This window comes from Planococcus versutus (assembly GCF_001186155.3).
GTDB classification, from domain to species: Bacteria; Bacillota; Bacilli; order Bacillales_A; family Planococcaceae; genus Planococcus; species Planococcus versutus.
Map to the genome: position 1 here is coordinate 57,672 of NZ_CP016540.2, position 57,671 is coordinate 115,342.

At 42.6% G+C, this 57,671-nt stretch carries 45 protein-coding genes, 12 tRNA genes, 6 rRNA genes, 1 pseudogene and 2 other annotated features (2 of these 66 cut by a window edge); of the genes and pseudogenes, 63 read left to right on the top strand and 1 reads right to left on the bottom strand.

The annotated features are described in order from the left end of the window. The 6 genes and pseudogenes from mfd to I858_RS00280 all read left to right on the top strand — a co-directional run. Positions 1 to 711, top strand: a pseudogene (gene mfd / locus I858_RS00255) (transcription-repair coupling factor); it begins 2,822 nt to the left of the window's first position. 207 nt (positions 712 to 918) lie between these two features. Further along, positions 919 to 2,523 (top strand): putative polysaccharide biosynthesis protein, encoded by a 1,605-nt coding sequence (locus I858_RS00260; RefSeq protein WP_049695125.1) that lies wholly within the window; start codon positions 919 to 921, stop codon positions 2,521 to 2,523. After that, on the top strand, positions 2,520 to 3,989 hold the full coding sequence (yabN, locus tag I858_RS00265) for a bifunctional methyltransferase/pyrophosphohydrolase YabN (RefSeq protein WP_049695110.1): 1,470 nt from the start codon (positions 2,520 to 2,522) through the stop codon (positions 3,987 to 3,989). The genes I858_RS00260 and yabN overlap by 4 nt, the downstream gene beginning before the upstream one ends. Then, a complete protein-coding gene (locus tag I858_RS00270; RefSeq protein ID WP_049695111.1) occupies positions 3,986 to 4,276 on the top strand; it encodes an RNA-binding S4 domain-containing protein in 291 nt (96 codons plus the stop codon). Before yabN ends, I858_RS00270 begins: the two co-directional genes overlap by 4 nt. Before the next feature lie 447 nt (positions 4,277 to 4,723). After that, complete coding sequence (locus I858_RS00275) at positions 4,724 to 5,146, top strand: FtsB family cell division protein (RefSeq protein ID WP_049695112.1); 423 nt, start codon at positions 4,724 to 4,726, stop codon at positions 5,144 to 5,146. A gap of 117 nt (positions 5,147 to 5,263) precedes the next feature. Then, positions 5,264 to 5,686, top strand: a complete 423-nt coding sequence (locus I858_RS00280; protein ID WP_049695113.1) for a S1 domain-containing RNA-binding protein — start codon at positions 5,264 to 5,266, stop codon at positions 5,684 to 5,686. Between the two features lie 148 nt (positions 5,687 to 5,834). On the opposite strand, the gene I858_RS00285 is transcribed toward I858_RS00280, so the two are convergent. Next, positions 5,835 to 5,908 (bottom strand) — tRNA-Met (locus tag I858_RS00285). Positions 5,909 to 6,030: 122 nt separating this feature from the next. On the opposite strand from I858_RS00285, the gene tilS reads away from it, so the two are divergent. The 57 genes from tilS to fusA all read left to right on the top strand — a co-directional run. After that, the gene (tilS, locus tag I858_RS00290) at positions 6,031 to 7,422 is read left to right on the top strand and encodes a tRNA lysidine(34) synthetase TilS (protein ID WP_049695114.1); all 1,392 of its coding nucleotides are present in this window, start codon (positions 6,031 to 6,033) and stop codon (positions 7,420 to 7,422) included. A gap of 32 nt (positions 7,423 to 7,454) precedes the next feature. Beyond that, positions 7,455 to 8,006, top strand: coding sequence for a hypoxanthine phosphoribosyltransferase (gene hpt, locus I858_RS00295; protein ID WP_049695115.1), 552 nt, complete (start codon positions 7,455 to 7,457; stop codon positions 8,004 to 8,006). A 121-nt stretch (positions 8,007 to 8,127) separates the two neighbouring features. Continuing rightward, complete coding sequence (gene ftsH / locus I858_RS00300) at positions 8,128 to 10,149, top strand: ATP-dependent zinc metalloprotease FtsH (RefSeq protein WP_049695116.1); 2,022 nt, start codon at positions 8,128 to 8,130, stop codon at positions 10,147 to 10,149. A gap of 119 nt (positions 10,150 to 10,268) precedes the next feature. Beyond that, the gene (locus I858_RS00305) at positions 10,269 to 11,036 is read left to right on the top strand and encodes a type III pantothenate kinase (RefSeq protein ID WP_049695117.1); all 768 of its coding nucleotides are present in this window, start codon (positions 10,269 to 10,271) and stop codon (positions 11,034 to 11,036) included. A 17-nt stretch (positions 11,037 to 11,053) separates the two neighbouring features. Further along, the gene (gene hslO, locus I858_RS00310; RefSeq protein ID WP_049695118.1) at positions 11,054 to 11,935 is read left to right on the top strand and encodes an Hsp33 family molecular chaperone HslO; all 882 of its coding nucleotides are present in this window, start codon (positions 11,054 to 11,056) and stop codon (positions 11,933 to 11,935) included. After that, positions 11,919 to 12,860, top strand: coding sequence for a peptidyl-prolyl cis-trans isomerase (locus I858_RS00315; protein WP_049695119.1), 942 nt, complete (start codon positions 11,919 to 11,921; stop codon positions 12,858 to 12,860). The genes hslO and I858_RS00315 overlap by 17 nt, the downstream gene beginning before the upstream one ends. Positions 12,861 to 12,992: 132 nt before the next feature. Further along, positions 12,993 to 13,934 (top strand): cysteine synthase A, encoded by a 942-nt coding sequence (cysK, locus tag I858_RS00320; RefSeq protein ID WP_049695120.1) that lies wholly within the window; start codon positions 12,993 to 12,995, stop codon positions 13,932 to 13,934. Between the two features lie 131 nt (positions 13,935 to 14,065). Further along, positions 14,066 to 14,878 (top strand): dihydropteroate synthase, encoded by an 813-nt coding sequence (gene folP, locus I858_RS00325; RefSeq protein WP_049695121.1) that lies wholly within the window; start codon positions 14,066 to 14,068, stop codon positions 14,876 to 14,878. Continuing rightward, positions 14,878 to 15,243: a dihydroneopterin aldolase gene (folB, locus tag I858_RS00330; RefSeq protein WP_049695122.1), complete on the top strand. Its 366-nt coding sequence runs from the start codon at positions 14,878 to 14,880 to the stop codon at positions 15,241 to 15,243. Before folP ends, folB begins: the two co-directional genes overlap by 1 nt. Beyond that, positions 15,240 to 15,740 (top strand): 2-amino-4-hydroxy-6-hydroxymethyldihydropteridine diphosphokinase, encoded by a 501-nt coding sequence (gene folK / locus I858_RS00335; protein WP_049695123.1) that lies wholly within the window; start codon positions 15,240 to 15,242, stop codon positions 15,738 to 15,740. Before folB ends, folK begins: the two co-directional genes overlap by 4 nt. Before the next feature lie 144 nt (positions 15,741 to 15,884). Beyond that, the gene (gene lysS, locus I858_RS00340) at positions 15,885 to 17,369 is read left to right on the top strand and encodes a lysine--tRNA ligase (protein ID WP_049695124.1); all 1,485 of its coding nucleotides are present in this window, start codon (positions 15,885 to 15,887) and stop codon (positions 17,367 to 17,369) included. Between the two features lie 415 nt (positions 17,370 to 17,784). Next, positions 17,785 to 19,334, top strand: a 16S ribosomal RNA gene (locus I858_RS00345). A 131-nt stretch (positions 19,335 to 19,465) separates the two neighbouring features. Further along, positions 19,466 to 19,542, top strand: a tRNA-Ile gene (locus I858_RS00350). An 8-nt stretch (positions 19,543 to 19,550) separates the two neighbouring features. Then, positions 19,551 to 19,626: transfer RNA gene (locus I858_RS00355), tRNA-Ala, on the top strand. A gap of 124 nt (positions 19,627 to 19,750) precedes the next feature. Further along, positions 19,751 to 22,681: ribosomal RNA gene (locus tag I858_RS00360) — 23S ribosomal RNA — on the top strand. Positions 22,682 to 22,820: 139 nt separating this feature from the next. Continuing rightward, a 5S ribosomal RNA gene (gene rrf, locus I858_RS00365) occupies positions 22,821 to 22,936 on the top strand. A gap of 10 nt (positions 22,937 to 22,946) precedes the next feature. Next, positions 22,947 to 23,022, top strand: a tRNA-Val gene (locus tag I858_RS00370). 7 nt (positions 23,023 to 23,029) lie between these two features. After that, positions 23,030 to 23,105 (top strand) — tRNA-Thr (locus I858_RS00375). 11 nt (positions 23,106 to 23,116) lie between these two features. Beyond that, positions 23,117 to 23,192 (top strand) — tRNA-Lys (locus I858_RS00380). Between the two features lie 21 nt (positions 23,193 to 23,213). After that, positions 23,214 to 23,298, top strand: a tRNA-Leu gene (locus I858_RS00385). A gap of 5 nt (positions 23,299 to 23,303) precedes the next feature. Continuing rightward, positions 23,304 to 23,378 (top strand) — tRNA-Gly (locus I858_RS00390). A 24-nt stretch (positions 23,379 to 23,402) separates the two neighbouring features. After that, a tRNA-Leu gene (locus I858_RS00395) sits at positions 23,403 to 23,491 on the top strand. Positions 23,492 to 23,522: 31 nt separating this feature from the next. Next, positions 23,523 to 23,599, top strand: a tRNA-Arg gene (locus I858_RS00400). A gap of 27 nt (positions 23,600 to 23,626) precedes the next feature. Then, positions 23,627 to 23,703 (top strand) — tRNA-Pro (locus I858_RS00405). Positions 23,704 to 23,709: 6 nt separating this feature from the next. Further along, positions 23,710 to 23,785: transfer RNA gene (locus tag I858_RS00410), tRNA-Ala, on the top strand. Positions 23,786 to 24,021: 236 nt separating this feature from the next. Then, positions 24,022 to 25,571: ribosomal RNA gene (locus I858_RS00415) — 16S ribosomal RNA — on the top strand. A gap of 209 nt (positions 25,572 to 25,780) precedes the next feature. After that, a 23S ribosomal RNA gene (locus I858_RS00420) occupies positions 25,781 to 28,712 on the top strand. A gap of 139 nt (positions 28,713 to 28,851) precedes the next feature. After that, a 5S ribosomal RNA gene (gene rrf / locus I858_RS00425) occupies positions 28,852 to 28,966 on the top strand. The 16S, 23S and 5S rRNA genes sit together here with 11 tRNA genes alongside, the layout of an rRNA operon. A 313-nt stretch (positions 28,967 to 29,279) precedes the next feature. Then, positions 29,280 to 29,750: a CtsR family transcriptional regulator gene (locus I858_RS00430; protein ID WP_049694511.1), complete on the top strand. Its 471-nt coding sequence runs from the start codon at positions 29,280 to 29,282 to the stop codon at positions 29,748 to 29,750. Positions 29,751 to 29,762: 12 nt separating this feature from the next. Further along, positions 29,763 to 30,296: a UvrB/UvrC motif-containing protein gene (locus I858_RS00435; protein WP_049694512.1), complete on the top strand. Its 534-nt coding sequence runs from the start codon at positions 29,763 to 29,765 to the stop codon at positions 30,294 to 30,296. Then, a complete protein-coding gene (locus I858_RS00440) occupies positions 30,286 to 31,377 on the top strand; it encodes a protein-arginine kinase McsB (RefSeq protein ID WP_049694513.1) in 1,092 nt (363 codons plus the stop codon). The genes I858_RS00435 and I858_RS00440 overlap by 11 nt, the downstream gene beginning before the upstream one ends. Then, a complete protein-coding gene (locus I858_RS00445; protein WP_049694514.1) occupies positions 31,374 to 33,836 on the top strand; it encodes an ATP-dependent Clp protease ATP-binding subunit in 2,463 nt (820 codons plus the stop codon). The genes I858_RS00440 and I858_RS00445 overlap by 4 nt, the downstream gene beginning before the upstream one ends. Positions 33,837 to 33,897: 61 nt before the next feature. After that, on the top strand, positions 33,898 to 35,274 hold the full coding sequence (gene radA, locus I858_RS00450; RefSeq protein ID WP_049694515.1) for a DNA repair protein RadA: 1,377 nt from the start codon (positions 33,898 to 33,900) through the stop codon (positions 35,272 to 35,274). Positions 35,275 to 35,367: 93 nt separating this feature from the next. Beyond that, positions 35,368 to 36,447 (top strand): PIN/TRAM domain-containing protein, encoded by a 1,080-nt coding sequence (locus tag I858_RS00455; RefSeq protein WP_049694516.1) that lies wholly within the window; start codon positions 35,368 to 35,370, stop codon positions 36,445 to 36,447. Between the two features lie 31 nt (positions 36,448 to 36,478). Then, positions 36,479 to 37,174, top strand: a complete 696-nt coding sequence (gene ispD, locus I858_RS00460) for a 2-C-methyl-D-erythritol 4-phosphate cytidylyltransferase (RefSeq protein WP_049694517.1) — start codon at positions 36,479 to 36,481, stop codon at positions 37,172 to 37,174. Next, positions 37,171 to 37,671, top strand: a complete 501-nt coding sequence (gene ispF / locus I858_RS00465; RefSeq protein WP_049694518.1) for a 2-C-methyl-D-erythritol 2,4-cyclodiphosphate synthase — start codon at positions 37,171 to 37,173, stop codon at positions 37,669 to 37,671. The genes ispD and ispF overlap by 4 nt, the downstream gene beginning before the upstream one ends. A 42-nt stretch (positions 37,672 to 37,713) precedes the next feature. Then, on the top strand, positions 37,714 to 39,177 hold the full coding sequence (gene gltX / locus I858_RS00470; protein WP_049694519.1) for a glutamate--tRNA ligase: 1,464 nt from the start codon (positions 37,714 to 37,716) through the stop codon (positions 39,175 to 39,177). Between the two features lie 42 nt (positions 39,178 to 39,219). After that, positions 39,220 to 39,437 (top strand) — a binding site (T-box leader). A gap of 52 nt (positions 39,438 to 39,489) precedes the next feature. Beyond that, positions 39,490 to 40,152, top strand: a complete 663-nt coding sequence (gene cysE / locus I858_RS00475; protein ID WP_049694520.1) for a serine O-acetyltransferase — start codon at positions 39,490 to 39,492, stop codon at positions 40,150 to 40,152. Further along, positions 40,149 to 41,552: a cysteine--tRNA ligase gene (gene cysS / locus I858_RS00480; RefSeq protein WP_049694521.1), complete on the top strand. Its 1,404-nt coding sequence runs from the start codon at positions 40,149 to 40,151 to the stop codon at positions 41,550 to 41,552. Before cysE ends, cysS begins: the two co-directional genes overlap by 4 nt. Position 41,553: 1 nt before the next feature. Continuing rightward, positions 41,554 to 41,973, top strand: a complete 420-nt coding sequence (locus tag I858_RS00485; RefSeq protein ID WP_049694522.1) for a Mini-ribonuclease 3 — start codon at positions 41,554 to 41,556, stop codon at positions 41,971 to 41,973. Next, positions 41,970 to 42,725 carry a 23S rRNA (guanosine(2251)-2'-O)-methyltransferase RlmB gene (gene rlmB, locus I858_RS00490; protein WP_049694523.1) on the top strand — a complete coding sequence of 252 codons (756 nt, stop codon included), beginning with the start codon at positions 41,970 to 41,972 and terminating at the stop codon, positions 42,723 to 42,725. Before I858_RS00485 ends, rlmB begins: the two co-directional genes overlap by 4 nt. A gap of 4 nt (positions 42,726 to 42,729) precedes the next feature. Continuing rightward, positions 42,730 to 43,239 (top strand): NYN domain-containing protein, encoded by a 510-nt coding sequence (locus tag I858_RS00495; protein WP_049694524.1) that lies wholly within the window; start codon positions 42,730 to 42,732, stop codon positions 43,237 to 43,239. 71 nt (positions 43,240 to 43,310) lie between these two features. After that, positions 43,311 to 43,961, top strand: coding sequence for an RNA polymerase sporulation sigma factor SigH (gene sigH / locus I858_RS00500; protein WP_049694525.1), 651 nt, complete (start codon positions 43,311 to 43,313; stop codon positions 43,959 to 43,961). Between the two features lie 69 nt (positions 43,962 to 44,030). Next, positions 44,031 to 44,177 (top strand): 50S ribosomal protein L33, encoded by a 147-nt coding sequence (gene rpmG / locus I858_RS00505; RefSeq protein WP_071645337.1) that lies wholly within the window; start codon positions 44,031 to 44,033, stop codon positions 44,175 to 44,177. A 59-nt stretch (positions 44,178 to 44,236) separates the two neighbouring features. Then, entirely contained in the window at positions 44,237 to 44,422 is a 186-nt protein-coding gene (gene secE, locus I858_RS00510) for a preprotein translocase subunit SecE (protein ID WP_049694526.1), read from the top strand. Positions 44,423 to 44,525: 103 nt separating this feature from the next. Next, positions 44,526 to 45,059 carry a transcription termination/antitermination protein NusG gene (nusG, locus tag I858_RS00515; protein WP_049694527.1) on the top strand — a complete coding sequence of 178 codons (534 nt, stop codon included), beginning with the start codon at positions 44,526 to 44,528 and terminating at the stop codon, positions 45,057 to 45,059. A gap of 165 nt (positions 45,060 to 45,224) precedes the next feature. Beyond that, positions 45,225 to 45,650, top strand: coding sequence for a 50S ribosomal protein L11 (gene rplK, locus I858_RS00520; RefSeq protein WP_006828906.1), 426 nt, complete (start codon positions 45,225 to 45,227; stop codon positions 45,648 to 45,650). A gap of 105 nt (positions 45,651 to 45,755) precedes the next feature. Continuing rightward, positions 45,756 to 46,454 (top strand): 50S ribosomal protein L1, encoded by a 699-nt coding sequence (gene rplA, locus I858_RS00525; protein WP_049694528.1) that lies wholly within the window; start codon positions 45,756 to 45,758, stop codon positions 46,452 to 46,454. 42 nt (positions 46,455 to 46,496) lie between these two features. Next, positions 46,497 to 46,645 (top strand) — a sequence feature (ribosomal protein L10 leader region). A gap of 31 nt (positions 46,646 to 46,676) precedes the next feature. Then, positions 46,677 to 47,177 carry a 50S ribosomal protein L10 gene (gene rplJ, locus I858_RS00530; protein ID WP_049694529.1) on the top strand — a complete coding sequence of 167 codons (501 nt, stop codon included), beginning with the start codon at positions 46,677 to 46,679 and terminating at the stop codon, positions 47,175 to 47,177. Between the two features lie 56 nt (positions 47,178 to 47,233). Next, on the top strand, positions 47,234 to 47,593 hold the full coding sequence (gene rplL, locus I858_RS00535) for a 50S ribosomal protein L7/L12 (RefSeq protein ID WP_049694530.1): 360 nt from the start codon (positions 47,234 to 47,236) through the stop codon (positions 47,591 to 47,593). A gap of 124 nt (positions 47,594 to 47,717) precedes the next feature. Further along, on the top strand, positions 47,718 to 48,320 hold the full coding sequence (locus I858_RS00540; protein ID WP_049694531.1) for a class I SAM-dependent methyltransferase: 603 nt from the start codon (positions 47,718 to 47,720) through the stop codon (positions 48,318 to 48,320). 215 nt (positions 48,321 to 48,535) lie between these two features. Further along, positions 48,536 to 52,090 (top strand): DNA-directed RNA polymerase subunit beta, encoded by a 3,555-nt coding sequence (gene rpoB, locus I858_RS00545; protein WP_049694532.1) that lies wholly within the window; start codon positions 48,536 to 48,538, stop codon positions 52,088 to 52,090. A 107-nt stretch (positions 52,091 to 52,197) separates the two neighbouring features. Beyond that, positions 52,198 to 55,803: a DNA-directed RNA polymerase subunit beta' gene (gene rpoC, locus I858_RS00550; RefSeq protein WP_049694533.1), complete on the top strand. Its 3,606-nt coding sequence runs from the start codon at positions 52,198 to 52,200 to the stop codon at positions 55,801 to 55,803. 131 nt (positions 55,804 to 55,934) lie between these two features. After that, complete coding sequence (locus tag I858_RS00555; RefSeq protein ID WP_239457196.1) at positions 55,935 to 56,108, top strand: ribosomal L7Ae/L30e/S12e/Gadd45 family protein; 174 nt, start codon at positions 55,935 to 55,937, stop codon at positions 56,106 to 56,108. Positions 56,109 to 56,284: 176 nt separating this feature from the next. Beyond that, on the top strand, positions 56,285 to 56,704 hold the full coding sequence (gene rpsL, locus I858_RS00560; protein WP_049694534.1) for a 30S ribosomal protein S12: 420 nt from the start codon (positions 56,285 to 56,287) through the stop codon (positions 56,702 to 56,704). A gap of 44 nt (positions 56,705 to 56,748) precedes the next feature. Further along, positions 56,749 to 57,219 (top strand): 30S ribosomal protein S7, encoded by a 471-nt coding sequence (gene rpsG / locus I858_RS00565; RefSeq protein ID WP_049694535.1) that lies wholly within the window; start codon positions 56,749 to 56,751, stop codon positions 57,217 to 57,219. A 51-nt stretch (positions 57,220 to 57,270) separates the two neighbouring features. After that, positions 57,271 to 57,671 carry the 5' portion of an elongation factor G gene (gene fusA / locus I858_RS00570; protein WP_049694536.1) on the top strand. 1,678 nt of this gene lie beyond the right edge of the window, so 401 of the gene's 2,079 nt are visible here — the first part of the coding sequence; it begins with the start codon at positions 57,271 to 57,273; its stop codon lies off the right edge, out of view.

Below are 57,671 nucleotides of genomic sequence, written 5' to 3' on the forward strand. Positions count from 1 at the left end.
GATAAAGTATTGACTGATGTGGCAGAAAAACGATTAATGGCCATTAAAGAATTTACAGAACTTGGTTCTGGTTTTAAAATTGCTATGCGCGATTTGACAATACGCGGGGCAGGTAACTTGCTTGGTTCACAACAGCACGGATTTATTGATTCGGTTGGCTTTGATTTGTATTCACAAATGTTACAAGAAGCAATTGATGAACGCCAAACAGGCGCCAAAAAAGAAGTAGTGCCCGAAATCGAGATTTCACTGGATATGGATGCTTATATTCCAGACTCTTATGTGAGTGATGGCTATCAGAAGATTCAAATGTATAAACGTGTCAAAGATATCGAAACGGAAGAAGAAATAACAGAACTGCAAGATGAAATGATTGATCGTTTTGGGGATATACCAAACGAAGCAGATAACTTGCTCCGTATTGCCCGCATGAAAGTATGGGCACGCCAAGTAGGTGTAGACTCGATCAAGCAAAATGGTAAATTGATTTCTGTTCGATTGAGTGAAAAAGGCACAGCAAGCATTAATGGTGGAAAAGTTGTAGAAGAGTCTGCTATGTATGGACGAGCTGTCGGGTTTAACATGTACGGCCAACAATTAGTAATGACAGTTGATGAAAATAAAACCAAAAAACAGCATCCATTTGATGTTCTTGAAAGTATGATGAAATTATTGCCTGAATCGCTTCGCGAAGAAAAAGCAGTGCTATAAAATAAGCTACTAGAAAAAAATGGCGATTTAAGAAAGGACTATTTCATAAAATAGCTCTTCAAAACCGATATACTTCATCTCTATTTAAGCTTTGTTGCCAAGATACAGGTTTGAGTTGAATGATCTTGAAAAAAGCAAAATTATAACTAAGTAGCTAAAACGGTAACCAACTAGAAAATTAATATCAGTAAGAGGTGAGTGGGTCCGGTGAACAATGAAGGCACGATGAAATCATTTATGAAAGGTGCAGTTTTGCTGACGATTGCTGGATTTATCGTCAAGTTATTAAGTGCAGTTTACCGAGTGCCTTTTCAAAATCTTGTTGGAGACCAAGGTTTTTATATTTACCAACAAGTTTATCCTTTTATCGCTATTTTTGGTATTTGGACATCTTATGGCTTTGCAGTAGCGATCTCCAAATTGCTAGCAGATACAAGTGAATCAGCACATCGATCAATTTTACGGATTGCGTTTGTTTACGTAGCTGTCATTTCTATCTCTGTCTTTGTGCTTTTGTTTTTTGGTGCAGAACTGCTCGCTGGTTGGATGGGCGATGCACAACTAGGTAGATTGTTAAGAGTTGGGGCGTTTGCAGTTTTGTTAATGGCACCACTTGCGATACTAAAAGGATTTTTTCAATCGCGTAATAATATGGCACCCGTCGCTTATGCTCAAATAATCGAGCAAGGATTACGCGTCTCAGTCATTTTAGTCGGAACGTGGATTGTGGTTTCTCGAGGCTTTTCTTTGTATGCTGCAGGTCAAATGGCCATGCTAGGTGCGGTTGTAGGAGGACTGGGGGCTATGGTGGTGTTGCTGTTTTACTTCCGTAGTCATGTTGCTTTTTTAAAACAGCATTCAACAATTCAAATTTGGTCAATTGTTAAAAAAATGACCATCATCAGCTTGAGCGTTAGCATGAGTTCGTTAATTTTGATGCTGTTTCAATTAGTAGATTCGTTTATGGTGTTTCGTTTATTGGAAGAAAATGGAATAGTTCAATCGATAGCTATGGAACAAAAAGGGATTTATGACCGTGGTCAACCATTAGTGCAATTTGGTATTTTAATTGCTACTTCGCTTACTTTAGCGATTGTGCCACTAGTTGCTCGGACGTCTAGGAAAAAAAATGGTCGATCAGCTGATATGTATGTGCGTTTAGCTTTTCGTGTATCGTTCTTATTTGCGGTTGCTGCTGCGATTGGACTCACGTTAATGATGCCTTATGTGAATGAAACCTTGTTTCAAACGCACGAACAGTCATGGACATTAATCATTTTTAGCTGGCAAATCATTTGGATGTCTTTACTGCTCATTATAACGGCAATGCTTCATGGATTCGGTAAGGTGAGAGTTCCCGCTGTCTTGCTATTGCTTGGCTTATTGGTGAAAATTAGTAGCAATTGGCTATTATTGCCTATTTGGGGAGTAATGGGAGCTGCAGTTGCTGGGAATATCGGCTTGGCTGTGATTGTTGTAGGGTTAGTATTTTATTTTAAAAAGGTTTGGCCTTTGCAATTTGCTCCATTATCTTATTATGCATGGCTTTTCGGAGCAGTATCGGCAATGTCTGTCGTAGTGTTAGGGTGGTCACTGGTGGCAGATGGGTATGTATTCAATGAGTTGTCTAGCCGTATAAGTGCGGCATTTACAACGATGACCGCAATCCCACTTGGTGCTGTAGTATTCATGGCGATAGTCGCTAAAAGTCGGATTATTACAGAAAAGGAATGGTACATCATTCCGTTCGGTCGTAAGCTGGCTACATTACAACTTGCAATTAATTCAAAGAAAATAGGTGAAAAGCGATGAATACCATTCACATAATCGGTCTCGGAGCTGGAGATTTGGATCAACTACCACTCGGCGTCTATAAAAAACTAAAAACTGCAACGAATTTATATGTACGAACAGCAGATCATCCCGTACTGACAGAGTTAATGCAAGAAGATGTCGGTTTTACGAGTTTTGATTTGGTTTATGAAAAACACGATAGCTTTAGCCCAGTATATGAAGAAATTGCGGAAACATTAATTAGTTTATCTCAGTCAGAATCGATTATTTACGCAGTGCCAGGTCATCCGTTAGTGGCAGAACAAACGGTACAAAATTTGATACAAGCTGAAAGACTAGGGCGTTGCCAATTAGCAATCGGAGGCGGACATAGCTTTTTAGATTCTTTGTTTGGTGCACTTCGTATTGACCCAATTGAAGGATTTCAGCTGATGGATGGCACTGAAATGACTAGCGATCAAGTAAATATGACGCACCATTTATTAATTGCACAAGTGTATGACAGCTTTAGTGCGTCCGAAGTTAAGTTAACATTAATGGAAAAATATCCAGATGATTACCCAGTGACAATTGTGACAGCAGCCGGATCAGCAGACGAAGTATTACGTACCGTACCACTTCATGAATTAGATCGTTCTACAGAAGTCAATAACTTGACGACAGTTTATGTGCCACCAGCAACAGATCAAACGCAACGTTTAAAAGAATGGCAAACTTTTCGTAGCATTACTGCGAAGTTACGAAGCCCTGAAGGCTGTATATGGGATCGTGAGCAAACACACGAGTCATTGAGTGCTTTTTTGATTGAAGAAGTGCACGAGCTGCTTCAAGCTATTCAAGAAGAAGACGACGAAGCCATCGTCGATGAATTGGGAGATGTTTTGCTGCAAGTATTCTTGCATGCACAAATTGGTCAAGACAATGGCTATTTTCAGTTAGAAGATATACTTGAAGCGATCAGTGCGAAAATGATTCGTCGTCACCCTCATGTTTTTGGAGACGTGTCGGTTGAAAATTCTGAGCAAGTGGTTGCCAATTGGCAAGAAATAAAAGCACAAGAAAAACCTATACAAGCTTCTGTACTAGAAGGTCAAGAACGTTTTAGTTCTTCTTTAACAACATCATTTAATTATCAAAAAAAAGCAGCAAAAGTAGGATTTACATGGCCGAAAGCTACGTTTGCTTGGAACAAATTTCATGAAGAGTTGCAGGAGTTTCAACAAGAAATAGCGAATGGTTCAAAAGCTCAACAAATAGATGAATTTGGTGACTTGCTGTTTACTTTAGTAAATCTTGCACGGTTTTTTGACTTATCGCCCGAAGAAGCCATGATGCAAGCAAATCGTAAATTCCGTAGCCGCTTCCACTTTGTTGAACAACAAGTAAAGCAAGGAACTGGAAACTTCGATGATTATTCACTCGAGCAACTAGTTGAATTTTGGAACCAAGCTAAATTATGCGCAAGAAAGGAAGATTTGACATGAGACTCGATAAGTTTTTAAAAGTATCCCGTTTGATCAAACGGCGTACATTAGCTAAGCAAGTAGCAGACCAAGGACGTATTACGGTAAATGGCAATAAAGCAAAGGCTAGTTCAGTTATTAAAGAAAATGATGAGTTACAAATTCGATTTGGTCAAAAAATTGTGACAGTACGCATTGATAAGCTGAAAGAAATAGCGAAAAAAGAAGAAGCCGCCACGATGTACAGCATTTTGAAAGAAGAAAAGCTGGAAAAAATTGAACCCGAATTTATCGATGACGAAGCATAAAGTTTAAAACCTGCCATATGGTGGGTTTTTTAGATTTTGCTAGCAATCATTAAAATAGAAAATCTAGATAAACTTGTGATTCGTCAGTTTTATATCTTCTACTAGAAGCTACTCATTAAATGAATGCTGGGTTTCAGTAACAATTGTGAGGCTGTGCAGTTTCTAATGATCAACTTGTCTAGATGAGCGTCCATTTGCTAAAGTGAATGTATTTAATATACTTTGGTTTTTAAATTGTTCACGGTAACTAAAAAAGTTAAGAAACAATAATGAGTAGTACATACTCGAGCAAAGTTTAGTCAACTGTATTTTTATAATAGAATGAAAATTCCATGACGATTTTACAAAAAAACCAATGAAAATAAGGAATAATTAATGAAAACGCTTATAATAGTAAAGGGTTTCATGTATAATAATGACAAAGTTAGTATGAAAGGAGAGCGGGACATGAGTTCGAAGAGAGACAACAAGACGGAAAAACGTGAAGTAACCTCAATTCGCAATGACTATGTCCGTTCTGTTGAAATGGAAGAAAAGCGCAAAACGGGCCATAGAGTACGGTTATTCAGAAGACTAACAGTATTTGGATTGGTTGTTTTGATGGCCACGATTTGGATCGGTTCGACTATTTATGCGCAAACACAAACAATTTCTGAAAAAGCACAACTTCGCGAAGATGCTATAGTAGAGCTTGAAAAAGTCGAAAAACAACAAGTACAATTAAAAGAACAAATTCTATTATTGAATGACGAAGAATACTTAGCTAAACTAGCGCGTAAAGAATACTTCCTTTCAGAAGAAGGAGAAATCATCTTTACGACGCCAAATAATGAACAAAAAGATAAAGAAAAGCCATCAAAAAAAGAGTAGTTGGTTGACACTCTTTTTTTGATGGTTATAATAAAAAGTGGGACAAGTCCCGCAAAATGACAGCATGGCCCAATATCTTTGGAGTCATCTTAATTTTTAAGGAGGAGCATTTTTTTTATGTCGATTGAAGTAGGCAGCAAGTTAGAAGGTAAAGTCACAGGGATTACAAACTTTGGAGCATTTGTTCAGCTTCCAACTGGTGCAACAGGCCTCGTGCATATAAGTGAAGTAGCCGACAACTATGTAAAAGATATTAACGATCATCTTAAAGTTGGCGAAATGGTAGAAGTGAAAGTCATGAATGTAGAAGCAGACGGTAAAATTGGGCTTTCGATCCGTAAAGCAAAGCCACAACCAGCCGGCGGCACAGAACGACCACAACGACCACGCCCAAGTAGCAATCGTTCATTTGATCGCGCTCCAAAAGAGAACTTTGAAACAAAAATGGCAAAGTTTTTGAAAGACAGCGAAGAAAATATGACGACCTTAAAGCGCGCGACTGAATCAAAACGTGGCGGCAGAGGGGCGAAAAGAGGCTAACTTGCTAGCTGTTTTAATAGTATAGAGAAATGCTTCAATGCAATTTGAACGTTAGATGGAAACGCTTCTCACTTGGGAAGCGTTTTTTATTTTATTCGTACAAAAAAGCAGCGCCCTTAAAGGACACTGCTTAACGTAGTACTTATGATGGCGGCAGAGGGGATCGAACCCCCGACCTCACGGGTATGAACCGTACGCTCTAGCCAGCTGAGCTACGCCGCCTTGTTTAAACGAACATTTAATATCATACTATTGATGGTTACGTCTGTCAATTACAAGTTGAAATAAGTTTTATTTTTTTCAAGCAAATACAAAGATAGATATAAGTAGGTGAAAATGAAGAGATGGCAAGCTTCGAAGTATCAATGATGCGATATGTGAATAAGCATAACTTACTAAAAGTTGGAGACAAAGTTCTCGTGGGTTGTTCAGGTGGAATTGATTCCATGGCTTTGCTTTACTTTTTAAATTCAAAAAAAGGTGAATTGGGTATCTCTGTTGTAGCAGTCCACGTCAATCATATGTTACGAGGCAAAGAATCTCACGAAGACCGGTTGTTTACTGAACACCAAGCGGCTCAATGGGGCATTGAGTGCTATAGTCGTGAAATTCCAATTCCCAAGATTTTTGCTAAGCAAGGGGGGAACAAACAACAACTGTGCCGAACTGAACGCTATGCTTACTTTCTTGAAGTTATGAAATATACCAGTGCTACGAAATTTGCAACAGCACATCACGCAGACGATCAGCTCGAAACGATTTTGATGTCAGCGGTAAGAGGAAGTTTGCAAGATGGCTCGTTTGGTATGCTGGCAAGTCGTTCATTTGGTACTGGGTATTTGATTCGTCCGCAATTAGCAGTAGGTAAAGAACAAATCGTATCCTATGCAAAACAACAAAACATTCCGTATCGAGAAGACTCAAGTAATGCAGAGGCTGCTTATACACGAAACAGGCTACGTCAGCGAGTTTTACCTTTCTTAAAAGCTGAAAGCCGTGAAGTGTCTAAACATTTTGTTGAGTTGGCTGAAGACATGCAACAAGATCAACAACTTCTACAAGAATTGGCTAGAGAAAAAGTGCAACAAATGATAGAAATGAAAGAAGAAGAAATTATTTTGTCTGCTAAAAGTTTCAGAGTTGAACCACGTGCTTTACAAAAAAGAATGGTTCTACTACTATTAAACTATCTATATAATCCGAAGCAGGTTCCTTTAACGAGACAGTTGGTCGAACAAGTGCAGGAAATGATGCAAAGTTCGTCGGGGACTGTTTTTTTACATTTACCGCAAAGTTATATAGCTATTCGCCAATACGATGTTGTTATTTTTAGATGCCAATCGTTAACACAAACATCTACACTTGCACCTATCACCATCGCAACAGATTGGACGTCTTTTTATAATGGTCGACGTTATAAAGTGGTGCCGACTGACCAATTAGTTCATGTCGACAAAGCAGTCAATTGGTATTTTCAAGCACCGGAAAATGCATCTTTTTGTATGCGAAGCAGAAAATCTGGAGATCGAATTCAATTAGCAGGAATGAAACAGCCAAAAAAATTGACACGATTGATGATTGATGAAAAAATTCCTATGCCTATGAGAGAAAGTTGGCCTGTTATTACCACGGACAAGAACGAACTTTTATTGGTTCCAGGTCTACGACCATCCGCGCTCGTTAGCCAGCAAAAGCGCGATAGAGACAATTGGGTATTAGTTGAACAATTTTTATAGCGTGTAAAACAAGGAATACTAGGAGGTTCACCATGTTACAAAACGATATTAAAGACATATTGATTAGTGAAGAACAGTTACAGGACAAAGCGCGTGAGCTTGGGGCAATGTTGACAGAAGACTATAAAGACAAATACCCATTGGCTATTGGTGTATTAAAAGGTGCAATGCCCTTTATGGGAGATTTGATGAAGCGAATCGATGGTTTTGTTGAAATGGATTTCATGGATGTTTCGAGCTACGGTAACGCAACTGTATCGTCTGGAGAAGTGAAAATCGTCAAAGATTTAAATGCTAGTGTTGAAGGACGCGATCTATTGATCATTGAAGATATTATTGATAGTGGAAAAACACTTAGTTATTTAGTTGACTTGTTCAAGTACCGTAAAGCAAAATCAATCAAAATCGTTACATTATTGGATAAACCAACAGGACGAAAAGTAGATTTAAAAGCAGACTATGTTGGTTTCGAAGTGCCTGATGCCTTTGTTGTGGGATACGGATTGGATTACGCGGAAAGATACCGGAATTTACCGTATATCGGGATTCTTAAGCCGGAAATTTACAGCGAACAAGAGGAATAGACAACGATCGTTCACAGTCTGTCGATTTCACAGCGAGAATAAGGGCTTTTCGTTGTATGCTTAAATGTTACTATGGTAGTATTTAGTTTAGTTTTAGGGAAACTTTATGAGGAGGCGCGGGATGAATCGGATATTTCGATACACCATATTTTATTTACTGATTTTCCTAGTTATTATCGGGATTCTGGGTACCTTTAACAATAGCAACCAGCCGACTGAAAATATAGGATATAACGAATTTTTGGCAGCACTGGAAGATGGAAAGATTGAAGAAGTAACAATTCAGCCAGATGCAATGGTTTATGAAGTGACAGGGAAAATGACTGGATACAAAGAAGGTCAATCCTTTGTAACGAATATTCCGTTAGAAAACGAAGCATTAACTGCTGAAATTGATGCAGTGGCAAAAGCACAAGATGGTGTTGAAATTGAATATTTGAAAGCTCCACAAACAAGTGGATGGGTTTCATTTTTCACAGGGATCATTCCATTCATTATCATTTTTATCCTCTTCTTCTTTCTACTTAGCCAATCACAAGGTGGCGGAGGCGGCGGCCGTGTGATGAACTTTGGTAAAAGTAAAGCGAAGTTATATGATGATGAAAAACAAAAAGTTCGCTTTAACGATGTAGCTGGAGCGGATGAAGAAAAACAAGAACTGATCGAAGTTGTTGATTTCTTGAAAGATCCAAGCAGATTCGCTGCAATTGGCGCTCGTATTCCAAAAGGGATTTTGCTAGTTGGACCTCCGGGTACTGGTAAAACCTTGTTAGCTCGTGCTGTAGCTGGAGAAGCGGGTGTGCCTTTCTTCTCTATCAGTGGTTCAGATTTCGTCGAGATGTTTGTCGGTGTCGGAGCTTCACGAGTTCGCGATTTGTTTGAAAATGCTAAGAAAAACGCACCTTGTATCATTTTCATCGATGAAATCGACGCAGTCGGACGCCAACGTGGTGCCGGTCTTGGTGGTGGACACGATGAACGTGAACAAACATTGAACCAACTATTAGTTGAAATGGATGGCTTTGGTGTAAACGAAGGCGTTATCATTATTGCCGCAACAAACCGTCCAGATATTCTGGATCCGGCTTTGCTTCGTCCAGGACGTTTTGACCGTCAGATTACTGTAGGTCGTCCGGATGTTAAAGGTCGCGAAGAAGTTCTGAAAGTTCATGCGCGCAATAAACCACTCGATGAAAACGTTGATTTGAAAGCAATCGCTCAGCGTACTCCTGGATTTTCGGGTGCTGACTTAGAAAACTTACTAAACGAAGCTGCACTTGTTGCAGCTCGTCGCAGTAAACTGAAAATCGATATGTCCGATCTTGACGAAGCGTCTGACCGTGTTATTGCAGGTCCTGCTAAGAAAAATCGCGTCATTTCGAAAAAAGAACGCAACATCGTGGCGTTCCACGAAGCAGGTCACACAGTTATTGGCTTAACGCTTGATGATGCTGAAACAGTTCACAAAGTAACAATCGTTCCTCGCGGACAAGCTGGCGGTTATGCGGTCATGCTACCAAAAGAAGATCGTTACTTTATGACGAAACCAGAATTGCTTGATAAGATTGCCGGTTTACTGGGTGGACGTGTGTCTGAAGATATCATGTTCGGCGAAGTATCAACGGGTGCTCATAATGATTTCCAACGTGCAACAGCTATTGCTCGTAGCATGGTAACGGAATACGGAATGAGTGATAAAATCGGTCCTGTCCAATTCGGTACAGCACAAGGCGGTAACGTATTCTTAGGACGCGACTTTAATTCTGAACAAAGCTATTCGGATGCTATCGCCTTTGAAATTGATCAAGAAATGCAACGTATCATTAAAGAACAATATATTCGCACAAAAGAAATTTTGACTGAGAAGAAAGAACTTCTTGAATTGATTGCGACTACATTGCTTGAAGTGGAAACTCTAGATGCAGGTCAAATCCTTCATTTGAAAGAACATGGTACACTTCCTGAACGTGATTACGAAACATTAAATGGTGATTTCGGAGATGAAAGCAAACCTGATTTGAAAAAAGACAGTGACGTTTCAGAAGCGGTTGGTGCACCATCCGATCCTTCATCAGGAGACTTGCCGTCAGAACAACCTCAAACAGATTATGTCGGAGATTCGATTGAAGAAAAACGTAAATAATGTAAAATAAAAAAGCTGGTTGCTTATCCTCTTTCAAAGGAGGAAAGCGGTCAGCTTTTTGCTTTCTTCAAATTTGTGGTATGATATTTTGGAAAAACGTCAATAAGTGAGGTCGAATTATGATATTAGTATTGGATGCTGGAAATACGAGCATAGTCCTTGGTGTCTACGATCAGGACCAATTAATGTACCATTGGCGCATGGAAACGCTTCGTCATAAAACGGAAGATGAGTACGGGATGCAAATCAAAGCGTTTCTTCAAGACGTCGAGTTAGGTTTTGCGTCAATAAATGGAATTATCCTGTCTTCTGTTGTGCCACCCATTATTTCCACCCTTGAGCGAATGTGCGAAAAGTATTTTCAGGAAAAGCCGATGATTGTGGGACCGGGTGTTAAAACAGGGTTAAATATTAAATACGATAACCCGCGTGAAGTAGGTGCAGATCGAATTGTCAATGCCGTTGCAGCTATTCATGAATACAACAGTCCGTTAATTGTCGTAGACTTTGGCACAGCCAATACCTTTTGTTATATTAATGAAAAACAACAATACATGGGTGGAGCTATTGCACCAGGCATCAATATTTCAACAGAAGCGCTTTACGCGCGTGCAGCTAAATTGCCTCGTATTGAACTCACGACGCCAGAACAGGTAGTTGGAAAGAACACGATTTCGGCTATGCAAGCTGGCATTGTTTACGGATATGTCGGTCAAGTAGAAGGAATTGTAGCAAGAATGAAAAAAACAAGTAAAGAACAGCCGACGGTTATTGCAACTGGAGGATTGTCTTCTTTAATTGCTAGCGAAACTACGATTATTGACCATGTAGATCCTTTGTTAACATTAAAAGGACTGCATTTAATTTATAAACGCAATCAAGCGTAAAGAAAGGGACGATAGATGTGTCAGATTATTTAGTTCGTGGCCTTGGGTTTAATGGAAGTGTCCGGGCATTTGCAGTAGATAGCACGAAGACAGTAGGAGAAGCGCAACGTCGTCATATGATGTGGCCGACAGCTTCGGCAGCTTTAGGACGAGCAATGACAGGTGGCGTTATGCTCGGAGCGATGCTAAAGGGTGAAGATAAAGTAACCATTAAGTTTGAAGGCGGCGGACCAGTTGGCGTTTTGTTAGTAGACAGCAATGCAAAAGGTGGCGTTCGTGGGTATGTTTCGAATCCTCAAACCCACTTTGAGTTAAACCAACAAGGGAAATTAGATGTCCGTCGTGCCGTGGGTACGACGGGGATGATGTCAGTTGTAAAAGACTTAGGTATGCGTGATAATTTTACAGGGCAAACACCAATTGTCTCAGGAGAAATCGCAGAAGATTTCACATATTACTTTGCTACGTCTGAGCAAGTACCTTCGTCAGTTGGACTAGGTGTCTTAGTAGACACAGACAACTCAATTTTGGCAGCGGGCGGATTTATCATTCAATTAATGCCAAACATTGATGATGAAACCATTACACAAATTGAAGAACATCTTGCGGGTATTGAGCCTGTCTCGCACATGATTCAACGCGGATTATCACCAGAACAGATTCTTGAAGCAGTACTTGGAGAAGGAAATGTCCAAATTCTTGATAAAATGCCGGTGAATTTTGAATGTAATTGTTCTAAAGATCGTTTTGCTACAGCGATTTTAGGACTTGGAAAAAAAGAAATTCAAGACATGATCGACGAAGACGGGATGGCAGAAGCGCAATGTCATTTTTGCTTAGAGACATATCATTATTCTAAAGAGGAATTAGAGTCCTTTATCAATGAGCTCCAGTTATAATAATCGGCGACCTGTGCCATCGGCAGGTACAGAAAAGCCTAAAAGACATTTAAAGACGAAACCGGTGTTGGTTATCATTGGGGCATTAATAGTAGTTAATCTGTTGTGGTTTGTTGCTTGGTTGATACCAAATGATGCAGGCAAAGCAGAAAAAGTGGCTTCTGTTAGTGGAGAGGCAATTACACGAGAAGAGTGGCTTGCTACTATGGAAGAGCAGCATGGCCGCGAAGCTTTACTTGAGCTAGTCAATGAAAAAGTTATGGCGACAGCAGCTAAAGACTATGAAATCACAGTAAGCGATAACGAAATCGATTTAGAGTTGGCGCTGTTACGCTCGTCACGTGATGGCACAGAATCAGTATTATATGCAGCTGATGAGACGCGTCAACGCGAAAGAGTAAAAGCGCAATTAATATTGGAAAAAGTATTAACAAAAGATATAGTCATTGAAGAAAATGAAATTAAAGCGTTTTATGATGATAACGAGTCACTTTACGATGTTAAAGATTCGTACCGTACGCATATAATAGTCTTGAATTCCTCAGCAGAAGCAGAAGAAACTATTGAAGAACTTGAAAAAGGTTCTTCCTTTGAAGCGACAGCTCGCGAACGTTCAATCGATAATGCTACAGGAAATCTGGGCGGGGACATCGGTTACATTACCAATGGTGAACCGGGTGTAGATGCTAATATTGCAAAAGCGGTTACAAAAGTAGAGGTCGGCGGGTGGTCTTCGCCATTGCCACTAGAGAACGGTAAAACAGCTGTTATTTCTGTAACAGAAAAAATAAATGGCCAGACATTTTCGTATAAAGATGTAGCTGGACATATCAGTCGGGAGCTAGCACTTGAACAATTACCGCAATCCGTCACGCCTGAAGCATTTTGGCAAGAGTTTGATGCGGAATGGTTTTATGGAGAATAAGAAGATGAAGACGTTTCATGGCGAAGCGTCTTTTTTTCATGAGTTCGCGCTATTTGACAAACTACTTGCCATATTGATAACATTAACTCTATTAAAGTCGACAAATTTACTAGGGATTAGGAGTGTTGAGAAATGGCGCGTATAGGAAATTCAATAACTGAATTGATCGGGCAAACACCAATTGTAAAGCTAAATCGGTTAACAGGTTCTGAAGATGCAGACGTGTATTTGAAATTGGAATACTTTAACCCAGGCAGCAGTGTCAAAGACAGAATTGCACTTGCTATGATTGAAGCGGCCGAAAAGTCTGGAGATTTAAAAGAAGGCGATACGATTATTGAACCAACAAGTGGCAACACAGGAATTGGTTTAGCGATGATTGCAGCAGCAAAAGGCTATAAATCTGTTTTAGTAATGCCGGAGACGATGAGTATGGAGCGACGTACTTTGCTACGTGCTTACGGAGCAGAATTGATTTTGACGCCAGGTCCAGATGGTATGAATGGTCCAAACGGTGCGATTAAAACAGCTGAAAAAAATGCAACTGAAAATGGATGGTACATGCCACAACAGTTTAATAACGAAGCAAACCCAGAGGTGCATCGTTTGACAACTGGCCCAGAGATAATCGAAACAATGGGCGATCAATTAGATGCATTTATTTCAGGTATTGGTACAGGGGGAACTATCACAGGCGCTGGTCAAGCCCTCAAAGAAAAATATCCTGAAATCAGCATAGTGGCAGTAGAGCCTACTGATTCAGCAGTTTTATCAGGTGGCAAGCCAGGACCTCATAAAATCCAAGGAATTGGAGCGGGATTTGTACCTGAAGTATTAGATACTAAAATTTATGACGAGATCATTCAAGTAACCAATGATCAATCTTATGAGACAGCACGACGTGCAGCACGCGAAGAAGGCATTCTTGGAGGGGTATCTTCAGGTGCAGCCATTTATGCAGCACTTCAAGTTGCGAAACGGTTAGGTAAAGGCAAGAAAGTGCTAGCGATCCTTCCTTCTAACGGAGAACGCTACTTAAGTACACCTCTTTATCAATTTGATGAATCCAATTGAATGATTAAAAAGAGCAGGTATTTTTCCTGCTCTTTTTTTATGGAAACAAATAGTTCAAATAAGGTAAGATGAAGGCACACTTTAATTTGTGAAAAGTCATTACATATTTGAATGTTAGGTGGTGAAAATCTATGCAAATTGATTTTAAAACTAAAACGCTTGTTATGGGCATATTAAACGTCACACCGGATTCTTTTTCTGATGGAGGCAAATACAGTGGCTTGGAACAAGCACTGATTCATGCCGGTCAAATGATTGCAGACGGTGTCGACATCATTGACGTAGGTGGCGAATCCACGCGACCAGGTCATGTGCAAATCTCAGACGAAGAAGAAATTGAGCGGATCGTGCCTGTGATCAAGGCAATACGACAACAGTTTGAGATTTTGATTTCTGTTGATACCTACAAGTCTCTTGTTGCTGAAGCGGCAATTGCTGCAGGTGCTCATATTATTAATGACATTTGGGGAGTTAAATACGACCCAGAGATTGCAAAAGTTGCTGCTAAATGGGATGTGCCTATTATTTTAATGCATAATCGTAACAATGTATCCTATTCAAATTTCCAAGAAGATGTGATTCAAGATCTTACCGAAAGTATAGAGTTCGCTCTTTCTGCTGGTGTTCCAAAACGAAACATTTGGCTCGACCCAGGAATTGGATTCGTGAAGTCAGTAGAACAAAACCTTCAAGCAATCAGGTTGATTGAGCGAATGGTCGAATGGGGCTATCCGGTACTTCTCGGTAGTTCTAGAAAATCATTTATTGGTAAAATTTTAAATACCAAAGTAGACGGACGGTTAGAAGGTTCTCTTGCAACAGTTTGCTACGGTATTACAAAAGGCTGTCATATTGTACGCGTTCATGATGTGAAAGAAACAGTTCGCGCAGTACGTATGCTTGATGCATTAACGGGGAAACATCCATATAAGGAGGAGAAATAATGGATTTTATTCATGTAAACGATATGGAATTCTATGGTTATCATGGCGTATTTCCAGAAGAAACCAAACTGGGTCAGCGGTTTCGCTTAACCGTTTCCTTGGCAGTAAATTTACAACAAGCCGGAAAAACAGATGCGCTTGAGCATACGGTACATTACGGAGAAGTTTACGAAGCTTGCCGTTCGATTGTTGAAGGCGAACCGAAAAAATTAGTAGAAGCTGTAGCAGAAAGTGTAGCAAGTCACATTCTTGCTGACTTTCCGCTAGTGCAAGGCATACGTGTACAACTAATCAAACCAGACCCACCGATTCCAGGTCATTATAAATCTGTAGCCATTGACATAACGCGAGGGAAATTCATATGAACCAAAGTTATTTATCGCTTGGTTCTAATATGGGCAATCGTTTCGAGATGCTAAAACAAGCCGTCGCGAAACTCGCTGTATTTCCAACTATTAAAGTTACTCGTATTTCTTCTCTTTACGAAACAGACCCAGTGGGATATATAGAGCAAGAGCCTTTTCTTAACATGGTCGTCCAGCTGGAAACGGAGTTAACGGCATTAGACTTACTGGATGTTTGTCAGGAGATCGAACAAAGTTTAAATCGAGAGCGACTTATTCGATGGGGACCAAGAACAATTGATCTTGATATTTTATTGTACAACCAAGAGAACTTGAAAAACGATAGGTTGATAGTTCCACATCCGCGAATGTGTGAACGAGCTTTTGTACTCGTGCCTTTAGTTGAAATAAATCCGGAATTTAAAGTGGATACTTACTTTGAACGTGATGGCGTTCGTTTATGGAAATCCTATGACGATATGAAAGCATTTTTACAAGACATGCAAAATGAGTCTTAACATAGTTTCTATCCTGAAAATTGATAGAACACGAAGCTGCCATAAATTTGTGGCAGCTTTTTTATGTAGTATGGTAAGAAATTGTGTACAATAGAGAAATACATGAATGAGATTTAGTGTTAAACAGATAAAGGAGTGTCGAGCATGTCAGAAGAATTAAACGATCAACTAGTAGTTAGGCGTCAAAAGATGCAGGCTTTTCGAGATAACGGAATGGATCCATTTGGTGGTCGTTTCGAACGGACTCATTTATCTCAAGAAATAATTGAGCAATACGGAGAGCTTTCTAAAGAAAAATTAGAAGAAACGCCATATGAAGTAATTATTGCTGGACGAGTGATGACAAAGCGCGGGAAAGGGAAGGCGGGCTTTGCACACATTCAAGATTTAAAAGGGCAAATTCAAATATATGTTCGTAAAGATGCTATTGGCGACGAGGCTTACGAAATTTACAATACAGTTGACCTAGGAGATATCTTAGGGATTAAAGGGGTTGTGTTTAAAACGAACGTAGGAGAACTGTCCATTAAAGTAAAAGAAGTGGAGTTTCTTACTAAAGCACTGCGTCCGTTACCTGAAAAATTCCACGGCTTAAAAGATGTTGAGCAACGTTACCGTCAACGCTATTTAGACTTGCTGACAAGTGAAGGCAGTAAAGAAACATTTATTCTGCGTAGTCGTATTATCCAATCAATGCGTCGTTACTTGGACAATGCAGGTTTCTTAGAAGTTGAGACGCCAATGCTTCACTCAATTGCAGGAGGAGCAGCTGCAAAACCATTTATTACACATCACAATGCACTAGACATGGAATTATATATCCGTATTGCAATCGAACTTCACTTGAAGCGTTTAATTGTTGGAGGACTAGAAAAAGTTTATGAAATTGGTCGTGTTTTTCGTAACGAAGGAATCTCAACTCGCCACAACCCAGAATTTACGATGCTGGAGCTTTATGAAGCATATGCAGATTATAACGACATCATGGCGCTTACGGAAAATTTAGTGGCTCATATTGCGCAAGAAGTGCTTGGAACTACGACAGTTCAATACGGTGAAGACCAAATTGACTTAGCTGTAGGTTGGAAAAGATTACACATGGCTGATGCTGTTAAAGAATATACAGGCGTAGACTTTTGGGAACAGATGACTAAAGAAGAAGCCCAAGCTTTAGCGAAAGAACATCATGTTGAAATTAGACCTACAATGGAAGTAGGTCATATCTTAAACGAATTTTTCGAGCAAAAAGTAGAAGAACAATTAGTTCAACCAACTTTTGTTTACGGACATCCGGTTGAAATTTCACCTTTAGCTAAGAAGAATCCAGAAGATGACCGTTTTACGGATCGCTTTGAATTGTTTATTGTACGTCGTGAACATGCCAATGCGTTTACAGAGTTAAATGATCCTATTGATCAACGTCAGCGTTTTGAAGCACAATTGATTGAGAAGTCAGAAGGAAACGACGAAGCGCATGAAATGGATGAGGACTTTATTGAGGCTCTTGAATACGGATTACCTCCGACGGGTGGATTAGGAATTGGTATTGATCGATTGATTATGTTATTAACTAATTCTTCATCTATAAGAGATGTTTTATTATTCCCACAAATGCGTCCGAAAGAATAGATAAATGAAGAGCAATGCCGATTTAAAGATCTTTGATCTTTAAATCGGTTTTTTATAAAAATACTTGTGTTGAAAAAGGAAGGGTGTTATAATATTTCTTGTCGCGTTTTTCATAATAAAAAATAAAGAATAAAAAAGTTGTTGACTTCTATAAAAGAAGTTGGTAGTATTGAAAAGTCGCCATTACATAAAGCGATGAGTAATTTGAACCTTGAAAACTGAACAGCAAAACGTCAACGAAAGACGTCACGAGCACCTCGGTGCGAGAACGGCTTTTGCGCAGGTTGCCTTTGGCAAACAGAGCAAAGTTGTTTTTCATCTCGGTGGGCGTGACGGAAATTTACTGATCAGCATTTTGTAGATCAAGCCATCTTCGGATGGTGCCAGCAACAACTAGAGCAGTCAAATGTTCTCTATAATGGAGAGTTTGATCCTGGCTCAGGACGAACGCTGGCGGCGTGCCTAATACATGCAAGTCGAGCGGAACCATTGGAGCTTGCTCCTTTGGTTTAGCGGCGGACGGGTGAGTAACACGTGGGCAACCTGCCCTGCAGATCGGGATAACTCCGGGAAACCGGTGCTAATACCGAATAGTTTGCGGCCTCTCCTGAGGCTGCACGGAAAGACGGTCTCGGCTGTCACTGCAGGATGGGCCCGCGGCGCATTAGCTAGTTGGTGGGGTAATGGCCTACCAAGGCAACGATGCGTAGCCGACCTGAGAGGGTGATCGGCCACACTGGGACTGAGACACGGCCCAGACTCCTACGGGAGGCAGCAGTAGGGAATCTTCCGCAATGGACGAAAGTCTGACGGAGCAACGCCGCGTGAGTGACGAAGGTTTTCGGATCGTAAAACTCTGTTGTGAGGGAAGAACAAGTGCCAAGTAACTACTGGCACCTTGACGGTACCTCACCAGAAAGCCACGGCTAACTACGTGCCAGCAGCCGCGGTAATACGTAGGTGGCAAGCGTTGTCCGGAATTATTGGGCGTAAAGCGCGCGCAGGCGGTTCTTTAAGTCTGATGTGAAAGCCCACGGCTCAACCGTGGAGGGTCATTGGAAACTGGAGAACTTGAGTACAGAAGAGGAAAGTGGAATTCCATGTGTAGCGGTGAAATGCGTAGAGATGTGGAGGAACACCAGTGGCGAAGGCGACTTTCTGGTCTGTAACTGACGCTGAGGCGCGAAAGCGTGGGGAGCAAACAGGATTAGATACCCTGGTAGTCCACGCCGTAAACGATGAGTGCTAAGTGTTAGGGGGTTTCCGCCCCTTAGTGCTGCAGCTAACGCATTAAGCACTCCGCCTGGGGAGTACGGCCGCAAGGCTGAAACTCAAAGGAATTGACGGGGGCCCGCACAAGCGGTGGAGCATGTGGTTTAATTCGAAGCAACGCGAAGAACCTTACCAGGTCTTGACATCCCACTGCCCGGTGTAGAGATACACTTTTCCCTTCGGGGACAGTGGTGACAGGTGGTGCATGGTTGTCGTCAGCTCGTGTCGTGAGATGTTGGGTTAAGTCCCGCAACGAGCGCAACCCTTGATCTTAGTTGCCAGCATTCAGTTGGGCACTCTAAGGTGACTGCCGGTGACAAACCGGAGGAAGGTGGGGATGACGTCAAATCATCATGCCCCTTATGACCTGGGCTACACACGTGCTACAATGGACGGTACAAAGGGTTGCCAACCCGCGAGGGGGAGCTAATCCCAGAAAACCGTTCTCAGTTCGGATTGTAGGCTGCAACTCGCCTGCATGAAGCCGGAATCGCTAGTAATCGTGGATCAGCATGCCACGGTGAATACGTTCCCGGGCCTTGTACACACCGCCCGTCACACCACGAGAGTTTGTAACACCCGAAGTCGGTGAGGTAACCCTTGTGGAGCCAGCCGCCGAAGGTGGGACGGATGATTGGGGTGAAGTCGTAACAAGGTAGCCGTATCGGAAGGTGCGGCTGGATCACCTCCTTTCTAAGGATAAATTCGGAACCGGGCGCCCTAGGCGCTCCGGGGTTGACGTTTTGCGTTCAGTTTTGAAGGTTCATCTTCAATGGCAACATTGAACTGATCTTCTTTTATCATTAAAACAATTATACTCAAGAGGGCCTATAGCTCAGCTGGTTAGAGCGCACGCCTGATAAGCGTGAGGTCGATGGTTCGAGTCCATTTAGGCCCACCATTCTTCTTGGGGCCTTAGCTCAGCTGGGAGAGCGCCTGCCTTGCACGCAGGAGGTCAGCGGTTCGATCCCGCTAGGCTCCACCAATCATTTTATAGTGAAATGATGAAACTTGTTCTTTGAAAACTGGATAAAACGACATTGAAACAAATGAAACATGAATTCAAAGTACGCGTGGCACTTGATGCCACAACTTTTTAATTAACCAGTGGTTAAGTTAGAAAGGGCGCACGGTGGATGCCTTGGCACTAGGAGCCGAAGAAGGACGGCACTAACACCGATATGCTTCGGGGAGCTGTAAGTGAGCGATGATCCGGAGATTTCCGAATGGGGGAACCCCCTGTCTTTAATGGGACAGGATCCATGTGTGAATCTATAGCACATGAGAAGGCAGACCCAGGGAACTGAAACATCTAAGTACCTGGAGGAAGAGAAAGCAAATGCGATTCCCTGAGTAGCGGCGAGCGAAACGGGATCAGCCCAAACCAAGAGGCTTGCCTCTTGGGGTTGTAGGACACTCTATACGGAGTTACAAAAGGAAGGATTAGGCGAAGCGACCTGGAACGGTCCGCCACAGCGGGTAACAGCCCCGTAGCCGAAAACCCTTCCCCTCCAGAGTGGATCCTGAGTACGGCGGAACACGTGAAATTCCGTCGGAATCTGGGAGGACCATCTCCCAAGGCTAAATACTTCCTAGTGACCGATAGTGAACCAGTACCGTGAGGGAAAGGTGAAAAGCACCCCGGAAGGGGAGTGAAATAGATCCTGAAACCGTGTGCCTACAAGTAGTCAAAGCCCGTTAATGGGTGATGGCGTGCCTTTTGTAGAATGAACCGGCGAGTTACGATTACATGCAAGGTTAAGCTGAGAAGGCGGAGCCGCAGCGAAAGCGAGTCTGAATAGGGCGATAGAGTATGTAGTTGTAGACCCGAAACCAGGTGATCTACCCATGTCCAGGGTGAAGGTAAGGTAACACTTACTGGAGGCCCGAACCCACGCACGTTGAAAAGTGCGGGGATGAGGTGTGGGTAGCGGAGAAATTCCAATCGAACCTGGAGATAGCTGGTTCTCTCCGAAATAGCTTTAGGGCTAGCCTCAAGATAGAGAATCCTGGAGGTAGAGCACTGTTTGGACTAGGGGCCCATCCCGGGTTACCGAATTCAGACAAACTCCGAATGCCAGTGATTTATGCTTGGGAGTCAGACTGCGAGTGATAAGATCCGTAGTCAAGAGGGAAACAGCCCAGACCACCAGCTAAGGTCCCCAAATATCCGTTAAGTGGAAAAGGATGTGGCGTTGCTTAGACAACCAGGATGTTGGCTTAGAAGCAGCCATCATTTAAAGAGTGCGTAATAGCTCACTGGTCGAGTGACACTGCGCCGAAAATGTACCGGGGCTAAACGGATTACCGAAGCTGTGGATGGATCTCTTCGGAGATCCGTGGTAGGAGAGCGTTCTAAGGGCGTTGAAGTCAGACCGGAAGGACTGGTGGAGCGCTTAGAAGTGAGAATGCCGGTATGAGTAACGAAAGACGGGTGAGAATCCCGTCCACCGAATGCCTAAGGTTTCCTGAGGAAGGCTCGTCCGCTCAGGGTTAGTCGGGACCTAAGTCGAGGCCGATAGGCGTAGACGATGGACAACAGGTTGATATTCCTGTACCACCTCCCCGCCGTTTGAGCAATGGGGGGACGCAGAAGGATAAGGAGAGCGTGCCGTTGGTTGTGCACGTCCAAGCAGTGAGGCGTGGAATGAGGCAAATCCCATTCCTGACACGTTGAGCTGTGATGGCAAGAGGTTTACCTCAGAGTCCCTGATTTCACACTGCCAAGAAAAGCCTCTAGCGAGGCGGGAGGTGCCCGTACCGCAAACCGACACAGGTAGGCGAGAAGAGAATTCTAAGGTGAGCGAGTGAACTCTCGTTAAGGAACTCGGCAAAATGACCCCGTAACTTCGGGAGAAGGGGTGCTCTGGTAGGGTGAATAGCCCGAGAGAGCCGCAGTGAATAGGCCCAGGCGACTGTTTAGCAAAAACACAGGTCTCTGCAAAACCGTAAGGTGACGTATAGGGGCTGACGCCTGCCCGGTGCTGGAAGGTTAAGAGGAGTGCTTAGCGCAAGCGAAGGTGCGAATTGAAGCCCCAGTAAACGGCGGCCGTAACTATAACGGTCCTAAGGTAGCGAAATTCCTTGTCGGGTAAGTTCCGACCCGCACGAAAGGCGTAACGATCTGGGCACTGTCTCAACGAGAGACTCGGTGAAATTATAGTACCTGTGAAGATGCAGGTTACCCGCGACAGGACGGAAAGACCCCGTGGAGCTTTACTGTAGCCTGATATTGAATTTTGGTGCAACTTGTACAGAATAGGTAGGAGCCTTAGATTCCGGAGCGCCAGCTTCGGCGGAGGCGTCAGTGGGATACTACCCTGGTTGTATTGAAATTCTAACCCACAAGCCTGATCGGCTTGGGAGACAGTGTCAGGCGGGCAGTTTGACTGGGGCGGTCGCCTCCTAAAGAGTAACGGAGGCGCCCAAAGGTTCCCTCAGAATGGTTGGAAATCATTCGCAGAGTGTAAAGGCAGAAGGGAGCTTGACTGCGAGACGTACATGTCGAGCAGGGTCGAAAGACGGGCTTAGTGATCCGGTGGTTCCGCATGGAAGGGCCATCGCTCAACGGATAAAAGCTACCCCGGGGATAACAGGCTTATCTCCCCCAAGAGTCCACATCGACGGGGAGGTTTGGCACCTCGATGTCGGCTCATCGCATCCTGGGGCTGTAGTCGGTCCCAAGGGTTGGGCTGTTCGCCCATTAAAGCGGTACGCGAGCTGGGTTCAGAACGTCGTGAGACAGTTCGGTCCCTATCCGTCGCGGGCGCAGGAAATTTGAGAGGAGCTGTCCTTAGTACGAGAGGACCGGGATGGACACACCGCTGGTGTACCAGTTGTTCTGCCAAGGGCATCGCTGGGTAGCTATGTGTGGCCGGGATAAGTGCTGAAAGCATCTAAGCACGAAGCCCCCTCAAGATGAGATTTCCCATTGCGCAAGCAAGTAAGATCCCTCAAAGACGATGAGGTAGATAGGTTCGAGGTGGAAGCGTGGCGACACGTGCAGCTGACGAATACTAATCGATCGAGGACTTAACCAACAAACTGTACGCGAATCATGCACGATTTGTTTCACCTGTCGTTTATCCAGTTTTGAAAGAATAAGTACAAGTTTTTGAAAAAAAGCTTGAAAATACCAGGAGTACTGGTATACTAAATCTTGTCTTTCGAAAAAAATAGTCCAGTGATGATGGCAAAGAGGCCACACCCGTTCCCATCTCGAACACGGCAGTTAAGCTCTTTTGCGCCGATGGTAGTTGGGGGTTTCCCCCTGTGAGAGTAGGACGTCGCTGGGCAATACATATTGGAGGATTAGCTCAGCTGGGAGAGCATCTGCCTTACAAGCAGAGGGTCGGCGGTTCGATCCCGTCATCCTCCACCATTTTTTTGCCGGAGTAGCTCAGTTGGTAGAGCAACTGACTTGTAATCAGTAGGTCGAGGGTTCGACTCCTTTCTCCGGCACCACTCATGTAAATGAGCCATTAGCTCAGCTGGTAGAGCATCTGACTTTTAATCAGAGGGTCGAAGGTTCGAATCCTTCATGGCTCACCATTTTAATTTAATAATTGCCACGCGGGTGTGGCGGAACTGGCAGACGCACTAGACTTAGGATCTAGCGCCTTCGGGCGTGGGGGTTCGACTCCCTTCACCCGCACCATTTTTGCGGAAGTAGTTCAGTGGTAGAACGCCACCTTGCCAAGGTGGAGGTCGCGAGTTCGAACCTCGTCTTCCGCTCCAATTTTTAATCTTTATCGACCCTAAGCCGGGGTGGCGGAACTGGCAGACGCACAGGACTTAAAATCCTGCGGTAGGTGACTACCGTACCGGTTCGATTCCGGTCCTCGGCACCATCTTTTCACAAAACAGTGAATAGCATCATATGCGCCCGTAGCTCAATTGGATAGAGTACTTGACTACGAATCAAGCGGTTAGAGGTTCGAGTCCTCTCGGGCGCACCATAATTTTTACATCCAGCATCTCAAGTTCGGGAAGTAGCTCAGCTTGGTAGAGCACTTGGTTTGGGACCAAGGGGTCGCAGGTTCGAATCCTGTCTTCCCGACCAAACAATGGGGCCTTAGCTCAGCTGGGAGAGCGCCTGCCTTGCACGCAGGAGGTCAGCGGTTCGATCCCGCTAGGCTCCACCATTTTGATAGTTGAACCTTGAAAACTGAACAGCAAAACGTCAACGAAAGACGTCACGAGAACCTCGGTGTGAGCACGGCTTTTGCAAAGGTTGCCTTTTGCAAAGGTTGCCTTTGGCAAACAGAGCAAAGTTGTTTTTCATCTCGGTGTGCGTGACGAAAATTTACTGATCAGCATTTTGTAGATCAAGCCATCTTCGGATGGTGCCAGCAACAACTAGAGCAGTCAAATGTTCTCTATAATGGAGAGTTTGATCCTGGCTCAGGACGAACGCTGGCGGCGTGCCTAATACATGCAAGTCGAGCGGAACCATTGGAGCTTGCTCCTTTGGTTTAGCGGCGGACGGGTGAGTAACACGTGGGCAACCTGCCCTGCAGATCGGGATAACTCCGGGAAACCGGTGCTAATACCGAATAGTTTGCGGCCTCTCCTGAGGCTGCACGGAAAGACGGTCTCGGCTGTCACTGCAGGATGGGCCCGCGGCGCATTAGCTAGTTGGTGGGGTAATGGCCTACCAAGGCAACGATGCGTAGCCGACCTGAGAGGGTGATCGGCCACACTGGGACTGAGACACGGCCCAGACTCCTACGGGAGGCAGCAGTAGGGAATCTTCCGCAATGGACGAAAGTCTGACGGAGCAACGCCGCGTGAGTGACGAAGGTTTTCGGATCGTAAAACTCTGTTGTGAGGGAAGAACAAGTGCCAAGTAACTACTGGCACCTTGACGGTACCTCACCAGAAAGCCACGGCTAACTACGTGCCAGCAGCCGCGGTAATACGTAGGTGGCAAGCGTTGTCCGGAATTATTGGGCGTAAAGCGCGCGCAGGCGGTTCTTTAAGTCTGATGTGAAAGCCCACGGCTCAACCGTGGAGGGTCATTGGAAACTGGAGAACTTGAGTACAGAAGAGGAAAGTGGAATTCCATGTGTAGCGGTGAAATGCGTAGAGATGTGGAGGAACACCAGTGGCGAAGGCGACTTTCTGGTCTGTAACTGACGCTGAGGCGCGAAAGCGTGGGGAGCAAACAGGATTAGATACCCTGGTAGTCCACGCCGTAAACGATGAGTGCTAAGTGTTAGGGGGTTTCCGCCCCTTAGTGCTGCAGCTAACGCATTAAGCACTCCGCCTGGGGAGTACGGCCGCAAGGCTGAAACTCAAAGGAATTGACGGGGGCCCGCACAAGCGGTGGAGCATGTGGTTTAATTCGAAGCAACGCGAAGAACCTTACCAGGTCTTGACATCCCACTGCCCGGTGTAGAGATACACTTTTCCCTTCGGGGACAGTGGTGACAGGTGGTGCATGGTTGTCGTCAGCTCGTGTCGTGAGATGTTGGGTTAAGTCCCGCAACGAGCGCAACCCTTGATCTTAGTTGCCAGCATTTAGTTGGGCACTCTAAGGTGACTGCCGGTGACAAACCGGAGGAAGGTGGGGATGACGTCAAATCATCATGCCCCTTATGACCTGGGCTACACACGTGCTACAATGGACGGTACAAAGGGTTGCCAACCCGCGAGGGGGAGCTAATCCCAGAAAACCGTTCTCAGTTCGGATTGTAGGCTGCAACTCGCCTGCATGAAGCCGGAATCGCTAGTAATCGTGGATCAGCATGCCACGGTGAATACGTTCCCGGGCCTTGTACACACCGCCCGTCACACCACGAGAGTTTGTAACACCCGAAGTCGGTGAGGTAACCCTTGTGGAGCCAGCCGCCGAAGGTGGGACGGATGATTGGGGTGAAGTCGTAACAAGGTAGCCGTATCGGAAGGTGCGGCTGGATCACCTCCTTTCTAAGGATAAATTCGGAACCGGGCGCCTTAGGTGCTCCGGGGTTGACGTTTTGCGTTCAGTTTTGAAGGTTCATCTTCAGGCGGCAACGCCTTTTTTTGTGACTTTCAGACTTGTTCTTTGAAAACTGGATAAAACGACATTGAAACAAATGAAACATGGATTCAAAGTACGCGTGGCACATGTTGCCACAACTTTTTAATTAACCAGTGGTTAAGTTAGAAAGGGCGCACGGTGGATGCCTTGGCACTAGGAGCCGAAGAAGGACGGCACTAACACCGATATGCTTCGGGGAGCTGTAAGTGAGCGATGATCCGGAGATTTCCGAATGGGGGAACCCCCTGTCTTTAATGGGACAGGATCCATGTGTGAATCTATAGCACATGAGAAGGCAGACCCAGGGAACTGAAACATCTAAGTACCTGGAGGAAGAGAAAGCAAATGCGATTCCCTGAGTAGCGGCGAGCGAAACGGGATCAGCCCAAACCAAGAGGCTTGCCTCTTGGGGTTGTAGGACACTCTATACGGAGTTACAAAAGGAAGGATTAGGCGAAGCGACCTGGAACGGTCCGCCACAGCGGGTAACAGCCCCGTAGCCGAAAACCCTTCCCCTCCAGAGTGGATCCTGAGTACGGCGGAACACGTGAAATTCCGTCGGAATCTGGGAGGACCATCTCCCAAGGCTAAATACTTCCTAGTGACCGATAGTGAACCAGTACCGTGAGGGAAAGGTGAAAAGCACCCCGGAAGGGGAGTGAAATAGATCCTGAAACCGTGTGCCTACAAGTAGTCAAAGCCCGTTAATGGGTGATGGCGTGCCTTTTGTAGAATGAACCGGCGAGTTACGATTACATGCAAGGTTAAGCTGAGAAGGCGGAGCCGCAGCGAAAGCGAGTCTGAATAGGGCGATAGAGTATGTAGTTGTAGACCCGAAACCAGGTGATCTACCCATGTCCAGGGTGAAGGTAAGGTAACACTTACTGGAGGCCCGAACCCACGCACGTTGAAAAGTGCGGGGATGAGGTGTGGGTAGCGGAGAAATTCCAATCGAACCTGGAGATAGCTGGTTCTCTCCGAAATAGCTTTAGGGCTAGCCTCAAGATAGAGAATCCTGGAGGTAGAGCACTGTTTGGACTAGGGGCCCATCCCGGGTTACCGAATTCAGACAAACTCCGAATGCCAGTGATTTATGCTTGGGAGTCAGACTGCGAGTGATAAGATCCGTAGTCAAGAGGGAAACAGCCCAGACCACCAGCTAAGGTCCCCAAATATCCGTTAAGTGGAAAAGGATGTGGCGTTGCTTAGACAACCAGGATGTTGGCTTAGAAGCAGCCATCATTTAAAGAGTGCGTAATAGCTCACTGGTCGAGTGACACTGCGCCGAAAATGTACCGGGGCTAAACGGATTACCGAAGCTGTGGATGGATCTCTTCGGAGATCCGTGGTAGGAGAGCGTTCTAAGGGCGTTGAAGTCAGACCGGAAGGACTGGTGGAGCGCTTAGAAGTGAGAATGCCGGTATGAGTAACGAAAGACGGGTGAGAATCCCGTCCACCGAATGCCTAAGGTTTCCTGAGGAAGGCTCGTCCGCTCAGGGTTAGTCGGGACCTAAGTCGAGGCCGATAGGCGTAGACGATGGACAACAGGTTGATATTCCTGTACCACCTCCCCGCCGTTTGAGCAATGGGGGGACGCAGAAGGATAAGGAGAGCGTGCCGTTGGTTGTGCACGTCCAAGCAGTGAGGCGTGGAATGAGGCAAATCCCATTCCTGACACGTTGAGCTGTGATGGCAAGAGGTTTACCTCAGAGTCCCTGATTTCACACTGCCAAGAAAAGCCTCTAGCGAGGCGGGAGGTGCCCGTACCGCAAACCGACACAGGTAGGCGAGAAGAGAATTCTAAGGTGAGCGAGTGAACTCTCGTTAAGGAACTCGGCAAAATGACCCCGTAACTTCGGGAGAAGGGGTGCTCTGGTAGGGTGAATAGCCCGAGAGAGCCGCAGTGAATAGGCCCAGGCGACTGTTTAGCAAAAACACAGGTCTCTGCAAAACCGTAAGGTGACGTATAGGGGCTGACGCCTGCCCGGTGCTGGAAGGTTAAGAGGAGTGCTTAGCGCAAGCGAAGGTGCGAATTGAAGCCCCAGTAAACGGCGGCCGTAACTATAACGGTCCTAAGGTAGCGAAATTCCTTGTCGGGTAAGTTCCGACCCGCACGAAAGGCGTAACGATCTGGGCACTGTCTCAACGAGAGACTCGGTGAAATTATAGTACCTGTGAAGATGCAGGTTACCCGCGACAGGACGGAAAGACCCCGTGGAGCTTTACTGTAGCCTGATATTGAATTTTGGTGCAACTTGTACAGAATAGGTAGGAGCCTTAGATTCCGGAGCGCCAGCTTCGGCGGAGGCGTCAGTGGGATACTACCCTGGTTGTATTGAAATTCTAACCCACAAGCCTGATCGGCTTGGGAGACAGTGTCAGGCGGGCAGTTTGACTGGGGCGGTCGCCTCCTAAAGAGTAACGGAGGCGCCCAAAGGTTCCCTCAGAATGGTTGGAAATCATTCGCAGAGTGTAAAGGCAGAAGGGAGCTTGACTGCGAGACGTACATGTCGAGCAGGGTCGAAAGACGGGCTTAGTGATCCGGTGGTTCCGCATGGAAGGGCCATCGCTCAACGGATAAAAGCTACCCCGGGGATAACAGGCTTATCTCCCCCAAGAGTCCACATCGACGGGGAGGTTTGGCACCTCGATGTCGGCTCATCGCATCCTGGGGCTGTAGTCGGTCCCAAGGGTTGGGCTGTTCGCCCATTAAAGCGGTACGCGAGCTGGGTTCAGAACGTCGTGAGACAGTTCGGTCCCTATCCGTCGCGGGCGCAGGAAATTTGAGAGGAGCTGTCCTTAGTACGAGAGGACCGGGATGGACACACCGCTGGTGTACCAGTTGTTCTGCCAAGGGCATCGCTGGGTAGCTATGTGTGGCCGGGATAAGTGCTGAAAGCATCTAAGCACGAAGCCCCCCTCAAGATGAGATTTCCCATTGCGCAAGCAAGTAAGATCCCTCAAAGACGATGAGGTAGATAGGTTCGAGGTGGAAGCGTGGCGACACGTGCAGCTGACGAATACTAATCGATCGAGGACTTAACCAACAAACTGTACGCGAATCATGCACGATTTGTTTCACCTGTCGTTTATCCAGTTTTGAAAGAATAAGTACAAGTTTTTGAAAAAAAGCTTGAAAATACCAGGAGTACTGGTATACTAAATCTTGTCTTTCGAAAAAAATAGTCCAGTGATGATGGCAAAGAGGCCACACCCGTTCCCATCTCGAACACGGCAGTTAAGCTCTTTTGCGCCGATGGTAGTTGGGGTTTCCCCCTGTGAGAGTAGGACGTCGCTGGGCAACAATGACCACACACAAAAAGTCGTTACCGATTCCGGTAACGGCTTTTTTGTGCGTTGAATAGAAGAAAATAAATAAAACTTAAGGAATAGCTTTACAGACGTGTGATGCAATTAACATGTTATGCGATGACTTAAACATTAAAAGATCCGTAAGATCCAGCACTGGATTTTTTGGTATACGAATGCAGAATCTTGCAGAAATGAAATTCTCAAAACGTACTATTTGATATCTACAAAAACCTTAGTGTATACTTAAGTCAAATATAGTCAAAGTCAGCTTTTGCATATCATGTATCAAAGAGGTGAAAGTGATGCGGAACATTTCAGATGTAATTGAAGGTTATTTAAGGCAAGTTATCGAATTAAGCGAAAGAGATCATATCGAAATTAAACGTAGCGAGGTCGCCGAGAAATTTCAGTGCGTGCCTTCTCAAATAAACTATGTTATTAATACTCGATTTACTATAGATCGTGGTTATTTAGTTGAAAGTAAACGTGGTGGCGGTGGATATATTCGTATCAAAAGAATCAGGCTTCATCAAAAATCAGATGTCATCGCAGAGGTTATCGAGCGTTTAGAACATGGAGCTACACAAATAATGGCGGAAGATATAGTCTTCAGACTACTGGATGAAGAAATTATTTCTAAACGAGAAGCTAAACTTATTCTTAGCGCTGTTGATCGAGGCACGCTGCTGTTACCTATTCCTACACGAGATGAAGTTCGAGCACGTATTCTCATAGCGATGTTTTTTACAATTAAATATCAAACAAACATATAAAGGAGTGAAAAGATGATTTGCGATCAATGTGGAGAACGTTCTGCATCAGTTATAGTTAAACAACAGCAACACGGACAGATAATAGAACGTAACTTATGTCATGTATGTGCTGCTGAAAATCATAGTATTAATGTCGCTTTTGAACAAGATCCATTAGCCATTCATCAGTTATTATCAAATTGGTTTCCTAATTCGCAAGCGTCTACCAGCCCGGCTAGAAAGGAAGTAGTTACGTGTCCTTCTTGTGGCTTTACGTTTTCTAAATTTTTGCGACTTGGGAAGTTTGGATGCGACTCTTGCTACGACGCGTTTTCACCGCATCTGGATGAAATATTCAAACGTTTCCATAATGGAAATATAGAGCATAAAGGCAAAATACCAGCTTCATATGGCACTACCTTAAAAATTAAAAAAGAAATCGAAGAACTTCGTAAACAAATGCAGGTATGTATTCAAGAAGAAGACTTTGAAAAAGCTGCAAGACTAAGAGACGAAGTAAAAGCATTAAGTGCAAAACTTGAAGGAGGTGCTGCAGATGGCAGTTGAACGATTTCTTCAACCTCATGCAAGTAGTTGGATGACGAACAATGCTGAAAATGTAGATATTGCAATGAGTACGAGAATTAGGTTGGCTAGAAATTTAACAGACTTTAAATTTCCTTATTCGTTTACAGAAGATGAAGCACTTAAAGTAGATAAAGAAATCTCTTCTGTATTATTAGATAAAGGAAATGAATTAGATTATAATTTTAGCCATATCAGTATTGAAGAGCTTGCTCAATTACAAAAAGAAGTACTAGTAGAAAAACATTTGATTAGTCCTTTTCTCGTAAATAGTCAGCGTTCAGGATCTGTTTTATTGTCTGAAAATGAAGAGTTAAGTATTATGGTAAATGAAGAAGACCATTTGCGTATCCAAAGTCTTCAACCCGGCTTTCAGCTTCAACAAGCTTTTAAAATAGCCAATGAATTAGATTCTCTACTAGAAAAGAATTTGTCATATGCTTTTCATGAGAAGTATGGTTATTTAACTAGTTGTCCGACAAATGCAGGTACTGGAATGAGAGCGTCAGTTATGCTTCATCTGCCTGCATTGACCATGTCACATCAAATTCAACGAATCATTCCTGCAATTTCAAGATTGGGCATGGTGGTTCGAGGTATTTATGGAGAAGGTAGCGAAGCACTAGGAAATGTCTATCAAATATCCAATCAATTGACATTAGGTAAATCTGAATACGAAATTCTTCAGGATTTGGAGAATATGACTGAGCAAATTATTCAGCAAGAACGCAAAGCACGAGAAGCCATTGCGTTAAATTCACCAATGATTTTAGAAGATCGGGTGTATCGTTCACTTGGTGTTCTTACCCACTCGAGACTGCTGACGACAGAAGAAGCTGCGACGCGTCTGTCAGATGTTCGTTTGGGTATTGATTTAAAGATGATTCAAGATCTAGACATGTCAATCTTAAATGAATTAATGATTTTTATGCAACCGGCATTCTTGCAGCAGTATGCAGATAAACCGTTACAGCCTAGAGAACGTGATTTTGCTCGGGCAAAGTTATTCCGAGAGCGATTGAATAAAAAAGATAGAAATAGTGAAGGAGAGGATCTTGCATGATGTTTAATCGATTTACACAACGCGCACAAAAAGTTCTTCAGTTAGCTCAAGAAGAGGCCATTCGCATGAAACACGAATCAATTGGTACAGAACATATTCTTCTTGGTTTGATTCGTGAAGGTGGCGGTATTGCCGCTAAAGCTCTAGAAGCAATTGAAGTGAATACACAGTTGATTGAAGAAGGTGTTAAAGAGCTAGTGGGTGTTGGCGAAAAAAATGTTGGCCCAATCGTTCATTACACACCAAGAGCGAAAAAAGTGATTGAATTATCAGTAGATGAGTCCCGTAAACTGGGCCATTCCTATATAGGTACAGAGCATTTGTTGTTAGCGCTTATTCGTGAAGGAGAAGGCGTTGCAGCGCGTGTGTTAGGAAATGCAGGTGTCAGCTTGAACAAGGCGCGTCAGCAAGTATTACAGCTTCTAGGAAGCAACGAGCAGACTTCTACAGGTACGAGCCCGAATGCTTCAGCAAACACACCAACTTTAGACGGGTTAGCTCGTGACCTGACTCAAGTTGCTCGCGACGGTGGACTAGACCCAGTAATTGGTAGAAGTGACGAAATTACACGAGTGATTGAAGTGTTGAGCCGCAGAACGAAAAACAATCCGGTGTTAATTGGAGAGCCAGGTGTGGGTAAAACGGCAATTGCTGAAGGACTAGCTCAACAAATCGTAAACAATGAAATTCCAGAAACGTTGCGCGACAAACGCGTGATGGTTTTAGATATGGGTACGGTAGTTGCTGGAACTAAATACCGTGGAGAATTTGAAGATCGCTTGAAAAAAGTGATGGATGAAATTCGTCAAGCGGGTAACGTGATTCTCTTTATCGATGAGCTTCATACATTAATCGGTGCTGGCGGTGCAGAAGGTGCAATTGATGCATCTAATATTTTGAAACCGTCATTATCACGCGGGGAACTTCAGTGTATTGGTGCGACAACGTTAGATGAGTACCGCAAATACATTGAAAAAGATGCAGCTCTTGAGCGTCGTTTCCAGCCAATTCAAGTAGATGAGCCTTCAGTAGAAGAATCAATTCAAATTATCCGTGGCTTGCGCGATCGTTATGAAGCGCATCACCGTGTGAAAATTACCGATGAAGCGATCGAAGCAGCAGCTAAAATGTCAGATCGCTACATTTCGGACCGTTTCTTACCGGATAAAGCGATTGACTTGATTGATGAGGCTGGATCAAAAGTAAGACTTCGTTCTTACACAACTCCACCAGATTTGAAAGAACTGGAATCACGATTAGAAGCAGCGCGTTCGGAGAAAAACGAAGCCGTTCAAAGTCAAGAGTTTGAAAAAGCAGCTTCGCTTCGTGATGCAGAACAGAAATTGCAAAACCAATTAGATAAAACGAAAAAAGAATGGAAAGAAAAACAAGGCAAAGAAGAATCTGAAGTAACAGTAGAAGATATCGCGAAAGTAGTGTCTATGTGGACCGGTATTCCTGTATCGAAATTGGCACAAACAGAATCGGATAAATTGTTGAACTTGGAGTCTATTCTTCACAACCGTGTTATTGGACAAAACGAAGCCGTAACGTCTATTTCAAAAGCAATTCGACGTGCACGTGCCGGATTGAAAGATCCGAAACGTCCGATTGGATCTTTCATTTTCCTTGGACCAACGGGTGTTGGTAAAACGGAATTAGCACGCGCTTTAGCGGAATCGATGTTTGGTGACGAAGAAGCCATGATTCGCATTGACATGTCTGAATACATGGAAAGACATTCGACTTCACGTCTAGTCGGTTCTCCTCCAGGTTATGTGGGATATGAAGAAGGTGGACAATTGACTGAGAAAGTACGAAGAAAGCCTTATTCAGTCGTCCTTCTTGATGAAATTGAAAAAGCTCACCCAGATGTCTTCAACATTCTGTTGCAAGTTCTTGAAGATGGACGGTTGACGGATTCAAAAGGTCGCAGAGTCGATTTCCGTAATACGGTCATTATCATGACTTCAAACGTCGGGGCAGAAGAGCTAAAATACAATAAATACGTTGGCTTTAATTTAACTGAGGCCAAATCGGATTATAAAGACATGAAAGGGAAAATGCTTGCTGAATTGAAAAAAGCATTCCGCCCAGAGTTCTTAAACCGTGTGGACGACATGATCGTCTTCCATTCTCTTGAAAAAGAAAACTTGAGAGAAATTGTGACGTTGATGACAAAACAATTGGTAGATCGCTTGAAAGAGCAGGATATCGATTTGGAGTTAACAGAAGCAGCACTTGAAAAAGTGACGAAAGAAGGATATGACCCAGAATACGGAGCGCGTCCACTGCGTCGTTCGCTTCAAAAACACGTGGAAGACCGTTTGTCAGAAGAGTTATTAAAAGGGACAGCTTTATCCGGTCAAAAAATGATTTTTGATGTAGAAGATGATGAATTTGTTGTTCGTACAAGTAAAGTAGAAAAAGAAAAAGAAGTAGCAATCGAAAAACAATAAGGACATACCGCTCTCCGGAGTCTCTTTCGGGCGAGCGGTTTTTCTATTTAAGGAGGTACACATGGCTAAGAAAAAGACGAAATTTATTTGTCAGTCGTGTGGCTATGAATCAGCCAGATGGATGGGGAAATGCCCCGGTTGCGCAGCATGGAATACGATGACTGAAGAAGTAGAAATAGCTGCTCCTAAAGGAACACGTGGTGCTTTTCAGCATAGTGCAGCGGTTCCTCAAAAAGCGATACCGATTAATGCTATCGAAACGCAAGATGAACCGCGAGTAGAAACAGAGCTCAGCGAATTAAATCGTGTGCTAGGTGGCGGAATTGTACCTGGATCCCTTGTGCTTATTGGAGGAGACCCTGGTATCGGGAAATCAACCTTGCTGTTGCAGGTTTCAGCGATGCTTGCAAATAGTGGGAACCGGGTATTATATATTTCCGGAGAAGAATCGATTCGACAAACGAAATTGCGTGCAGAGCGTCTAGACGCATCATCGTCGGAATTATTTATTTACGCCGAAACAAATTTGGAATTAATTCATCATACCATTGAAGACGTTGCTCCTGACTTTGTGATTGTTGATTCAATTCAAACGGTTCATCATCCTGAAGTGACTTCAGCTCCAGGTAGTGTGACGCAGGTAAGAGAAAGTACGGCAGAATTGATGCGAATCGCGAAAATGAAAAATATCGCAATTTTCCTCGTTGGCCATGTGACAAAAGAAGGCCAGATTGCAGGACCTCGGATTTTGGAGCATATGGTCGATACGGTGCTGTATTTTGAAGGCGAACGCCATCACACATACCGTATTTTACGCAGTGTTAAAAACCGTTTTGGTTCGACTAATGAAATTGCGATTTTTGAGATGCTTCAAGGTGGATTGAAAGAAGTATTAAATCCGTCAGAATTATTTTTACAAGAGAGATCGAGCGGCTCGGCCGGGTCAACAGTCGTCGCTTCAATGGAAGGAACGCGTCCAATTTTGGTTGAAATCCAAGCATTGGTGACGCCATCTAGTTTCAATTATCCAAAGCGTATGGCGACTGGGATTGATGTCAATCGCGTCACATTACTAATGGCGGTGTTAGAAAAACGAGTAGGTATGTTATTGCAAGCACAGGATGCCTATATTAAAGTCGCGGGTGGTGTCAAGCTTGATGAGCCCGCAATTGATTTGGCTGTATTAGCTAGTATCGTCTCGAGTTTCCGTGACAAAGCACCAAACGTTTACGATTGTATTATCGGAGAAGTAGGATTGACGGGTGAAGTAAGACGGGTATCACGTATCGAACAGCGAGTTCAAGAAGCAGCGAAGCTTGGATTCAAGCGTGCTATTATTCCAGCGTCAAATTTGGGTGGCTGGGATTATCCAGAAGGAATTCGCGTAGTCGGTGTAGAAAGTGTTAACGATGCATTAAAAGAAATTTTTCCACAGTAAGGAGGCAATTTTGCCTCCTTTTATTTCTAAACAGGTGTCATTGGAGCGTTCTGGTTTTAAAATGTGTATACTTATAAAAAGGAGGTGGAGCTCGTGTTAAGAACTATTATTAAAATAATGTTTTTACTTATTGGTGCGACGATCGGAATTTTATTATTACCATCTGCATTTGAACTTATTCCCTTTCTCGATAATCCGTGGATCAGTAATCCTTATGTAGCAGCAATTGTTGGTGCTCTTGTCTTTTTCTTATTATCTTTGTTATTTGTAGATTCATTAATTCATTTAATGAAATGGATGGAAGAAAAATTATTGCGTGCCCCAACACCAGATCTTTTGTTCGGTACAGTCGGGATGGTTATCGGTCTTGTGGTAGCGTTTTTGGTTGGATTTGCGTTGAGTACGGTTGATATTCCACTTGTTGCAACGGTAGCGCCTTTGGTACTTTCTGTGGGACTTGGTTATTTAGGGTTTCAAGTAGGATTTCAAAAACGCGAAGAAATGTTAACAATGTTAACTCCTGCTAGATTCGTACCAGCAAAAAAACAGGAAACAGAAGAACTGATTGAGAAAACGTCTTATAAATTACTTGATACGAGTGTCATTATTGATGGACGCATTGCAGATATTTCTGCAACTGGTTTCATGGAAGGTACGTTTGTGGTGCCGCAATTTGTCTTGTCTGAACTGCAACATATTGCGGATTCTTCGGATACTTTAAAACGGACACGCGGAAGGCGTGGTTTGGATATTTTAAAGCGTCTTCAAAGTGAACGTGTAGACGCCATCATGATTACAGAAGAAAACTTTGATGAAGTGAGCGAAGTCGATTTAAAATTGATGCGCGCTGCGAAGAAAATGGGCGGTAAAGTCGTGACCAACGATTTTAACCTCAATAAAGTGTGTGAACTTCATAATGTTCCTGTTTTGAATATTAATGATTTAGCTAATGCTGTAAAACCTGTCGTGATTCCAGGAGAAGATATGCATGTCGTAGTCATTAAAGATGGCAAAGAACAAAATCAAGGTGTCGCTTATTTGGATGACGGAACGATGATTGTCATTGAAGGTGGCAAAGGATTTATTGGCCAGGCGATCAATGTTACAGTGACGAGTGTGTTGCAGACTTCTGCAGGAAGAATGATTTTTGCGAAGCCACGTGATAGTAAATAAACTGCACCAAGTGGACAAAGGATGTTTTTCTATGAATTATACAGTCGTCTTGCCTGCTGCTGGCAGTGGGAAACGAATGAAAGCTGATAAAAATAAATTATTACTCGAACTTTTTGGTAAGCCTATCTTTCTTTATACACTGGAAGTTTTTCAACAAGATCCTAACTGTGATGCGATTTGGTTGGCAGTTAAAGAGCAAGAACGCGATTTAATTGAAAGCTACGTAAAATCTTATCAGTTAACAAAAGTACAAGGCTACGCTACGGGAGGAACAGAGCGACAAGATAGTGTGAGAGCTTGTCTTGAAGCGATTCCATCTTGTGGCGTTGTTTTAGTTCATGACGCTGCACGACCTTTTATCGACACCGCAGTGATTGCAAATTTAGTGAAGACAGCAAACACATCTGGTGCAGCGATAGCAGCTGTTCCTGTCAAAGACACCATTAAAAAGGCAGAAAAGGGAATCATCTCGGAAACGATAGATCGCAATCAATTATGGATGATTCAAACGCCACAAGCATTTCGTTATTCGCTAATTTTAAAAGCAGCTCAAGCAGCCTATCAAGACGAATTTATAGGAACAGATGAAGCGATGCTTGTTGAACGTTTGCATCATCCTGTGGCAATTGTTGAAAGTACATATGAAAATATTAAAATGACGACGCCAGATGACTTGATTTACGGGAAAGCTATTTTGGAAAGTCGCTTACAGGAGGAACAAAAATGATTCGAATTGGACAAGGTTATGACGTGCATCAATTAACAAAAGGCCGCCCGTTTATTTTAGGCGGTATTGAAATTGAACATGATCGAGGATTGCTTGGTCACTCAGATGCAGATGTGTTATTGCATACCATTACTGATGCCGCGCTTGGCGCAATTGGTAGAGGCGATATCGGCAAGCATTTTCCTGATACCGATCCGGAATTTAAAGATGCTGATTCTCGTAAATTGTTAACACATATTTGGGCATACGTAAAAGAACAAGGCTACGAGCTTGGGAATATCGATTGTACCGTTATTGCGCAAAAGCCGAAATTGGCTCCTTATATTGAGAAAATGCGCGAATCGATTGCTAATTTACTTGAAGCCGATATTTCACAAGTTAATGTTAAAGCAACAACTTCAGAACATCTTGGATTTGTTGGGCGCGAAGAAGGAATTGCAGCGCTTGCTGTGATTTTGTTAACAAAACACCCAGTTTCTCTTGACCTACCAGAGTGATAGAATAGTAGAAGGATTACTGATATTTTAGGAGGAATTTAAATGACACAAGAAGTACGCGTACGTTATGCACCAAGTCCGACAGGCCATTTGCATATCGGGGGCGCTCGTACAGCCTTATTCAACTATTTGTTTGCACGTCACAATAACGGAAAATTCATTGTTCGTATTGAAGATACAGATACAGCTCGCAATATTGAGACCGGAATTATGTCGCAGCTGGATAATTTGAAATGGTTGGGTATCGAACACGACGAATCGATTGATGTCGGTGGAGAGTATGGACCTTATCGTCAAATGGAACGGTTGGATACGTATAAAAAACATTCAGATCAAATGCTTGAAAAAGGATTGGCTTTTAAATGTTTTTGTACACCGGAAGAGTTGGAAATAGAACGCGATGCGCAAAAAGCAGCGGGTATTGCAGCTCCTCAATATAGCGGGACTTGTCGTAACTTAACGGCTGAAGAAGTTGCTGAACGAGAAGCAGCAGGCAAGTCGTACAGTATTCGTGCAAAAGTTCCTACGAACGTGACTTATGAATTTAATGATTTGGTGCGTGGACCGATTTCATTTGAATCAAAAGATATTGGTGACTGGGTAATGGTCAAAACAACCGGTATTCCGACGTATAACTTTGCCGTTGTGATCGATGATTATTTGATGAAGATCTCACATGTGTTCCGTGGAGAAGAGCATTTATCGAACACACCAAGACAAATGATGATTTACGATGCATTTGACTGGGGCTATCCGAGTTATGGCCACATGACCTTGATTATTAACGAAGACCGAAAAAAATTATCGAAACGTGACGAGTCGATCTTGCAATTTATTTCTCAATACAGAGAATTAGGGTATATTCCTGAAGCGTTGTTTAACTTTTTTGCGCTTCTTGGCTGGTCTCCAGAAGGAGAAGAAGAGATTTTTTCCAAAGAAGAATTTATTCGCATTTTCGATGTAGAGCGTTTGTCTAAATCGCCATCGATGTTTGATAAGCAAAAGTTAATGTGGATGAACAACCAATACATTAAACAATTGCCGCTTGAAGAAGTCGTGAAATTAGCACTTCCTCATTTGCAAAAAGCAGGTAAATTGTCAGAAGATATGACTCCAGAACAAACAGAATGGACAAACAAGCTAGTTGCTTTGTATCATGATCAAATGAGCTATGGTGCTGAAATCACTGAGTTGTCTGAACAGTTTTTCACTGACGAATTAACATACGGTGAAACAGAAAAAGAAATTCTAGCTGCTGAACAAGTACCAGAAGTGATGACGGCTTTTAAAGAACAATTGGCTGCACTAGAAGACTTTGAGCCAGCTGAAATTAAAGCAGCGATTAAAGCCGTTCAAAAAGCAACCGGCCATAAAGGCAAAAACTTGTTCATGCCCATTCGTGTAGTGATTACTGGACAAATGCACGGGCCTGAATTACCAGATGCGATTTCGTTACTCGGAAAAGACAAAGCCATCGCCCGCGTTTCACAATATGCAAGTGCGTAATATTGACTTATTCGGCTGACGGTGTAAAATGAATTTACTATCATTAAAACGTTGACGAGAAAAAGTACATGCACTAAGCTCTCTAGAGAAGATCCTCACCGGCTGAAAGGGATCTGGGCCGCTGGTGCATCGAAATGCCTCTCCGAGTGCTGAGTCGAAACAAGTAGACCAGACGTTTTGCCTACGTTAAAGGCTTTCGAGAGAAAAGAACGGATTGTTCTTTTAATCAGAGTGGAACCGCGCAATTATGCGTCTCTGTCATGTATATGACAGAGACGCTTTTTATTTTGGAGCAGAAAGGAAGCGAGACAAATGTTTAAGTTATTAAAAGATGATGTAGATGTCATTTTTGAACAAGATCCGGCAGCACGAAATTACTTTGAAGTCATTTTAACCTATTCTGGTTTGCATGCTATTTGGGCACATCGATTAGCACATTTTCTCTTTAAAAATAAATTATTTTTTATTGCTCGCGTCATCTCACAAATCAGCCGCTTTTTTACGGGCATTGAAATTCATCCAGGTGCTGTGATCGGTCGCCGTTTCTTTATCGACCATGGAATGGGTGTTGTCATTGGGGAAACGTGTGAAATTGGTAATAATGTTACGTTGTATCAAGGGGTTACATTAGGTGGAACAGGAAAAGAACGTGGGAAACGTCATCCGACATTAGAAGACAATGTCTTAGTTGCGACAGGTGCCAAAGTGTTAGGCTCGATTATCATTGGCACTAACTCTAAAGTGGGAGCAGGCTCTGTTGTGTTGAAAAATGTACCGGTGAATTCGACAGTAGTTGGAATTCCTGGAAAAGTGGTGATTCAAGATGGTGTGAAAGTGAAACGCGACTTGAATCATCAGAATATGCCTGACCCTGTTATGGATAAATGCGATGGCATGGAAGCAAAAATCGCTAACTTACAGCAAGAAGTTGAACGATTAAGAGCAATAATGCAGAAAGAGGGACAAAGCTTATGAGTATTCAGATTTTTAATTCATTATCACGACAAAAAGAATCCTTTATTCCTTTGGAAGAAGGCAAAGTAAAAATGTATGTTTGTGGACCAACGGTATACAATTATATTCACATTGGCAATGCACGTCCTGTGATCGTTTATGATACTGTGCGTCGTCATTTAGAATACCGTGGTTATGACGTGAAGTATGTATCCAATTTTACAGATATAGACGACAAATTAATCAAAGCAGCAAATGAACTGGGTCAGGAAGTTCCTGAAATTGCAGAGCGTTTCATCGCTGCTTATTTTGAAGATACACAGGCACTGGGGTGTGCAGAAGCAGATGTTCATCCGCGAGTAACCGATCACATGGTGCAAATTATTGAGTTTATCGAGGCATTGATTGAAAAAGGCTATGCTTATGAGTCTCAAGGCGACGTTTACTATAGAACGCGCAAATTTAAAGGTTATGGCAAGTTGTCTCATCAATCAGTCGATGAGTTGAAGATTGGTGCCCGTATTGAAATCGGTGATAAAAAAGAAGATGAGCTAGATTTCGTGCTATGGAAAGCGGCCAAACCAAAAGAAATTTCATGGGATAGCCCATGGGGGGAAGGTCGTCCAGGTTGGCATATCGAATGTTCTGTGATGGCACGCGAACATTTAGGAGATACCATTGATATTCACGCAGGTGGGCAAGATTTAACGTTCCCACACCATGAAAACGAAATCGCGCAATCTGAAGCGTTCACTGGCAAGCCATTTGCGCGTTATTGGATGCATAATGGGTATATTAATATTGATAATGAAAAAATGTCGAAGTCGCTGAATAATTTTGTGCTGGTGACTGATATATTGAAAGAATTAGATCCACAAGTGCTCCGATTTTTTATGTTATCGGTTCATTACCGTCACCCAATTAACTATTCGCAACAATTGGTAGAAGATGCAGTTGCAGGACTTGAACGTTTGCGTACAGCCTATGCTAACTTGAAGCACCGGTTAAGTATGTCTGCAGATTTAGGTGATCATTCGGATATTTGGATGCATAAAATTAAATCGATTAAAACAGCGTTTATTGAAACGATGGATGATGACTTTAATACAGCAAATGCAATTTCTAGTCTTTTCGACTTATCTCGTCTATCAAATACGTATTTACTAGAAAAACAAACAGCAACTTCAGTTTTAGAGACATTCATTGCAGTATTTGATGAATTAGCGGGAGTGTTAGGTCTACCATTTAATCAACAGGAAGAATTACTAGATGAAGAAGTCGAAGCCTTAATGGTCGAACGCATCGAAGCGCGTAAAAATCGTGATTTTGCTCGGGCAGATGAAATTCGTGATTTGTTCAAAGAAAAAAATATACTTTTAGAAGATACAGCACAAGGTACACGCTGGAAGCGAGGGCAATAAATTGAATGTTTTGCGAAAAAATGATGTAGATCAACTGAACGCATTGGCATTAGCCTATATGGGAGACGCTGTTTATGAACAAGCAATACGTGAATATTTGTTGCGTTCAGGTCGTTCAAAGCCCAATATCTTACACCGTCAGTCAACGACCTTTGTTTCGGCTAAAGCACAAGCGGTAGTATTGAAGCGATTAACAGAAGAAGAGTTTTTAACAGAAACAGAACTGGCGATTATGAGAAGAGGACGTAATGCCAAGTCCGGATCGGTTCCGAAAAATACCGACGTACAAACTTATAATTTCAGTACTGCATTTGAAGCGGTGTTGGGATGGCTGTATTTAAAAGAAGAGCAAGCGCGTGTGGACGAAATCATTTCCTATGCGATTGAGATTGTTGAAGAGCTGGGAGGCGTATTGAAATGACTGAAGAAGAGTTAGCACCAGAGATCATTGGCGGCAAAAACCCGGTACTTGAAGCGTTGCGAGCAGACCGCGATATCAATAAGATTTGGATCGCTGAAGGCGTTCAGAAAAAAGGCATTACTGAATTATTGCAGTTGGCAAAAGACAAAGGCGTGATTGTTCAATCGGTACCGAAGAAAAAAATCGACGGCTTAACAGACACCAATCACCAGGGAATAGCTGCAGCAGTAGCAGCTTATAATTACGCGAGCTTGGACGATTTATTTGAAGCAGCGAAAGCCAAAAATGAAGATCCATTTTTCTTAATCTTAGATGAGCTGGAAGATCCACATAACTTAGGTTCTATCATGAGAACAGCTGATGCAATCGGCGTTCATGGTTTGATTATTCCAAAGCGTCGTGCAGTTGGGTTGACAGGCGTTGTGGCAAAAGCTTCTACAGGGGCTATTGAACATGTGCCGGTCGTGCGTATTAACAATTTGTCCCAAACTGTGGACGAATTGAAAAAACGCGGCGTTTGGATTGCTGGTACAGATGCAAAAGAATCAGTCGATTACCGTAAAATGGACGCCTCTTTGCCTCTTGCCGTTATTATTGGCAGCGAAGGTAAAGGAATGAGTCGGATTTTGCATGACAAATGTGATTTCTTGTATCAATTGCCGATGGTAGGGCACGTCACTTCACTAAATGCATCTGTCGCAGCAAGTTTGCTAATGTATGAAGTCTATAGAAAGCGCAATTCACTGGAGTGATGCCATGAATATTCTGCTAGTTGATGGGTACAACATCATTGGAGACTGGGTAGAACTACAAGAATTAAAAAAAGATAAATTGGCGAATGCTAGAGACCGTTTAATTGAACGAATGGCTGAGTATCGGAGTTACAAAGGATGGCGTGTCATTATTGTTTTTGATGCGCACCTTGTTCCAGGAATTGAAGCTAAAAATTTACATTATGATGTTGAAGTCATTTATACGAAAGAAAGTGAAACGGCAGATGAACGAATCGAAAAGCTAGCGACAAGTTTGCATACGCGCCGTGACCAAATTTACGTAGCTACATCGGATTTAACAGAGCAATGGGTTATTTTTGGTAAAGGAGCACTACGAATTTCAGCACGTGAATTGGAAATTGAAATGACTGAAATACAAGAGAATATCACTAAAAAAGTAAAAGAAATCCAAGAGCAGCGTGGGATTTCAAAAATACCGTTGTCTGGAGAAGTAGCGGAAATTTTCGAAAAATGGCGAAGGGGCTTGAAATGAACGGTTGACGCTCATTTTTTTCTTCCTGTATACTGAAGATATCGAGGCTCACGCAATCGGAGGGATCACCCGTGGAAAATTATGATCAAGTTCAGACCCAACGATTCACTGACATGAGAGATGAAGAGCTTGTTAGTTTAGTCCATAGCGGAAACACAGAAGCATTAGATTTCTTGATTACAAAGTTTCGTCCTTTTGTTCGAATGAAGGCTCGGTCGTATTTTCTAATTGGTGCGGACAAAGAAGATATTATTCAAGAAGGCATGATTGGTCTATACAAAGCAGTTCGTGATTTTAAAAGTGATAAATTATCTTCGTTTCGAGCGTTTGCTGAATTGTGCATCATTCGTCAAATTATTACTGCTATTAAAACAGCTACACGTCAAAAGCACATTCCTTTGAATTCTTATATTTCTTTGGACAAGCCGATTTACGATGAAGAGTCCGATCGAACCTTAATGGATGTACTAACTGGAAACGGTATAGACGACCCTGAAGATTTGATCATACACAACGAAGAATTTCAATACATGGAAGAGAAAATGGGTGAAGTATTAAGCGAACTAGAGCGCGAAGTACTGGCGCTTTATCTAGACGGTCAGTCTTATCAAGAAATTTCAGAAAAACTAGAACGTCATGTAAAATCGATTGATAATGCACTGCAACGAGTCAAGCGAAAATTAGAGCGGCATATACAGATTAACGAGATGCCAAGCTCTTGATGAGCGGTTGACAGAGCTGTTTTAAGGTGATAACCTTGAAAAAGCTGTAAACTTGAATAAGGTGATATAATGGTTAAAAAAATTGCATTAAGTTGCTCAAGATGCGCAACTCGTAATTATACGGTTCCTGCGCAAGCGGAATCTAGCACACGTTTGGAACTCAAAAAATTCTGTGCTCATTGCAATGAGCATACCGTGCATAAACAAACGATATGAATTTTATCTGAATGCCGGACGATATAGAGTGATTTTGAAATTCGGAGGTTTTTAAAATAATGGGTAACATTAGTGGTTTCTTTAAAAATGTCGTTTCGGAAATGCGGAAAGTTAGCTGGCCAAAACGAAAAGAACTAACACGTTATACAATCGTTGTTCTTGCTACTTGTATTTTCATGGCTCTCTTTTTCACGGTAGTCGATGCAGGCATATCGGGATTATTCCGTTGGTTCGTAGCACTTTAAGTTGAACGATAAGAATAATGCATAAAAAATAGCCCGTTATTCTATGAGAACGGGTTTTTTTATTTGGTAAAAAAGGAGGGATGGACGTTTAGTCCGCACGATTATGGAGAAAAATTGGTATGTAGTCCACACCTATTCTGGATATGAAAACAAAGTTAAAGCAAACCTAGAAAAGCGTGTAGAAACAATGGGGATGGAGGATCTTATCTTCCGCGTTATTATTCCTGAAGAAGAAGAGACAGATTTTAAAGACGGTAAGAAGCGTACAGTTATGCGCAAAACTTTCCCAGGGTATGTTCTGGTTGAATTGATCATGACAGATGAGTCTTGGTATGTAGTTAGAAATACACCAGGCGTTACAGGATTTATTGGTTCATCAGGTGGAGGAGCAAAACCGACACCATTACTAGATGAAGAAGTTGAGTTTATCCTGAAACAGATGGGAATGACTGAACGCAAAATAGATATCGACTTTACAATCGCAGACACGGTTGAAGTAATGGAAGGGCCGTTCGCCAACTTCCAAGGTAAAGTAGAAGAAATTGATGAGACAAAAGGTAAAGTTAAAGTATCGATTGATATTTTTGGTCGCGAGACAAAAATGGAATTGGATTTCGAGCAAGTTCGAAAATCATAAAAGCCCCTTGCAATTCTGAATTATTAATGGTATTATTTCATAGGTCAGACTGTCATAGGACAATCTGTACAATTTAGCTAATTCTATCAACATCGTTGACAGACAGATATTTGAGTGGGAGGGGAAACCCTATTACCACATCACGGACTTAAGGAGGTGTGTTTCGTGGCTAAAAAAGTTGTTAAAGTTGTAAAATTGCAGATTCCTGCAGCAAAAGCTAATCCAGCGCCACCAGTTGGTCCAGCATTGGGTCAAGCAGGTGTTAATATCATGGGCTTCTGTAAAGAGTTCAACGCGCGTACGGCAGATCAAGCAGGACTGATCATTCCAGTTGAGATTTCAGTATTTGAAGATCGTTCATTTACATTCATTACGAAAACTCCACCCGCAGCTGTTCTACTAAAAGTGGCAGCCGGTATTGAATCAGGTTCAGGCGAACCGAACCGCAATAAAGTAGCGACTGTGAAACGCGACAAAGTTCGCGAAATCGCAGAAACTAAAATGCCAGATCTAAATGCTGCTTCAGTAGAAGCTGCAATGTTGATGGTTGAAGGTACTGCTCGTAGTATGGGCATCACAATCGAAGACTAATTCGAGTAGTTGTTTTTGGGTGGGTTGCGCAGTTCATCGTGAACCGCGCAGCCTTTAATCGTGGGAGGTTTAAACCGTTAGACCACAACAAGGAGGACGTTTAAAATGGCTAAAACAGGTAAAAAATTACGAGATGCACAAAAATTAATCGATCGTTCAAAACTATATGACGTAAAAGAAGCGATTGAACTTGCGAAAAAAGCAAGCACAGTAAACTTTGACGCAACAGTAGAAGTGGCTTTCCGTCTAGGAATTGACACGCGTAAAAACGATCAGCAAATCCGTGGAGCAGTAGTACTTCCAAACGGAACTGGTAAAACTCAAAGCGTTTTGGTTTTCGCTAAAGGTGAAAAACTAAAAGAAGCTGAGGCAGCTGGCGCAGATTTCGTAGGCGACGCTGAATACATCGAAAAAATCCAAAAAGGATGGTTTGACTTCGACGTGATCGTTGCAACTCCTGACATGATGGGTGAAGTTGGTAAACTTGGACGCGTTTTAGGACCAAAAGGCTTAATGCCAAATCCTAAAACAGGCACAGTTACATTTGATGTAACTAAAGCTGTACAAGAAATCAAAGCTGGTAAAGTGGAATACCGTGCAGATAAAACAGGTATCATCCACGCGCCAATCGGAAAAGTTTCTTTTGATGACAGCAAGCTTGCTGAAAACTTAGAAGCTATCTATGACGTAGTACAAAAAGCGAAGCCATCTTCTGCTAAAGGTACTTACATCAAATCGTTGAATGTTACTACTACAATGGGACCTGCTGTTAAAGTAGATCCAGCAAAAGTAGTTGCTAAATAAAATATTGACATCGTATTTTTGCTCTGCTATACTAGCGGAGTTGTGAAATACCCATTTGTACCGCAGACAGTAGGGGCGCTGGTCGCTTAATTTATCCCTGCCGAGGACATGATGAATTCAGTTAACATCTTTTTGATGCTGATTTTATGCCTCTGTGTCTGTAATGGACCAGAGGCTTTTCTTATGGACGGTATAAATGAAAATTCTATGGGAGGTGCCAAAATGAGCAAAGCAGTTGAAACGAAAAAAGTTGTCGTGCAAACAATCGCTGATAAATTTAATGCCGCAGCATCAGTTGTAGTTGTAGATTATCGTGGATTGAATGTTGCACAACTAACAGAACTTCGTAAACAGCTTCGTGAAGCAGGTATTGAGTTTAAAGTTTACAAGAACTCGATGGCTCGCCGTGCAACAGAAATGCACGGACTTGAAGCAATCAACGAACACTTTACAGGACCAAACGCAATTGCATTTTCTAACGAAGATGTAGTAGCACCTGCACGGATCATCAATAACTTCGCGAAAGCAAACGAAGCTCTTGAAATTAAAGCAGGTATTATTGAAGGTTTAGTATCATCAGCTGATGATATGAAAGCTTTGGCAGAACTTCCATCACGCGATGGTTTACTGTCTATGTTACTCAGCGTACTACAAGCTCCAGTTCGCAACTTTGCAGCTACTACAAAAGCAGTTGCAGATCAAAAAGAAGAACAAGGCGCTTAATAAGTTAGCCGGCTAAGCACGACAAAAAAATTACCTATCAATAGGAGGAAACTATAATGACACAAGAACAAATCTTAGACGCAATCAAAGAAATGACAGTTCTTCAACTTAACGACCTAGTAAAAGCAATCGAAGAAGAGTTCGGCGTAACTGCTGCAGCTCCTGTTGCTGCAGCTGCAGCTGGCGGTGCTGTTGAAGAAGAACAAACTGAATTTGACGTTGTTCTTACTTCTGCAGGCGATGCAAAAATCAAAGTAATCAAAGCAGTACGTGAAGTAACTGGTCTTGGTCTTAAAGAAGCAAAAGCTCTTGTAGACGAAGCTCCTAAAGCTGTTAAAGAAGGCGTATCTAAAGAAGACGCTGAAGAAATCAAAGGCAAACTTGAAGAAGTTGGCGCGTCAGTAGAAGTTAAGTAATTTCATAAAACAAGTAGAAGGGAGAGAAGTTCGTCAGTGTATACCGGCGGGCTTTTCTTCTTTTTAAATTTAGTTGAGTGAGCGCTTATTGTTCGTAATAAGGTAAATGCAAGGAGGACTTTACATGTCTCAACATTATTATTCCAAAAACCCTCAAACAAAAAGTAATCCCCGAGAGTGGACAGACATACTTCTGGGTGAGAAGTTCCGATTCCAGACTGACACAGGGGTTTTTAGTAAAAGTGAAGTCGATTTTGGTTCGCGTTTATTGATTGAGACATTCAAAGAAGCTGATCTAGATGGACCAATACTGGATGTTGGCTGTGGTTATGGACCAATCGGAATGGCAATCGCCAAAAAAAATCCTCAAATACGAGTTCACATGATCGATGTCAACACGCGAGCCATTGAACTAGCCAAGAAAAATGTGGAAAAGAACGATGTATCTAACGTTGAGATTTATGAAAGTGATGGGTTAAGTGCTGTCGAACTCAATGATTTTTCAGCAATTTTAACAAACCCACCGATTCGTGCAGGAAAAGAAACGATTTTTCGGTTTTATGAAGAAGCTACTTTGAAATTAGCGGATGGTGGATCATTGTGGGTAGTAATACAGAAAAAGCAAGGTGCACCTTCTACGCAGATGAAACTAGAAGAGCTTTTCGGGGACGTACGTGTAGTAGATAAGAAAAAAGGTTACTTTATTTTTGAGGCTCGAAAAATTTGACTTGACAAAATCGCTGTGGTATTATAATGAAATGCAAAATTTATTAATTTGAGGTCGTTTGCCCTTTTTTGGGCTCCGCATGGCGACAGAGTGAATTACGTGTAAACCGAAAATGAGCTAATTTTAGTCTTGTTTTCTTTTTGTCTTTTCGATAGCATACACTATTTTGTGGCAATCGCAAAGACCTATAATCGTTTTATTGAGGGGTGAATAAGTTGGTAGGTCAACTAGTTCAGTACGGTCAACATCGTCAACGCAGAAGTTTTTCGAGAATCAGTGAAGTGCTGGATCTTCCGAACTTGATTGAAATTCAATCATCATCTTATGAATGGTTTCTCGAAGAAGGTCTTCGTGAAATGTTCCGAGATATCTCGCCGATTGAAGATTTCACAGGAAATCTATCGCTCGAGTTTGTTGATTACAGTCTCGCGGAACCGAAGTATCCAGTCGATGAATCGAAAGAACGCGACGTAACTTATGCGGCACCTTTGCGTGTTAAAGTTCGTCTGCACAACAAAGAAACAGATGAAGTAAAAGAACAAGATGTCTTTATGGGAGATTTCCCATTAATGACAGAAACAGGTACGTTTGTGATCAACGGAGCAGAGCGCGTGATTGTTTCTCAATTGGTTCGTTCACCAAGTGTTTATTTCCATGACAAAACTGATAAAAATGGTAAAAAAGGCTTCGGAGCAACTGTTATTCCAAACCGTGGAGCATGGCTGGAATATGAAACAGATGCAAAAGACGTTGTGTACGTAAGAATTGATCGCACACGTAAATTGCCAGTAACAGTTCTTTTAAGAGCTCTTGGATTTGGATCTGACCAAGAAATCATTGATTTACTTGGAGATAACGAATTTCTTCAAAATACACTTGAAAAAGACAATACAGAGAGCACAGAAAAAGCGCTTTTAGAAATTTATGAGCGTCTGCGCCCTGGTGAACCACCAACAGTTGAAAGTGCGAAGAGCCTATTATACTCACGCTTTTTTGACCCGAAACGCTATGATCTTGCAAACGTTGGCCGTTATAAAATGAACAAAAAACTTCACATTAAAAACCGTCTTTTCAATCAAACCATTGCTGAAACATTAGTAGATCCTGAAACAGGTGAAATTTTAGTTGAAGCCGGTACATTGATTGATCGTCGTGTTCTTGATCGCTTAATTCCGAACTTAGAAAACGGTGTTGGTTTCCATACAGTTTCTCAAGTAGGTGGCGTTTTAGAAGGTGAAGTTACGCTACAGTCGATTAAAATCTATGCGCCAAATAATGAAGATCAAAAAGAAATCACTGTGATTAGCAACGCTTATATAGAAGATAAGATTAAAAATGTAACGCCAGCTGATATTATTGCTTCTATTAGTTACTTTTTTAACCTCCTATATGGTGTTGGAAATACAGATGATATTGATCATCTTGGTAACCGTCGCTTGCGTTCGGTGGGAGAACTTTTACAAAACCAATTCCGTATCGGGTTATCTCGTATGGAACGTGTTGTGCGTGAACGGATGTCGATTAATGATACACAAGCAATCGTTCCTCAGCAATTGATCAATATCCGTCCGGTTATTGCTTCAATTAAAGAGTTCTTCGGTAGTTCTCAGCTTTCTCAGTTTATGGACCAAACCAATCCACTAGCTGAATTGACCCATAAACGCCGACTATCGGCGCTTGGACCCGGTGGTTTGACGCGTGAACGCGCGGGCTTTGAAGTACGTGACGTTCATTACTCACACTATGGCCGTATGTGTCCGATTGAAACGCCTGAGGGCCCGAACATTGGATTGATCAATACACTCTCAACGTTCGCAAAAGTGAATAAGTTTGGTTTCATTGAAACTCCTTATCGCCGTGTAGATGCTGAAACAGGCATTGTTTCAAAACAAATTGATTACTTGACTGCAGACGAAGAAGACAACTATGTAGTCGCTCAAGCCAATTCGAAGTTGAACGAAGATGGTTCATTTGTCGAAGAAGGTGTTGTTGCGCGTTTCCGTGGTGAAAACACGGTGTACAAACGCAGCAATATTGACTACATGGACGTTTCGCCAAAACAAGTAGTTTCTGTAGCAACAGCTTGTATTCCGTTCCTTGAAAATGATGACTCCAACCGTGCATTAATGGGAGCGAACATGCAACGTCAAGCCGTTCCATTGTTAAACCCGGAAGCTCCTTTCGTAGGAACTGGAATGGAACACTTAGCAGCACGTGATTCTGGTGCAGCTGTAGTAGCAAAGCAAGATGGTATTGTTGAATACGTGGAAGCTAAAGAAATTGCAGTTCGTCGCATTGAAGTGGTCGATGGCAATGAAGTTAAAGGTGACCTTGATACGTATCGATTGCAGAAATTTGTTCGTTCTAACCAAGGAACAAGTTATAACCAACGTCCCATTGTTAAAGTTGGGGATCGTATTTCTAAACGTGATATTCTAGCTGATGGACCTTCAATGGAACGCGGAGAGATGGCTTTAGGAAGAAATGTATTGGTTGGCTTTATGACATGGGATGGTTTTAACTACGAAGATGCGATCATCATGAGTGAACGCTTAGTAAAAGACGATGTTTACACATCGGTCCATATAGAAGAGTATGAATCGGATTCACGTGATACAAAACTTGGACCAGAAGAAATTACGCGCGACATTCCGAACGTTGGAGAAGACGCATTACGTAACTTGGATGACCGTGGAATTATCCGTGTCGGAGCCGAAGTAAAAGATGGAGATATTCTAGTTGGTAAAGTGACACCTAAAGGCGTAACCGAATTAACTGCTGAAGAACGTCTTCTTCATGCTATTTTTGGTGAAAAAGCACGTGAAGTTCGTGATACTTCATTGCGAGTGCCTCACGGTGCTGGCGGTATTGTATTGGATGTTAAAATCTTCAATCGCGAAGATGGAGACGAGTTACCACCGGGTGTTAATCAGCTGGTTCGTGCTTATATCGTTCAAAAACGTAAAATTTCTGTCGGTGACAAAATGGCTGGACGTCACGGAAACAAAGGTGTTATTTCAAGAATTCTACCTGAAGAAGATATGCCGTTTATGCCAGATGGCACACCAATCGACGTTATGTTAAATCCACTTGGTGTACCTTCACGTATGAATATCGGTCAAGTACTTGAATTGCACTTAGGAATGGCTTCTCGTTCACTTGGGATTCATATGGCTTCATCTGTATTTGATGGAGCAAATGAAGAAGACGTGCTTGAAACAATGGAAGAGTCGGGTATGCCACTTGATGGCAAGACGATTCTTTACGATGGCCGTTCTGGTGAAGCGTTCGATAACCGTGTGTCTGTAGGAATCATGTACATGATTAAACTTGCCCACATGGTTGATGATAAATTGCACGCTCGTTCAACTGGACCTTACTCATTGGTTACACAGCAGCCATTGGGTGGTAAAGCGCAATTCGGCGGACAGCGTTTTGGTGAGATGGAAGTATGGGCACTTGAAGCATATGGTGCAGCACATACATTACAAGAAATCTTAACGGTGAAGTCAGATGACGTGGTAGGTCGAGTGAAAACATATGAAGCGATTGTTAAAGGCGAAAGTGTACCGGAACCAAGTGTGCCGGAATCATTTAAAGTTTTGATTAAAGAACTTCAAAGTTTAGGTATGGACGTTAAAATGTTAACGATTGACGATGAAGAAATTGAGTTGCGTGATTTGGATGAAGAAGAAGATCTTCAACCAGCAGACTCATTAAATATCTTGCCGATTGCAGATACAGAAGCACCGGTTGGAACAATTGATTAATAATAGTTGGAATCGAACGGCTTTAATTAGCCGTTCTCCAGTTATTCATTCAGCCATTACCGAGGAAGAGCCGTACAGAAACTCGAGACAAAAGGGAGGTAGGCTCCTTGATAGATGTTAATAATTTTGAGTATATGAAAATCGGATTAGCGTCACCCGATAAAATTCGCTCATGGTCTTATGGAGAAGTCAAAAAGCCAGAAACAATTAATTACCGTACATTAAAACCTGAAAAAGATGGGTTATTCTGCGAACGAATTTTCGGTCCTACAAAGGATTGGGAATGTCATTGTGGTAAATATAAACGTGTCCGCTATAAAGGTGTAGTTTGTGATCGTTGTGGCGTTGAAGTTACACGTTCAAAAGTTCGCCGCGAACGCATGGGGCATATTGAGTTAGCTGCTCCGGTTTCTCACATTTGGTATTTCAAAGGAATTCCAAGCCGTATGGGACTTATCTTAGATATGTCACCGCGTTCACTTGAAGAAGTAATTTACTTTGCTTCTTATGTAGTAATTGATCCTGCGGATACACCACTTGAAAAGAAACAGCTTCTATCTGAAAAAGAATACCGTGCTTACCGCGATAAGTTTGGGAAGAAATTCCAAGCTGCTATGGGTGCAGAAGCTATCAAGCGTCTATTGCAAGAAATTGACCTTGAACGGGAAACGGATTCTTTAAAAGAAGAGTTAAAAACAGCTCAAGGCCAACGTCGTACTCGTGCGATTAAACGTCTTGAAGTTGTTGAGTCATTCCGTAATTCAGGAAACAACCCTGATTGGATGATTTTAGATGTTCTTCCTGTTATTCCACCTGAACTTCGCCCGATGGTTCAATTAGATGGAGGCCGCTTTGCGACTTCTGATTTAAATGACCTTTATCGTCGCGTAATCAATCGGAATAATCGTTTGAAACGTCTTTTGGATCTTGGTGCACCAAGTATTATTGTTCAAAACGAAAAACGCATGCTTCAAGAAGCTGTTGATGCATTAATCGATAACGGTCGTCGTGGCCGTCCAGTTACTGGACCTGGTAACCGTCCGTTGAAATCTCTTTCTCATATGTTAAAAGGTAAACAAGGACGTTTCCGTCAAAACCTTCTTGGTAAACGAGTAGATTATTCAGGCCGTTCAGTAATCGTAGTTGGACCTAACTTGAAAATGTACCAATGTGGTTTACCAAAAGGAATGGCAATTGAATTGTTTAAACCTTTTGTTATGAAAGAATTGGTTGAACGTGGATTGGCTCATAACATTAAGAGTGCAAAACGCAAAATCGAACGTCTTCATTCTGAAGTTTGGGATGTACTGGAAGATGTGATTAAGGAGCACCCGGTTCTGTTGAACCGAGCACCAACTCTTCACAGATTAGGTATTCAGGCATTTGAACCAACATTAGTTGAAGGCAAAGCAATTCGCCTTCACCCGCTTGTATGTACTGCATACAATGCCGATTTTGATGGTGACCAAATGGCTGTTCACGTACCTTTATCTTCTGAAGCACAAGCAGAAGCAAGATTATTAATGCTTGCAGCTCAAAACATTTTGAATCCAAAAGATGGAAAACCTGTTGTAACACCATCTCAAGATATGGTTTTAGGAAACTATTACTTAACACTTGAGCGTAAAGGTGCTACGGGAGAAGGCGCTACTTTCTCAGGACCTGAAGAAGTAATGATTGCTTATCAAACAGGCCACGTGCATTTGCATACACGTATTGCGATTCAAGCTGGGGCTGTTAACAACCCGACATTTACAGAAGAACAAAACAAAATGCTTTTATTGACTACTGTTGGTAAAATTATTTTCAATGAAATTCTGCCAAAGTCATTCCCATATATTAACGAGCCAACTGACTTTAACTTGCAGGTGGAAACACCATCGAAGTATTTTGTTGCTACAACGACGAATATTCGAGAGCATATTAAAGAAGCAGAACTTGTCACGCCATTTAAGAAAAAAATTCTTGGGGAAATCATTGCAGAAGTATTCAAACGTTTCCACATTACGGAAACTTCTAAAATGCTTGATCGCATGAAGAGCCTTGGATTCAAATATTCAACGCAAGCTGGCATCACTGTTGGTGTAGCTGATATTGTAGTACTTCCAGATAAAGAAGAAATTCTGGTCGATGCACAAGAAAACGTTGATAAAGTAATGAAACAATTCCGTCGTGGATTGATTACTGAAGAAGAACGTTATTCACGTGTTATTTCGTATTGGAGCAATGCAAAAGATATCATCCAAAATAAATTGATGGCATCTCTTGATAACTTGAACCCAATCTTTATGATGAGTGATTCCGGAGCTCGTGGTAACGCATCTAACTTTACACAGCTTGCAGGTATGCGTGGATTGATGGCCAACCCGGCTGGGCGTATTATCGAACTTCCGATTAAATCTTCTTTCCGTGAAGGATTGACAGTGCTTGAATATTTCATCTCTACTCACGGTGCTCGTAAAGGTCTTGCCGATACAGCACTTAAAACAGCCGATTCTGGTTACTTAACTCGTCGTTTAGTAGACGTTGCACAAGATGCAATTGTCCGCGAAAATGACTGTGGAACGGATAGAGGCTTATTGGTTGGAGCGTTAATGGAAGGTTCAGAAGTGATTGAAGAGCTTGATGAGCGTATTGTCGGTCGTCATGCGAAGAAAACAATTCGCCATCCAGAGACAAAAGAAATTCTTGTAACAAAAGACGAATTGATCACGCAAGATTTGACTCGTCTTATCGTAGAAGCGGGTATTAAAGAAGTTACAATCCGTTCTGCATTTACATGTAATACAAAACACGGTATTTGTAAGAAATGTTACGGCACGAACTTAGCAACTGGAGACGAAGTTGAAGTGGGCGAAGCAGTAGGCATTATTGCAGCTCAGTCAATTGGTGAGCCAGGAACTCAGCTTACGATGCGTACATTCCATACAGGCGGAGTTGCAGGAGACGATATCACTCAAGGTCTTCCGCGTATCCAAGAAATATTTGAATCGCGTAATCCGAAAGGCCAAGCTGTTATTTCTGAAATTACAGGTACTGTTACCGAAGTTGAAGAAATTCGCGAAGGCCAGAAAGAAGTAACGATTCAAGGTGATGTTGAAACGCGTAAATACTTAGCTCCTTACAATGCACGTATCAAAGTTCAAGTCGATGACACTATAGTTCGAGGCGAAGTATTGACGGACGGTTCAATTGATCCAAAACAATTACTACAAGTAAAAGACGTTCAAGCTGTTCAAGTTTATCTATTGAAAGAAGTTCAAAAAGTATACCGTATGCAAGGTGTAGAAATTGGTGATAAGCACGTAGAAGTTATGGTTCGTCAAATGTTCCGTAAAGTTCGCGTAATTGAAGCCGGTGATACAGAATTGCTACCAGGTTCACTTTTAGATATTCATCAATTTACTGAAGCTAACGTTAAAGCGGTTCTAGAAGGTACATTACCTGCGACAAGCCGACCTGTAATTCTAGGGATTACGAAAGCTTCTCTTGAAACAGAATCATTCCTATCAGCCGCATCTTTCCAAGAAACGACTCGCGTCCTTACAGATGCAGCCATTAAAGGAAAACGTGATGAGTTATTAGGACTGAAAGAAAACGTGATTATCGGGAAACTTGTTCCAGCTGGAACAGGAATGCAACGTTACCGTCAAATTAAGATTGCTCAAAGCGAAAAAGCTGCAAAGCAAGAAATTGTCGGTACAGAATCATAAAACAAAATTCTAAGATTCCGGGGATGTTACAAAAATCTCCCCGGATTTTTTTAAGAACTTTGTTGACAGCATTATCATAGGATGATAATATGTTAAGGGTTGATGGTTAACGGTCTGATGCTTTGGAAGATATGCAAATGTCTAATGAAAAAGTAAAACAGACAACTGAAGTAATCATCGGTACAAAGCAGACAGTAAAAGCATTAAAAAGCGGTATTGTCCCAGAGATAATAGTGACAAATGACGCGAACGATCGAATGACCAAACAGATTGTCCATCTGGTTTTAAAAAGGTATTCGAGTTGAATTTGCAGATTCACGATTGAAGCTTGGCAAAGCATATGACATTCACGTCAGTGCAGCTGCTGTGGCTATTACTGGATAACAGTTTTTGTGTAAATCACAAAGACTTTGTTTTTTACCCAAAAATGAACCACCTGGATATGTGGTATTAGAACACCTTTTGAGAGGAGGAAAAATCGATGCCTACAATTAACCAATTAGTTAACAAGCCTCGTAAACCAAAGAGCACAAAATCAGATTCACCAGCTCTAAATAAAGGGTACAACAGCTTCAAAAAGTCTCAAACTAACGTGACATCACCACAGAAACGTGGAGTATGTACGCGTGTTGGTACGATGACACCTAAAAAACCAAACTCCGCATTGCGTAAATATGCGCGTGTACGTTTGACAAACCAAATTGAGGTTAATGCTTACATCCCTGGAGAAGGTCACAACCTTCAAGAGCACAGTGTAGTTCTTCTTCGCGGCGGACGCGTAAAAGATTTACCGGGTGTACGTTACCATATCGTACGTGGAGCACTTGATACAGCTGGAGTAAACGGCCGTATGCAAAGTCGTTCTAAATACGGAACTAAACGTCCTAAAGTAAAAAAATAATATTTTAAATTAACGAAGTTACTTCGTTGAAAGGAGGAACATACATGCCTCGTAAAGGTCCTGTAGCTAAACGTGACGTGTTGCCAGATCCAATTTATAATTCGAAATTGGTGACACGCTTAGTAAATAAAATGATGGTTGACGGAAAAAGAGGTACTTCACAAAAGATTTTATACGGAGCGTTCGAGCTAGTTAAAGAACGTAGCGGTAAAGATCCAATTGAAGTATACGAACAAGCATTAACTAATGTTATGCCAGTTCTTGAAGTACGCGCTCGCCGTGTTGGTGGAGCTAACTATCAAGTACCGGTTGAAGTTCGTCCTGAACGCCGTACAACTTTAGGTCTTCGCTACCTTGTAAACTATTCACGTCTTCGTGGAGAGAAAACAATGGAAGAGCGTTTGGCTAATGAAATCATGGATGCTGCTAACAACACTGGTGCAGCTGTTAAGAAACGTGAAGATATTCATAAAATGGCGGAAGCAAACAAAGCGTTTGCACATTATCGCTGGTAATTTCTTTCGAGATGTTTACATCTTAATCCGAAACGGAAGGAGAAAAACAACATGGCTAGAGAGTTCTCCTTAGACAAAACACGTAATATCGGAATCATGGCACACATTGATGCCGGTAAAACGACTACTACGGAGCGTATTTTATATTATACAGGTAGAATCCACAAAATCGGGGAAACACATGAAGGTGCTTCTCAAATGGACTGGATGGAGCAAGAGCAAGAGCGTGGAATCACAATCACTTCTGCTGCAACTACCGCTTCATGGAAAGAACACCGCGTTAACATCATCGATACTCCAGGACACGTAGACTTCACTGTAGAAGTTGAACGTTCATTGCGCGTACTTGATGGTGCAGTTACAGTTCTTGATGCTCAATCAGGTGTTGAGCCTCAAACTGAAACAGTTTGGCGTCAAGCTACAACTTACGGAGTTCCACGTATCGTATTCAT

Excerpts from the sequence above, each read along its gene's own strand:
- yabN (WP_049695110.1), top strand. The coding sequence starts at position 2,520 with ATGAATACCATTCACATAATCGGTCTCGGAGCTGGAGATTTGGATCAA.
- I858_RS00270 (WP_049695111.1), top strand. The coding sequence starts at position 3,986 with ATGAGACTCGATAAGTTTTTAAAAGTATCCCGTTTGATCAAACGGCGT.
- I858_RS00275 (WP_049695112.1), top strand. The coding sequence starts at position 4,724 with ATGAGTTCGAAGAGAGACAACAAGACGGAAAAACGTGAAGTAACCTCA.
- I858_RS00280 (WP_049695113.1), top strand. The coding sequence starts at position 5,264 with ATGTCGATTGAAGTAGGCAGCAAGTTAGAAGGTAAAGTCACAGGGATT.
- tilS (WP_049695114.1), top strand. The coding sequence starts at position 6,031 with ATGGCAAGCTTCGAAGTATCAATGATGCGATATGTGAATAAGCATAAC.
- hpt (WP_049695115.1), top strand. The coding sequence starts at position 7,455 with ATGTTACAAAACGATATTAAAGACATATTGATTAGTGAAGAACAGTTA.
- ftsH (WP_049695116.1), top strand. The coding sequence starts at position 8,128 with ATGAATCGGATATTTCGATACACCATATTTTATTTACTGATTTTCCTA.
- I858_RS00305 (WP_049695117.1), top strand. The coding sequence starts at position 10,269 with ATGATATTAGTATTGGATGCTGGAAATACGAGCATAGTCCTTGGTGTC.
- I858_RS00315 (WP_049695119.1), top strand. The coding sequence starts at position 11,919 with ATGAGCTCCAGTTATAATAATCGGCGACCTGTGCCATCGGCAGGTACA.
- cysK (WP_049695120.1), top strand. The coding sequence starts at position 12,993 with ATGGCGCGTATAGGAAATTCAATAACTGAATTGATCGGGCAAACACCA.
- folP (WP_049695121.1), top strand. The coding sequence starts at position 14,066 with ATGCAAATTGATTTTAAAACTAAAACGCTTGTTATGGGCATATTAAAC.
- folB (WP_049695122.1), top strand. The coding sequence starts at position 14,878 with ATGGATTTTATTCATGTAAACGATATGGAATTCTATGGTTATCATGGC.
- folK (WP_049695123.1), top strand. The coding sequence starts at position 15,240 with ATGAACCAAAGTTATTTATCGCTTGGTTCTAATATGGGCAATCGTTTC.
- lysS (WP_049695124.1), top strand. The coding sequence starts at position 15,885 with ATGTCAGAAGAATTAAACGATCAACTAGTAGTTAGGCGTCAAAAGATG.
- I858_RS00430 (WP_049694511.1), top strand. The coding sequence starts at position 29,280 with ATGCGGAACATTTCAGATGTAATTGAAGGTTATTTAAGGCAAGTTATC.
- I858_RS00435 (WP_049694512.1), top strand. The coding sequence starts at position 29,763 with ATGATTTGCGATCAATGTGGAGAACGTTCTGCATCAGTTATAGTTAAA.
- I858_RS00440 (WP_049694513.1), top strand. The coding sequence starts at position 30,286 with ATGGCAGTTGAACGATTTCTTCAACCTCATGCAAGTAGTTGGATGACG.
- I858_RS00445 (WP_049694514.1), top strand. The coding sequence starts at position 31,374 with ATGATGTTTAATCGATTTACACAACGCGCACAAAAAGTTCTTCAGTTA.
- radA (WP_049694515.1), top strand. The coding sequence starts at position 33,898 with ATGGCTAAGAAAAAGACGAAATTTATTTGTCAGTCGTGTGGCTATGAA.
- ispD (WP_049694517.1), top strand. The coding sequence starts at position 36,479 with ATGAATTATACAGTCGTCTTGCCTGCTGCTGGCAGTGGGAAACGAATG.
- ispF (WP_049694518.1), top strand. The coding sequence starts at position 37,171 with ATGATTCGAATTGGACAAGGTTATGACGTGCATCAATTAACAAAAGGC.
- gltX (WP_049694519.1), top strand. The coding sequence starts at position 37,714 with ATGACACAAGAAGTACGCGTACGTTATGCACCAAGTCCGACAGGCCAT.
- cysE (WP_049694520.1), top strand. The coding sequence starts at position 39,490 with ATGTTTAAGTTATTAAAAGATGATGTAGATGTCATTTTTGAACAAGAT.
- cysS (WP_049694521.1), top strand. The coding sequence starts at position 40,149 with ATGAGTATTCAGATTTTTAATTCATTATCACGACAAAAAGAATCCTTT.
- rlmB (WP_049694523.1), top strand. The coding sequence starts at position 41,970 with ATGACTGAAGAAGAGTTAGCACCAGAGATCATTGGCGGCAAAAACCCG.
- I858_RS00495 (WP_049694524.1), top strand. The coding sequence starts at position 42,730 with ATGAATATTCTGCTAGTTGATGGGTACAACATCATTGGAGACTGGGTA.
- rpmG (WP_071645337.1), top strand. The coding sequence starts at position 44,031 with ATGGTTAAAAAAATTGCATTAAGTTGCTCAAGATGCGCAACTCGTAAT.
- secE (WP_049694526.1), top strand. The coding sequence starts at position 44,237 with ATGGGTAACATTAGTGGTTTCTTTAAAAATGTCGTTTCGGAAATGCGG.
- nusG (WP_049694527.1), top strand. The coding sequence starts at position 44,526 with ATGGAGAAAAATTGGTATGTAGTCCACACCTATTCTGGATATGAAAAC.
- rplA (WP_049694528.1), top strand. The coding sequence starts at position 45,756 with ATGGCTAAAACAGGTAAAAAATTACGAGATGCACAAAAATTAATCGAT.
- rplJ (WP_049694529.1), top strand. The coding sequence starts at position 46,677 with ATGAGCAAAGCAGTTGAAACGAAAAAAGTTGTCGTGCAAACAATCGCT.
- rplL (WP_049694530.1), top strand. The coding sequence starts at position 47,234 with ATGACACAAGAACAAATCTTAGACGCAATCAAAGAAATGACAGTTCTT.
- I858_RS00540 (WP_049694531.1), top strand. The coding sequence starts at position 47,718 with ATGTCTCAACATTATTATTCCAAAAACCCTCAAACAAAAAGTAATCCC.
- I858_RS00555 (WP_239457196.1), top strand. The coding sequence starts at position 55,935 with ATGCAAATGTCTAATGAAAAAGTAAAACAGACAACTGAAGTAATCATC.
- rpsL (WP_049694534.1), top strand. The coding sequence starts at position 56,285 with ATGCCTACAATTAACCAATTAGTTAACAAGCCTCGTAAACCAAAGAGC.
- rpsG (WP_049694535.1), top strand. The coding sequence starts at position 56,749 with ATGCCTCGTAAAGGTCCTGTAGCTAAACGTGACGTGTTGCCAGATCCA.